Annotated in this window: 62 protein-coding genes (2 of these 62 running past the window's edge); 27 read left to right on the top strand and 35 right to left on the bottom strand. The window is 65.8% G+C overall.

What is annotated here, in order from left to right; genetic code table 11:
- On the top strand, positions 1 to 449 hold the 3' end of the coding sequence (locus EOHIBHHM_RS16405; protein WP_497252466.1) for a glutathione-independent formaldehyde dehydrogenase. It extends 712 nt beyond the left edge of the window; the window shows 449 of its 1,161 coding nt (coding positions 713-1,161); its start codon lies beyond the left edge, outside the window; it ends in the stop codon at positions 447 to 449.
- Position 450: 1 nt separating this feature from the next.
- On the opposite strand, the gene EOHIBHHM_RS16400 is transcribed toward EOHIBHHM_RS16405, so the two are convergent.
- Complete coding sequence (locus EOHIBHHM_RS16400; protein ID WP_497252464.1) at positions 451 to 570, bottom strand: DUF1059 domain-containing protein; 120 nt, start codon at positions 568 to 570, stop codon at positions 451 to 453.
- A 108-nt stretch (positions 571 to 678) separates the two neighbouring features.
- On the opposite strand from EOHIBHHM_RS16400, the gene EOHIBHHM_RS16395 reads away from it, so the two are divergent.
- Positions 679 to 834 carry a hypothetical protein gene (locus EOHIBHHM_RS16395; RefSeq protein ID WP_497252462.1) on the top strand — a complete coding sequence of 52 codons (156 nt, stop codon included), beginning with the start codon at positions 679 to 681 and terminating at the stop codon, positions 832 to 834.
- On the opposite strand, the gene EOHIBHHM_RS16390 is transcribed toward EOHIBHHM_RS16395, so the two are convergent.
- A complete protein-coding gene (locus EOHIBHHM_RS16390) occupies positions 824 to 2,062 on the bottom strand; it encodes a CobW family GTP-binding protein (protein ID WP_497252460.1) in 1,239 nt (412 codons plus the stop codon). The genes EOHIBHHM_RS16395 and EOHIBHHM_RS16390 overlap by 11 nt on opposite strands.
- A 72-nt stretch (positions 2,063 to 2,134) precedes the next feature.
- Positions 2,135 to 2,455: a cupin domain-containing protein gene (locus tag EOHIBHHM_RS16385; RefSeq protein WP_497252458.1), complete on the bottom strand. Its 321-nt coding sequence runs from the start codon at positions 2,453 to 2,455 to the stop codon at positions 2,135 to 2,137.
- 163 nt (positions 2,456 to 2,618) lie between these two features.
- On the opposite strand from EOHIBHHM_RS16385, the gene EOHIBHHM_RS16380 reads away from it, so the two are divergent.
- Complete coding sequence (locus tag EOHIBHHM_RS16380; protein ID WP_497252456.1) at positions 2,619 to 3,167, top strand: metal-dependent hydrolase; 549 nt, start codon at positions 2,619 to 2,621, stop codon at positions 3,165 to 3,167.
- 3 nt (positions 3,168 to 3,170) lie between these two features.
- Here EOHIBHHM_RS16380 and dnaJ read toward each other — a convergent pair whose 3' ends face one another.
- The 4 genes from dnaJ to EOHIBHHM_RS16360 all read right to left on the bottom strand — a co-directional run bounded on the left by dnaJ (position 3,171) and on the right by EOHIBHHM_RS16360 (position 8,694).
- Complete coding sequence (gene dnaJ, locus EOHIBHHM_RS16375) at positions 3,171 to 4,328, bottom strand: molecular chaperone DnaJ (RefSeq protein WP_497252454.1); 1,158 nt, start codon at positions 4,326 to 4,328, stop codon at positions 3,171 to 3,173.
- Positions 4,329 to 4,540: 212 nt separating this feature from the next.
- Positions 4,541 to 5,695, bottom strand: coding sequence for a sugar-transfer associated ATP-grasp domain-containing protein (locus tag EOHIBHHM_RS16370; protein ID WP_497252452.1), 1,155 nt, complete (start codon positions 5,693 to 5,695; stop codon positions 4,541 to 4,543).
- Between the two features lie 189 nt (positions 5,696 to 5,884).
- The gene (dnaK, locus tag EOHIBHHM_RS16365; protein WP_497252450.1) at positions 5,885 to 7,813 is read right to left on the bottom strand and encodes a molecular chaperone DnaK; all 1,929 of its coding nucleotides are present in this window, start codon (positions 7,811 to 7,813) and stop codon (positions 5,885 to 5,887) included.
- Positions 7,814 to 8,070: 257 nt separating this feature from the next.
- Entirely contained in the window at positions 8,071 to 8,694 is a 624-nt protein-coding gene (locus EOHIBHHM_RS16360) for a nucleotide exchange factor GrpE (RefSeq protein ID WP_497252448.1), read from the bottom strand.
- 186 nt (positions 8,695 to 8,880) lie between these two features.
- Between EOHIBHHM_RS16360 and EOHIBHHM_RS16355 the strand changes: the two genes are divergently transcribed.
- Entirely contained in the window at positions 8,881 to 9,885 is a 1,005-nt protein-coding gene (locus EOHIBHHM_RS16355) for a glycerophosphodiester phosphodiesterase (protein ID WP_497252446.1), read from the top strand.
- Positions 9,886 to 9,987: 102 nt separating this feature from the next.
- Here the strand turns inward: EOHIBHHM_RS16355 and EOHIBHHM_RS16350 are convergent, their stop codons facing one another.
- A complete protein-coding gene (locus tag EOHIBHHM_RS16350) occupies positions 9,988 to 10,728 on the bottom strand; it encodes a proteasome assembly chaperone family protein (protein ID WP_497252444.1) in 741 nt (246 codons plus the stop codon).
- A gap of 113 nt (positions 10,729 to 10,841) precedes the next feature.
- On the opposite strand from EOHIBHHM_RS16350, the gene EOHIBHHM_RS16345 reads away from it, so the two are divergent.
- Together EOHIBHHM_RS16345 and EOHIBHHM_RS16340 are read left to right on the top strand one after the other, a co-directional pair.
- The gene (locus EOHIBHHM_RS16345; protein WP_497252442.1) at positions 10,842 to 11,810 is read left to right on the top strand and encodes an RsmB/NOP family class I SAM-dependent RNA methyltransferase; all 969 of its coding nucleotides are present in this window, start codon (positions 10,842 to 10,844) and stop codon (positions 11,808 to 11,810) included.
- Positions 11,807 to 12,358 carry a DUF7122 family protein gene (locus EOHIBHHM_RS16340; protein ID WP_497252440.1) on the top strand — a complete coding sequence of 184 codons (552 nt, stop codon included), beginning with the start codon at positions 11,807 to 11,809 and terminating at the stop codon, positions 12,356 to 12,358. Before EOHIBHHM_RS16345 ends, EOHIBHHM_RS16340 begins: the two co-directional genes overlap by 4 nt.
- A gap of 9 nt (positions 12,359 to 12,367) precedes the next feature.
- Here EOHIBHHM_RS16340 and EOHIBHHM_RS16335 read toward each other — a convergent pair whose 3' ends face one another.
- A complete protein-coding gene (locus EOHIBHHM_RS16335) occupies positions 12,368 to 12,577 on the bottom strand; it encodes a hypothetical protein (RefSeq protein ID WP_497252438.1) in 210 nt (69 codons plus the stop codon).
- Between the two features lie 42 nt (positions 12,578 to 12,619).
- Positions 12,620 to 14,248, bottom strand: coding sequence for a DUF790 family protein (locus EOHIBHHM_RS16330; protein WP_497252436.1), 1,629 nt, complete (start codon positions 14,246 to 14,248; stop codon positions 12,620 to 12,622).
- An 88-nt stretch (positions 14,249 to 14,336) separates the two neighbouring features.
- On the opposite strand from EOHIBHHM_RS16330, the gene EOHIBHHM_RS16325 reads away from it, so the two are divergent.
- From EOHIBHHM_RS16325 to EOHIBHHM_RS16315, 3 genes are all read left to right on the top strand, one after another.
- A complete protein-coding gene (locus tag EOHIBHHM_RS16325; RefSeq protein WP_497252434.1) occupies positions 14,337 to 14,735 on the top strand; it encodes a transcriptional initiation protein Tat in 399 nt (132 codons plus the stop codon).
- A 335-nt stretch (positions 14,736 to 15,070) separates the two neighbouring features.
- Positions 15,071 to 17,716, top strand: a complete 2,646-nt coding sequence (locus EOHIBHHM_RS16320) for an alkaline phosphatase PhoX (protein ID WP_497252433.1) — start codon at positions 15,071 to 15,073, stop codon at positions 17,714 to 17,716.
- Between the two features lie 178 nt (positions 17,717 to 17,894).
- On the top strand, positions 17,895 to 18,323 hold the full coding sequence (locus EOHIBHHM_RS16315; protein WP_497257026.1) for a hypothetical protein: 429 nt from the start codon (positions 17,895 to 17,897) through the stop codon (positions 18,321 to 18,323).
- A 157-nt stretch (positions 18,324 to 18,480) separates the two neighbouring features.
- Here EOHIBHHM_RS16315 and EOHIBHHM_RS16310 read toward each other — a convergent pair whose 3' ends face one another.
- Positions 18,481 to 19,833: a DEAD/DEAH box helicase gene (locus EOHIBHHM_RS16310; protein WP_497252431.1), complete on the bottom strand. Its 1,353-nt coding sequence runs from the start codon at positions 19,831 to 19,833 to the stop codon at positions 18,481 to 18,483.
- A 54-nt stretch (positions 19,834 to 19,887) separates the two neighbouring features.
- On the opposite strand from EOHIBHHM_RS16310, the gene EOHIBHHM_RS16305 reads away from it, so the two are divergent.
- Both EOHIBHHM_RS16305 and EOHIBHHM_RS16300 read left to right on the top strand, forming a co-directional pair.
- The gene (locus EOHIBHHM_RS16305) at positions 19,888 to 20,040 is read left to right on the top strand and encodes a hypothetical protein (RefSeq protein ID WP_497252429.1); all 153 of its coding nucleotides are present in this window, start codon (positions 19,888 to 19,890) and stop codon (positions 20,038 to 20,040) included.
- Between the two features lie 65 nt (positions 20,041 to 20,105).
- Positions 20,106 to 20,444, top strand: a complete 339-nt coding sequence (locus tag EOHIBHHM_RS16300; RefSeq protein ID WP_497252427.1) for a hypothetical protein — start codon at positions 20,106 to 20,108, stop codon at positions 20,442 to 20,444.
- Position 20,445: 1 nt separating this feature from the next.
- Here EOHIBHHM_RS16300 and EOHIBHHM_RS16295 read toward each other — a convergent pair whose 3' ends face one another.
- From EOHIBHHM_RS16295 to EOHIBHHM_RS16285, 3 genes are read right to left on the bottom strand one after another with little or no spacing between them, the layout of a single operon-like run.
- Positions 20,446 to 21,231, bottom strand: a complete 786-nt coding sequence (locus EOHIBHHM_RS16295) for an ABC transporter ATP-binding protein (protein WP_497252425.1) — start codon at positions 21,229 to 21,231, stop codon at positions 20,446 to 20,448.
- Positions 21,228 to 22,109 (bottom strand): ABC transporter permease, encoded by an 882-nt coding sequence (locus EOHIBHHM_RS16290; RefSeq protein WP_497252423.1) that lies wholly within the window; start codon positions 22,107 to 22,109, stop codon positions 21,228 to 21,230. The genes EOHIBHHM_RS16295 and EOHIBHHM_RS16290 overlap by 4 nt, the downstream gene beginning before the upstream one ends.
- Positions 22,106 to 23,167: an ABC transporter substrate-binding protein gene (locus EOHIBHHM_RS16285; RefSeq protein ID WP_497252421.1), complete on the bottom strand. Its 1,062-nt coding sequence runs from the start codon at positions 23,165 to 23,167 to the stop codon at positions 22,106 to 22,108. The genes EOHIBHHM_RS16290 and EOHIBHHM_RS16285 overlap by 4 nt, the downstream gene beginning before the upstream one ends.
- 262 nt (positions 23,168 to 23,429) lie before the next feature.
- Between EOHIBHHM_RS16285 and EOHIBHHM_RS16280 the strand changes: the two genes are divergently transcribed.
- Together EOHIBHHM_RS16280 and EOHIBHHM_RS16275 are read left to right on the top strand one after the other, a co-directional pair.
- On the top strand, positions 23,430 to 24,551 hold the full coding sequence (locus tag EOHIBHHM_RS16280) for a pyridoxal phosphate-dependent aminotransferase (protein ID WP_497252419.1): 1,122 nt from the start codon (positions 23,430 to 23,432) through the stop codon (positions 24,549 to 24,551).
- A gap of 52 nt (positions 24,552 to 24,603) precedes the next feature.
- The gene (locus EOHIBHHM_RS16275) at positions 24,604 to 24,912 is read left to right on the top strand and encodes a hypothetical protein (protein WP_497252417.1); all 309 of its coding nucleotides are present in this window, start codon (positions 24,604 to 24,606) and stop codon (positions 24,910 to 24,912) included.
- 175 nt (positions 24,913 to 25,087) lie between these two features.
- Here EOHIBHHM_RS16275 and EOHIBHHM_RS16270 read toward each other — a convergent pair whose 3' ends face one another.
- The 7 genes from EOHIBHHM_RS16270 to EOHIBHHM_RS16240 form a co-directional block, all read right to left on the bottom strand.
- Positions 25,088 to 25,267 (bottom strand): hypothetical protein, encoded by a 180-nt coding sequence (locus EOHIBHHM_RS16270; RefSeq protein ID WP_497252415.1) that lies wholly within the window; start codon positions 25,265 to 25,267, stop codon positions 25,088 to 25,090.
- Positions 25,268 to 25,326: 59 nt separating this feature from the next.
- The gene (locus tag EOHIBHHM_RS16265; RefSeq protein WP_497252413.1) at positions 25,327 to 26,508 is read right to left on the bottom strand and encodes a redox-regulated ATPase YchF; all 1,182 of its coding nucleotides are present in this window, start codon (positions 26,506 to 26,508) and stop codon (positions 25,327 to 25,329) included.
- A 243-nt stretch (positions 26,509 to 26,751) separates the two neighbouring features.
- Positions 26,752 to 27,090: a hypothetical protein gene (locus tag EOHIBHHM_RS16260; protein WP_497252411.1), complete on the bottom strand. Its 339-nt coding sequence runs from the start codon at positions 27,088 to 27,090 to the stop codon at positions 26,752 to 26,754.
- A gap of 367 nt (positions 27,091 to 27,457) precedes the next feature.
- The gene (locus tag EOHIBHHM_RS16255; RefSeq protein ID WP_497252409.1) at positions 27,458 to 27,865 is read right to left on the bottom strand and encodes a hypothetical protein; all 408 of its coding nucleotides are present in this window, start codon (positions 27,863 to 27,865) and stop codon (positions 27,458 to 27,460) included.
- 255 nt (positions 27,866 to 28,120) lie between these two features.
- Entirely contained in the window at positions 28,121 to 28,729 is a 609-nt protein-coding gene (locus tag EOHIBHHM_RS16250; protein WP_497252407.1) for a hypothetical protein, read from the bottom strand.
- 166 nt (positions 28,730 to 28,895) lie between these two features.
- Entirely contained in the window at positions 28,896 to 29,237 is a 342-nt protein-coding gene (locus EOHIBHHM_RS16245) for a DUF8055 family protein (protein WP_497252405.1), read from the bottom strand.
- Between the two features lie 89 nt (positions 29,238 to 29,326).
- Positions 29,327 to 30,184 carry a polymer-forming cytoskeletal protein gene (locus EOHIBHHM_RS16240; RefSeq protein ID WP_497252403.1) on the bottom strand — a complete coding sequence of 286 codons (858 nt, stop codon included), beginning with the start codon at positions 30,182 to 30,184 and terminating at the stop codon, positions 29,327 to 29,329.
- A 116-nt stretch (positions 30,185 to 30,300) separates the two neighbouring features.
- Here EOHIBHHM_RS16240 and EOHIBHHM_RS16235 point away from each other — a divergent pair, with 116 nt between their 5' ends.
- A complete protein-coding gene (locus EOHIBHHM_RS16235) occupies positions 30,301 to 30,498 on the top strand; it encodes a DUF5800 family protein (protein WP_497252401.1) in 198 nt (65 codons plus the stop codon).
- A gap of 140 nt (positions 30,499 to 30,638) precedes the next feature.
- Here the strand turns inward: EOHIBHHM_RS16235 and EOHIBHHM_RS16230 are convergent, their stop codons facing one another.
- From EOHIBHHM_RS16230 to EOHIBHHM_RS16215, 4 genes are all read right to left on the bottom strand, one after another.
- The gene (locus EOHIBHHM_RS16230) at positions 30,639 to 31,790 is read right to left on the bottom strand and encodes a DUF3179 domain-containing protein (RefSeq protein WP_497252399.1); all 1,152 of its coding nucleotides are present in this window, start codon (positions 31,788 to 31,790) and stop codon (positions 30,639 to 30,641) included.
- A gap of 154 nt (positions 31,791 to 31,944) precedes the next feature.
- Entirely contained in the window at positions 31,945 to 32,631 is a 687-nt protein-coding gene (locus EOHIBHHM_RS16225; protein WP_497252397.1) for a dolichyl-phosphate hexose transferase, read from the bottom strand.
- Positions 32,632 to 32,707: 76 nt separating this feature from the next.
- Positions 32,708 to 32,965, bottom strand: coding sequence for a DUF8002 family protein (locus tag EOHIBHHM_RS16220; protein WP_497252395.1), 258 nt, complete (start codon positions 32,963 to 32,965; stop codon positions 32,708 to 32,710).
- 31 nt (positions 32,966 to 32,996) lie between these two features.
- Positions 32,997 to 33,740 (bottom strand): ribonuclease H-like domain-containing protein, encoded by a 744-nt coding sequence (locus EOHIBHHM_RS16215; protein WP_497252393.1) that lies wholly within the window; start codon positions 33,738 to 33,740, stop codon positions 32,997 to 32,999.
- Positions 33,741 to 33,835: 95 nt separating this feature from the next.
- Between EOHIBHHM_RS16215 and EOHIBHHM_RS16210 the strand changes: the two genes are divergently transcribed.
- The 3 genes from EOHIBHHM_RS16210 to EOHIBHHM_RS16200 all read left to right on the top strand — a co-directional run bounded on the left by EOHIBHHM_RS16210 (position 33,836) and on the right by EOHIBHHM_RS16200 (position 35,397).
- A complete protein-coding gene (locus tag EOHIBHHM_RS16210; RefSeq protein ID WP_497252391.1) occupies positions 33,836 to 34,549 on the top strand; it encodes an SOS response-associated peptidase in 714 nt (237 codons plus the stop codon).
- A 255-nt stretch (positions 34,550 to 34,804) separates the two neighbouring features.
- Positions 34,805 to 35,095, top strand: a complete 291-nt coding sequence (locus tag EOHIBHHM_RS16205; protein WP_497252389.1) for a hypothetical protein — start codon at positions 34,805 to 34,807, stop codon at positions 35,093 to 35,095.
- Between the two features lie 74 nt (positions 35,096 to 35,169).
- Positions 35,170 to 35,397, top strand: a complete 228-nt coding sequence (locus tag EOHIBHHM_RS16200) for an HAD family hydrolase (protein ID WP_497252387.1) — start codon at positions 35,170 to 35,172, stop codon at positions 35,395 to 35,397.
- A gap of 131 nt (positions 35,398 to 35,528) precedes the next feature.
- Here EOHIBHHM_RS16200 and EOHIBHHM_RS16195 read toward each other — a convergent pair whose 3' ends face one another.
- The 4 genes from EOHIBHHM_RS16195 to EOHIBHHM_RS16180 all read right to left on the bottom strand — a co-directional run bounded on the left by EOHIBHHM_RS16195 (position 35,529) and on the right by EOHIBHHM_RS16180 (position 38,762).
- Positions 35,529 to 36,587 (bottom strand): tyrosine-type recombinase/integrase, encoded by a 1,059-nt coding sequence (locus EOHIBHHM_RS16195; protein ID WP_497252385.1) that lies wholly within the window; start codon positions 36,585 to 36,587, stop codon positions 35,529 to 35,531.
- Positions 36,577 to 36,966, bottom strand: a complete 390-nt coding sequence (locus EOHIBHHM_RS16190; protein WP_497252383.1) for a DUF5805 domain-containing protein — start codon at positions 36,964 to 36,966, stop codon at positions 36,577 to 36,579. Before EOHIBHHM_RS16190 ends, EOHIBHHM_RS16195 begins: the two co-directional genes overlap by 11 nt.
- Before the next feature lie 432 nt (positions 36,967 to 37,398).
- Positions 37,399 to 37,902: a DUF7970 domain-containing protein gene (locus tag EOHIBHHM_RS16185; protein ID WP_497252381.1), complete on the bottom strand. Its 504-nt coding sequence runs from the start codon at positions 37,900 to 37,902 to the stop codon at positions 37,399 to 37,401.
- Positions 37,902 to 38,762 (bottom strand): ParA family protein, encoded by an 861-nt coding sequence (locus tag EOHIBHHM_RS16180; protein ID WP_497252379.1) that lies wholly within the window; start codon positions 38,760 to 38,762, stop codon positions 37,902 to 37,904. The genes EOHIBHHM_RS16185 and EOHIBHHM_RS16180 overlap by 1 nt, the downstream gene beginning before the upstream one ends.
- Positions 38,763 to 39,454: 692 nt before the next feature.
- On the opposite strand from EOHIBHHM_RS16180, the gene EOHIBHHM_RS16175 reads away from it, so the two are divergent.
- Positions 39,455 to 39,883: a CopG family ribbon-helix-helix protein gene (locus EOHIBHHM_RS16175; RefSeq protein WP_089824806.1), complete on the top strand. Its 429-nt coding sequence runs from the start codon at positions 39,455 to 39,457 to the stop codon at positions 39,881 to 39,883.
- A 32-nt stretch (positions 39,884 to 39,915) separates the two neighbouring features.
- Here EOHIBHHM_RS16175 and EOHIBHHM_RS16170 read toward each other — a convergent pair whose 3' ends face one another.
- Entirely contained in the window at positions 39,916 to 40,815 is a 900-nt protein-coding gene (locus EOHIBHHM_RS16170; protein WP_497252377.1) for a phosphoribosyltransferase HisG-related protein, read from the bottom strand.
- A gap of 101 nt (positions 40,816 to 40,916) precedes the next feature.
- On the opposite strand from EOHIBHHM_RS16170, the gene EOHIBHHM_RS16165 reads away from it, so the two are divergent.
- Complete coding sequence (locus tag EOHIBHHM_RS16165; RefSeq protein ID WP_497252375.1) at positions 40,917 to 41,753, top strand: DUF502 domain-containing protein; 837 nt, start codon at positions 40,917 to 40,919, stop codon at positions 41,751 to 41,753.
- A 13-nt stretch (positions 41,754 to 41,766) separates the two neighbouring features.
- Here EOHIBHHM_RS16165 and EOHIBHHM_RS16160 read toward each other — a convergent pair whose 3' ends face one another.
- Positions 41,767 to 43,494 (bottom strand): hypothetical protein, encoded by a 1,728-nt coding sequence (locus EOHIBHHM_RS16160; protein WP_497252373.1) that lies wholly within the window; start codon positions 43,492 to 43,494, stop codon positions 41,767 to 41,769.
- A gap of 387 nt (positions 43,495 to 43,881) precedes the next feature.
- Positions 43,882 to 44,715, bottom strand: a complete 834-nt coding sequence (locus tag EOHIBHHM_RS16155) for an MBL fold metallo-hydrolase (protein ID WP_497252371.1) — start codon at positions 44,713 to 44,715, stop codon at positions 43,882 to 43,884.
- A gap of 306 nt (positions 44,716 to 45,021) precedes the next feature.
- Between EOHIBHHM_RS16155 and EOHIBHHM_RS16150 the strand changes: the two genes are divergently transcribed.
- Both EOHIBHHM_RS16150 and EOHIBHHM_RS16145 read left to right on the top strand, forming a co-directional pair.
- Complete coding sequence (locus tag EOHIBHHM_RS16150) at positions 45,022 to 45,789, top strand: NAD-dependent protein deacylase (protein ID WP_497252369.1); 768 nt, start codon at positions 45,022 to 45,024, stop codon at positions 45,787 to 45,789.
- A gap of 47 nt (positions 45,790 to 45,836) precedes the next feature.
- Positions 45,837 to 46,292 carry a TIGR00725 family protein gene (locus EOHIBHHM_RS16145; protein ID WP_497252367.1) on the top strand — a complete coding sequence of 152 codons (456 nt, stop codon included), beginning with the start codon at positions 45,837 to 45,839 and terminating at the stop codon, positions 46,290 to 46,292.
- Positions 46,293 to 46,297: 5 nt separating this feature from the next.
- Here EOHIBHHM_RS16145 and EOHIBHHM_RS16140 read toward each other — a convergent pair whose 3' ends face one another.
- Positions 46,298 to 46,918: a DUF8173 domain-containing protein gene (locus EOHIBHHM_RS16140; RefSeq protein ID WP_497252365.1), complete on the bottom strand. Its 621-nt coding sequence runs from the start codon at positions 46,916 to 46,918 to the stop codon at positions 46,298 to 46,300.
- Positions 46,919 to 47,007: 89 nt separating this feature from the next.
- On the opposite strand from EOHIBHHM_RS16140, the gene EOHIBHHM_RS16135 reads away from it, so the two are divergent.
- Entirely contained in the window at positions 47,008 to 48,021 is a 1,014-nt protein-coding gene (locus tag EOHIBHHM_RS16135) for a hypothetical protein (protein WP_497252363.1), read from the top strand.
- A gap of 136 nt (positions 48,022 to 48,157) precedes the next feature.
- Here EOHIBHHM_RS16135 and dph2 read toward each other — a convergent pair whose 3' ends face one another.
- Entirely contained in the window at positions 48,158 to 49,204 is a 1,047-nt protein-coding gene (dph2, locus tag EOHIBHHM_RS16130) for a diphthamide biosynthesis enzyme Dph2 (protein WP_497252361.1), read from the bottom strand.
- 64 nt (positions 49,205 to 49,268) lie between these two features.
- Positions 49,269 to 50,057, bottom strand: a complete 789-nt coding sequence (locus tag EOHIBHHM_RS16125; protein WP_497252359.1) for an HpcH/HpaI aldolase family protein — start codon at positions 50,055 to 50,057, stop codon at positions 49,269 to 49,271.
- 156 nt (positions 50,058 to 50,213) lie between these two features.
- Here EOHIBHHM_RS16125 and EOHIBHHM_RS16120 point away from each other — a divergent pair, with 156 nt between their 5' ends.
- The 5 genes from EOHIBHHM_RS16120 to EOHIBHHM_RS16100 form a co-directional block, all read left to right on the top strand.
- Positions 50,214 to 50,870, top strand: coding sequence for an alpha/beta hydrolase (locus tag EOHIBHHM_RS16120; protein ID WP_497252357.1), 657 nt, complete (start codon positions 50,214 to 50,216; stop codon positions 50,868 to 50,870).
- 108 nt (positions 50,871 to 50,978) lie between these two features.
- Positions 50,979 to 51,353 (top strand): YlbF/YmcA family competence regulator, encoded by a 375-nt coding sequence (locus tag EOHIBHHM_RS16115; protein WP_497252355.1) that lies wholly within the window; start codon positions 50,979 to 50,981, stop codon positions 51,351 to 51,353.
- A 69-nt stretch (positions 51,354 to 51,422) separates the two neighbouring features.
- Entirely contained in the window at positions 51,423 to 52,322 is a 900-nt protein-coding gene (locus EOHIBHHM_RS16110) for a glycosyltransferase (RefSeq protein WP_497252353.1), read from the top strand.
- Positions 52,323 to 52,425: 103 nt separating this feature from the next.
- Positions 52,426 to 53,097, top strand: coding sequence for a MinD/ParA family ATP-binding protein (locus EOHIBHHM_RS16105; protein ID WP_497252351.1), 672 nt, complete (start codon positions 52,426 to 52,428; stop codon positions 53,095 to 53,097).
- A 26-nt stretch (positions 53,098 to 53,123) separates the two neighbouring features.
- On the top strand, positions 53,124 to 53,291 hold the 5' end (the start) of the coding sequence (locus EOHIBHHM_RS16100) for an RAD55 family ATPase (protein WP_497252349.1). The gene runs 459 nt beyond the window's last position; the window shows 168 of its 627 coding nt (coding positions 1-168); its start codon is at positions 53,124 to 53,126; its stop codon lies off the right edge, out of view.

The following is a 53,291-nucleotide window of genomic DNA, read 5'->3' as shown; positions in this document are numbered from 1 at the left end:
AACACGGCGACATGGTCGACAAGGGCGTCGACGCGGTCGGCTACCAGGCGATCGACCCGGAGACCGACCCCAGCGACGACGCCTACGACCCCGCTCGGGAGAACCCGGCGGTCGTCCTCAATCAGCTGATCCAGGTCGTCCGCCCGACCGGCGAACTCGGCGTCCCCGGGCTGTACGTCCCCTCGGACCCCGGTGCACCCGACGAGATGGCCGCACAGGGTCGGCTCGGCATCGACTTCGGGAAGCTGTTCGAGAAGGGGCTGAAGGTCGGCACCGGTCAGTGTAACGTCAAGCAGTACAACCGCGAACTGCGCGACCTCATCATCGAGGGACGGGCGGACCCGAGTTTCGTCGTCTCCCACCGCGTCGGGCTCGACGAGGCCCCGGAGATGTACGAGAAGTTCGACAAGCGCGAAGAGGGCGTGACGAAGGTGCTCCTCGAACCCTAAACTAGGAGCGCATCCACGCCTCGGGGTGCTCGTCCCTGAGATGTCGCTGGTACAGCTCGACGATCTCCGCGTACGACCCCGCGACGACCTGCCAGTCGCAGTGGGGACACGTTCCAGTCATCGCCATCGTGCGTTCTGACCCCCGATGCGTCCGGCGCACCGAGAGCTTCGATAGTTGCCCTACGTGCCCGACGGATTAATCCCTCTCGTCGCCAACTACCCACCACCGATGTGTCAGTACTGTATGTACAACGCCAAGGGATGGACACAACTCCTCCAGTACGACGACGTCTACCAGGAGGCGATCGCCGGGGTGGCCGAGAGCGAGTCGACGTACGGCTTCCACGAGTCGTGGGACGACCTCAAAGCCGACCTCATGTCGTAGGGAACGGGTCGTCGAACGCCTCCGCCGCGATCTCCTCGGCGGTCGCGAGACAGTCGTCGAGCGACGCCGCGAGCGCGTCGGCGTCGAGGTCGGTGCCGATGAACACCAGTCGCGTCTCCGGGTCGTCCCCCTCGTCCCACGTCCCGATGGGTCCGGCCTGTATCGACGGCCCGGCCTGACTCAACCCCATGACGGTGTCGGGTCGTCCAGCGAGCCGGAAGAATCCCTTCGCGCGGACGACGTTGCCGTCCCAGTCGTCGAGCCACACGTCCAACCGTTCTGGGTGGAACGGTTCGCGGCGACGGTAGACGGTCGAGGCGACGCCGTGGCGCTCGGCGGTCGAGGGGTGGTCGTGGTCGTCGCCGTCGGCGTCTCCGTGGCCGTGGTCGTCCGCGAGCCGTCGCTTCCAGCCGACCTCTCGCTGGGCCCGCTCGAAGTCGAACCGGCCGGTTCCGAGGACGCGCGCGGGGTCGACCGCCGAATATTCGGTTCGGACGACGTCGGCGCGCGGTTGGAGCTCCTCGACGATGGCCTCGATCCGGTCGAGTTCCTCGTCCGGAACCATGTCGCATTTGTTCAACAACAGGACGTCGCAGAACTCGATGCTGTCGACGAGGACGTCCGCGAACGGCCGGTCGGGCGTGCGCATCCGGTCGGGGAGTCCCTCCTCGACGTCGAACTCCTTCCAGAAGCCGTAGGCGTCGACGACCGAGACGGTCGTGTCGAGACGGTAGTAGTCGGTGGGGTCGACGTCGCTCTCGTCGGACCCGACGGTGAACGTCTGGGCGATCGGTATCGGTTCGCTGATGCCGGAGGCCTCGACGAGGAGGTAGTCGAACGACCGCGTCTCGGCCAACCGCTTCACCTCGGTGAGGAGATCCGACTGGAGTCGACAGCAGATACAGCCGTTCGAGAGGTCGATCACGCCGTCGTCGGCCGACAGTGAACCGTCGGCGTCGACACCCTCGTCGTCGGCCGACAGTGAACCGTCGGCGTCGACACCCTCGTCGTCGGCCGACAGTGAGTCGTCGGCGTCGACACCACTGTCGGCGATGAGTTCGGCGTCGATGTTGACCTCGCCCATGTCGTTGACGACGACGGCGATCTCGTGGCCCTGCGGATCGTTCAGCAGGTGGTTGACGAGCGTCGTCTTCCCCGACCCGAGGTAGCCGCTGACGACCGTGACGGGGATCGTCCCGCTGTCCGGTCCGTCTGGTGTGTCACTCATTCTCCCAGTACGAGTTGACACGAACGGCAGTTATCCCTATCGGTGTCGTGGGTCGGGTTCGCACGGCCCTGCTCACGGCGCGCCGACGACGAGAAGCGTGCTCTCGACGTCGCCGACGCGTAACTGGCGAACTTCGTCGGGCGAGACTCGAACGGCGTCGCCCACCCCGAGCGCCAGCGTCTCGTCACCGACGGTGAGGGTAGCCTCGCCGTCGACGAGGACGTAGACCTCCTCGTGGTCGGACTCGACGTGGTCGTGTTCCTTCCCGCTCCACCCCGGTTCGGCCTCGACGACGGTGACGCCGAGGTTCTCGCAGTCGAGCGCGTCGCGGAGGAAGTACATCGACTCGCTGATCGGTTCGACGTCGTGGTAGTTGGCTTTCGTGTACGTCATCCTGTCGGAGTTGGATTCGTGGTAGCAAATAGCTTGCACCGAGCGTCGCCGGTGTCGTCGGAAGGCGACATGGAGTGGCGTGCAGACGGTTACCACGGCGTGAGCGGGGGCGGTTACCAGGTGGTTGTCCGAGAGTTAAGAGAGAGCATAGCACGGTAGAGGTATGTACTCCCCAGGGCACGTCGGCATCGCACTGCTATGTTTCACTCCCGTCGCGACGCTGCTTCACCGTTACGGGTTGCACCGAGCAGTGCACGTGGGGACGGTCGGCTTTCTGCTGACGGCGTCGGCACCCGACGTCGACCTCTATCTCGCGGCCGTCCCCCACCGGGGGGTGACACACACGATGACCGCCGCCGTCGCCGTCGGCGTGCTGTTCGGCGTCGTCGGTGCGCTCGTCCGTGCCCCCGGGTTCCGGCGACGTCGACACGACTTCCTCTTCGCGTTTCTGGTGGGGACGGTCGGGATCGGGACACATCTTCTCGGCGACGTCGTCACTCCGATGGGCATCCATCCGTTCGCCCCCGTCTTCGACGCTCACTACACGCTGAACCTGGTCCGCGCGAGCGATCCGGCCGCCAACGCCGGGTTGCTCGCCACCGGTCTCGCCGCGTACCGCCTGTACGGCGACGCCGCTCGCCTCCTCGACCGGACACCGCTGGCGGCGACGCGAGTGTCGACGGTGGGAGAGGCAGACAACGATCCGGTCTGACCCTCAGAAGGAGTTCTTGATCTTCTCGAAGAAGCCCTCTTTCACCTCGACCTCGTCGCCGCCGGCCTCGGCGAACTGCTTGAGCGCCTCCTTCTGCTCTCTGTTGAGGCTCTCGGGCGTGACGACCTGCACCTGCACGTAGAGGTCTCCCTGCCCGCGCCGCTGGAGACGAGGCATCCCTTTCCCCTTGAGGCGGAACGTCTCGCCGCTCTGAGTCCCTTCGGGGACGTCCATCTCGACGGTGCCGTCGAGCGTCTCGACGTCGACCGTCGCGCCGAACGCGGCCTGCGGGAAGGAGATGGGGAGTTGGACGTAGAGGTCGTCGCCCTCGCGACGGAGCGTCTCGTGGTCGGCGATCTGGATCTCGATGAGGAGATCGCCGTTCGGACCGCCGTTCTCGCCGGGTGCGCCCTCCCGCTCCATCCGGAGGCTCTGCCCGTCGCGGATGCCCGCCGGAATGTCGACCGAGAGCGTCGCCTCGTTGCGGACCTGTCCGTCGCCGCCGCAGGTGCTACAGGTCTCGCTGTAGAGTTCGCCGTCGCCGCCACAGTGACGGCAGGTCTGGGTCTGCTGCATCCGGCCGAACGGCGTCTGCTGAACGGTCGTCGTCTGTCCCTGCCCGTTACACTCGGGACAGGTCTCGACGTCGGCGTCCGCGGGGTGGCCCTTCCCCTCGCAGTCGGGACACCGCTCCGGACGGGTGACGGTCACCTGCTTCTCGACGCCCTCGTAGGCGTCTTCGAGGTCGAGCGTCAGGCGCGTGCGGAGATCTGCACCCTTCTGCGGGCGGTTACCGCGCTGGCCGCCGCCACCGCCGTTGAACAGGTTGTTGAAGATGTCCTCGAAGCCGCCCATTCCGCCACCCATCCCGCCACCGCCGCCGAACGGGTTGCCGCGCTGGCCACCGCCACCGCCGTCGAAACCGCCGCGCTTCTCGGCCTGCTCGAAGCGGTCGTGGCCCATGCGGTCGTACGCCGAGCGTTTCTCCTCGTCGGAGAGCACCTCCTTGGCCTTCTTCACCTTCTTGAACTTCTCCTCGGCGTTGGGGTCGTCGCTGACGTCCGGATGGTACTCGGTCGCCTTCTTCCGGTAGGCCTTCTTGATCTCGTCCTCGTCGGCATCCCGGGAGACCCCGAGCACGTCGTAGAAGTCCTCGCTCATCAGTTGTTCCATCCGTTATCGGTCGAACTACTTGAAAAGCGCGGCTTGGTCGACGACGTTCTCGAAGGACGGAACGTACCGACCGAGAGCGTCGAACCGAGAGTCTTCGACCGCTTCGTCCCCAACGCACCGTTTCCTGGTCGGCAGTCGGGACGAAACGATGCAGTGGCACCTGCCGGTTCGGTGTCTCGTCTCTGTCCGAACTGCTCGGCTCACTCCGACCGGTCCCAGACGAGCGCGTCGTGCGCCTCGTAGAACCGGCGGACTCGGTCGTCCGCGAGCAACGGTCGGTGGACCTGCAGCGACTTCGAACCGGGGTAGCTGTTCGCCTCGATGATCTTGAACCCTCCCTCTCCGTCCGTCGGGACGACGTCCCAGCCGACGTAGGGGACGTGGGGGAACGCCGCCGCCATCTCGAGAAGCTTCTCTCGGATGGTCTCCCACCCGGGCACCGACCGGCCCGCGATGGGCGTTCCGGTGTCCGGGTGGCTCTCGTGCCACACGAGGCGAGTCGACTCGGGGAGCTGGACGGCCTCGCCGAGTTCGCCGGTCTCGACGTCGAGTTCGGCGTTGAGACCTCCCTGCGAGAAGTTGTCCATCGGGAGCGACCGCTTCGACCCCATCCGCTGGATGGCGATGGGGACGAACGGTTCGCCTGCCTCGGCGTCGTACATCGTGATGACCCGCAGCGTGTTCGGCGTCTCGGGGAACAGCCGCGCGCTGAACTCGCTCTGTTCGACGAACTCACAGACGAGATACTCCTCGTGGTCTGCGACCGTCCGGCCGAACGCTTCCGGCGACATGCGCTCGCCGTTGACCACGGCGGTGCCGTCGTCCCACTCACAGATGAGGACGTTGTTGCCGCCACCGCCCTTGATCCACTTCAGCACGAGGCGTCCCTCCCGGCGAAGCAGCGCCGGAACACGTTCGGCTGCGTCCGCAGCGTGTCGACCGTCGGTCGCGACGCCGCTCGGGACGTCGCCCTCGGTCAGCGACCCGCCGTCGGTGGCTGCCGGACGAAGTGCGTCGACGGGGTGAAAACGACCGTTCTTCAACAGGCCGTAGACTGCCGGTCGGTGTTCGTCGAACGACTGGAGCATCCAGTGGAAGACGAGCTTGTTGTCCAGCGAGATGGTCCACTGTCCGTTGATCTGTTTCGTCTTCACGAATCGCTCGACGTCCGAGAGATACTGCCGGTGTGTCCGCTCGTTCAGCTCGTAGAGGTAGTCCGAGCGGCTGAGAAAGCCGCGTCGCCAGAGCCACAACCGCCGCGACAGCGGACGTTCGTACGTCTCGTACCCCTCCGTCTCCGTCTGGAGGAGTTCCTGAAACTTGCGAGCAGATATGTAGGCATCTCTAATTTTCATCTCTACAGATGAGTCTCGGAGCCATTTACCTCCTGTGGCCGTGAGAGTCGGCGGACCCGACGCCTCGGATGCGTCGGTCGGAGAAATACCGAACGGCTCCGAGCGGTACAGAGTGGAGACGTGCGGCGTCTGATGTGCGTCAGACGGCTCCACCGTCGGTAAGAGAGGACGGGGGTGGCGAGACGGAGACTACTTCTCGTCGTTTTCGTCGCTTTCGTCTACATCTTCGAAGTCGGCGTCGACGTACTCGTCGCCGCCGTCGCTGTCGGCACCGCCCGGGCCACCCGGACCGCCTGCGCCGCCCATGTCACCCATGCCAGCGCCGCCGCCCATGCCGCCGGCACCGCCGGGACCGGCCTGTGCCTGCTGGGCCTGCTGCTGGTACATCTGCTTGCCGATCTCCTGCAGTTCCGTCGAGAGCGACTCGGTCGCCTCCTCGAGCTCCTCGGTCGTCGCGTCGTCGTCCTCGAGGGTCCCCTCGACGTCCTCGATGGCGGCCTCGATGTCCGCGCGGAGGTCGTCGTCGACCTGCTCTTCGTTCTCCTCGAGCAGCGAGTTGGCGCGCTGGACGGCGCTCTCGGCGTTGTTCCGCGCCTCGATGCGCTCGCGACGTTCCTTGTCCTCCTCGGCGTGCTGTTCGGCCTCCTCCTGCATCCGGTCGATCTCCTCGTCGGAGAGGCCCGCGCCGCCCTCGATGGTGATCGACTCGGCGTTGCCGGAGCCCTTGTCTTCGGCTTCGACGTTGACGATCCCGTTCTCGTCGATGTTGAAGCCGACCTCGATCTGCGGCGTGCCCGCCGGGGACGGCGGGATGCCGGTCAGCTGGAACTCGCCGAGCAGTTCGTTCTCCTCGGCGATCTCGCGTTCACCCTGGAAGACGCGGACCTGCACGGAGGTCTGGTTGTCCGCGGCCGTGGTGAAGATCTTCGACTCCTCGGTCGGGATGGTGGTGTTCTTCTCGATGAGTCGCTCGAACAGCCCACCTTTCACCTCGATACCGAGCGAGAGCGGCGTCACGTCGAGTAGGACGATGTCGTCGACCTCGCCGCCGAGGACGCCACCCTGGATGGCCGCGCCGAGTGCGACGGCCTCGTCGGGGTTGACGTTCTTCTTCGGCTCCTTGCCGAGCAGCTCCTCGACCTGCTCTTGGACCTGCGGCATCCGGGTCGACCCGCCGACGAGGATGACCTCGTCGATGTCGTCTTTGTCGTAGCCGGCGTCTTCGAGCGCCTGCTCCGTCGGACCGACGGTGCGCTCGATGAGGTCCGACGTCAGCGACTCGAACTTCGCGCGTGTGAGCGACTGTTCGAGGTGAACCGGGCCGGAGTCGGTCGCCGTGATGAACGGCAGGTTGATGTCCGTCTCCTTCCGGGAGCTGAGTTCGATCTTCGCCTCCTCGGCGGCGTCCTTCAGTCGCTGGAGCGCCTGGCGGTCCTCGCGGAGGTCGATACCGTGGTTGTTCTGGAACTCCTCGGCGAGGTGGTCGATGATGGCCTCGTCCCAGTCGTCGCCGCCGAGGCTGTTGTCCCCGTTCGTCGCGACGACCTCGTAGACGCCGCCGCCGAGGTCCAGCACCGAGACGTCGAACGTCCCGCCACCGAGGTCGAAGACGAGTACGGTCTGGTCGGAGTCGTCGTCGAGACCGTACGCCATCGACGCGGCCGTCGGCTCGTTGACGATGCGCTCGACCTCGAAGCCGGCGATCTCGCCGGCGTCCTTCGTCGCCTGTCGCTGCTTGTCGTTGAAGTACGCGGGGACCGTGATGACGGCCTTCTCGACGTCGTCGCCGAGATAGTCCTCGGCGTCGCGCTTGATCTTCTGGAGGATCATCGCCGAGATCTGCTCGGGGGTGTACTCCTCACCCTCGACGTCGACGGTGTAGTCCTCCTCGCCCATGTGCCGTTTGATGGAGCGGAACGTCTGGTCGGGGTTCTGGATGGCCTGGTTCTTCGCCGGCTTACCGACCAGTCGCTCGTCGTCGTCCGTGAAGGCGACGACGGATGGGGTGGTCCGGTCACCCTCCGCGTTCACGATGATTTCGGGGTCGCCTCCCTCCATCACGGCGAACGCGCTGTTCGTGGTACCAAGGTCGATACCGAGAATCTTGTTGCTCGCCATGTTGCTTCCAGATACCGGCTTGCCGCGGTTAAAGGTTACTAGATGAGACGAGATTGCGTCAACAGACAACTCGCCGCAGTCTTGCGGTTTCGGACTCCGTCGAGACAGACCGTCCGGGAGCTTTATATCGAACCGCGAACCGGGGGTTCGGTGGTGTCAGAAGTTCGAACGCTCGTCGTCCCGGTGACGTCACGGTACCGGTTCGAGTCGGGAACACGGGTCGGAGAACGGTGTCGGAGAAGCGGGTCGCGGTCGCCCTACTCGCCGTCGCTGACGGTGATCTGCGCCGCGCGGATGACCTTGTCGCCCATCTCGTAGCCGGCCTGGAAGACGTCGGCGACGGTTCCTTCGGGGTGCTCGCTGTCGACGCGCATCATCACCTCGTGACGCTGCGGGTCGACGTCGGCACCGGGGTCGGGGTCGATGACCTCGACGTTCTCGCTCGTGAGGATGCGGTCGAACTCTTCGAGCGTCGACTCGACGCCCGGGCGGATGTCGGCGTCCTCGTCCTGGTCGAGCGCGCGCACGAGGTTGTCACGAACGGAGACGACTCGCTCCACGAAGTCCTCGGTGGCACGCTCGCGGATCTGGTCCTGTTTCTTCTTGGCGCGTTTCTTGTAGTTCTGGAAGTCCGCCTGCTTGCGTTTGAGCTTCCCCTCCAACTCCTCGACCCGCTCGTCGCGGCTCTCGACCTCCGACTCGAGGTGAGTGACGCGCGACTGGAGGTCGCGAACCTCGGCGGCGAGTTCGTCGTCGTACTCGGCGACGCGGGCAGCGATGTCGACCTGCTGGGCCTCGTCGGCGTCGGCCGACTCCGCCGCTTCGACGTCGTCGACAGGCACCTCTTCGACCTGGTCTGCGTCGGGAGCCTCGTCTGTCATGGTCGGAAGAAACGTCCGACGGGGTATAAGGTTGTAGATGTGGTACGCGGAGTCGCCTCGCGCGTCCGGAACCCGCGACGCTGGCGAGAGTTATGGACGGCTATTTGTGGGTGTAGTTATCACCCGTGTCATCTTAATTACTCCGAAGGAAATTTTAATTATTTCGATATCGTGAACTGATTCGCTATGTCCGGAGACAACCACGACGTGAACCGGCGGCGGTTCCTGCAAGGGACGGGTATCGCAGTCACCGGGGCTGCGCTGAGTAGCCAGGCGGTCGTCGCAGACGACGGGGCGGAAAACGACAAGCGGGAGGACCGCGATGAGACGGACGAGACGATGCACAGAGACGACGGCCGACCGACGACGATCGCCCACCGCGGGTTCGCCGGGACGTACCCCGAGAACACGGTCGGTGCGGTCGAGATGGCGGCGAGAGGGGGACCGCAGGGCGGTGCGGAGATGGTCGAGATCGACGTCGTGCCGACCGCCGACGGCGACGTAGTCGTCTTCCACGACGACCGACTCAGCAGTCGCGACGGCGGCGAACGGGGGCTGACCGACACCGAGGGCGTCGTCTGGGAGACGTCGACCGACGTCGTCACGAGCGCGGAAGTGCTCGACAGCGGGGAAACGGTGCCGCTCCTCTCCGACGTGCTCGACGCGCTGCCGAGTTCGGTCGGCGTCAACGTCGAGTTCAAGAACCCCGGGTCGTTCGACGTGCGGTTCGCCGAGAACCTCTCGGGCGACGCGCTGGAGACACAGAAGGACGTCTGGCGACCGTTCACCGAGGACGTGCTCGCCGTCGTCGACGACTACGACAACGACGTGCTCGTCTCGTCGTTCTACGAGGCGGCGCTCGCGACGGTCCGCGAGGCCGACCCGTCGATCCCGGTGGCATTCCTCTTCTGGGACGACATCGAGGCAGGGCTGGAGATCACGCGAACGTACGACTGCGAGGCGCTCCACCCGCCGTACAATCTCGTGAAGGGGACGCCGTTCTTCGGCGACGAGTACTACACGAGCGGTCCCTATGCCGACGTCGACCTCGTCGAGGTCGCTCACGACGAGGGTCGAGAAGTCAACGTCTGGACGATCGGTACGTGGTATCAGGCGCAGGAGCTGACAAAGGCCGGCGTCGACGGCCTCATCGCCGACTACCCCGGACTGGGCGGGTTCGGCGGCTGCTGATCGGGGTTGTCGTAGAACGGCGTCTATTTTTACGTGCGACTCGAGCCCGGTGGTTCGCCGGGGTTCGCTGATCCTCCGGGTGGATACGATCGCCTCTCTGAGTCACTGGTACATCCGGATCGGTTGGGCCTGCGTGCTCTCGTCGTCGACCTCCTGCATCCGCTGTGCGAGTCGCTGTTTGGCCTCGCGGATCTCCTCGGCGTGGTCGACGAGGTCGTCGACGGGGACTTCGACGCCGGTCAGCGGTTCGATCCCCTGTTTGATGACGACGCGTGCGGCCTCCGGGTCCGGGAACTTGGGGTCCGACTGGACGACGAGTCCGACGCTCGTCAGGCCGTGTTCGAGCATGTCGTTCATCAGCGCGCCCGTCGGTCCAGTGACGATCCCCATCTCGGTCGGTCGGCCGACGTCGGCCGCCTCGAGGAGCGGCCCGCCGCCGCCGGTCGCGACGCCGTAGAGTCGAGGAACCTCGTCGGTCTTCTCCTCGCCGATACCGCTCAGGAAGATGGGGACGACGCCGTCGTCCTCGAACCAGCCGCGGATACAGCCCGCGAACTCCGTCGCCGCCTGCGGGTGGATCGGGACGTCGCTCTGGAGGACGAACAGGTTCCGCTCCTCGTCGGCGTATAGTCGGACCGGCGTCCGGAGTTCCGCGTCGTCGTCGGCGTAGACGGCGACGCGGGGGATACCCTCGCAGTGAACGTTCGCGTAGTGAACCATCTCGAACTCGTCGACGAGGTGGTCGGCGGTGATCTTCCCGACGAGGCCGACGCCCGGCAGTCCCTCGACCAGCATCGGTTCGTCGAGCGAGACGTCGTCCGCGAGCACGTTGATGTGGGCCATGGCTGTGAGAAGGAGTGGCAGCGTACTAAAAAGATGGGCCGTGTGCACGAGGGGCGTGGAGGACAGCCCCGACTCCGAAACCGACAAACGACCCCGCTGGAAAGAGAGGGGCAATGAACCCCTTACAGCGGTACCTCCCGCTCGTCGACGACGAGGAGGCGTTTCTCGACGCCTGCGACCGACCGCTCCCCTACGTCGTCCGGGTCAACACGATCAAGACGACCGTCGACCGGGCGATGGAAGCGCTCGACGCCGAGGGCGTCGGCTACGAACGGACCGGCTGGAACCCCGAGATCCTCCGGTTGACCGAGGGCAAAGCGGGCACGACGTGGCCCTACTTCCACGGCTGGCTCCACGGCCAGGAGGAGGTGTCGGCGCTCCCCGCGATCGCGCTCGACCCGCAACCGGGCGAGCGGGTGTGGGACACCTGTGCCGCACCGGGCAGCAAGTCGACGCAGATCTCGGCGCTGATGGACGACGAGGGGTTCGTCGTCGCCAACGACAACAGCCTCGGCCGACTGTCGGCGCTCCGGCACAACGCCGAACGCCTCGGCGTCACCAACGTCGCCGTCACGAACCAGGACGCCCGGAACTTCTCGCTGAAACCGTTCCAGTCCGACGGCGACGGCTCCGTCGGCCCCGCCAACTTCGACGAGTTCGACCGCACCCTCGTCGACGCCCCCTGTTCCTGTGAGGGGACCTGCCGAAAGAACCCCGACGCGCTGGAGAAGTGGACGATGGACCACGTTCGGAGCGTCGTCGGTATCCAGAAGGGGATCGTCCGTCGCGCGATTCAGGCGACGAGACCCGGTGGCACCGTCGTCTACTCCACCTGTACGTTCGCCCCCGAGGAGAACGAGGCCGTCGTGAACCACGCACTCGAGACCGAAGACTGCGAGGTCGTCGCGTTCGACGCACCGCTGGAGACGTCGCCCGGCATCACCGAGTGGGAGGGCGAGGAGTTCCACCCGAGCGTCGAGAAGACGCACCGCGTCTACCCCCACCAGAACGACACGGGCGGGTTCTTCTGTGCGAAGTTGCGAGTCGGTGGGAGTGGAGACGAGGCGGAGGTCGAGGCATGAGCGACGGGCGCTCGCAGTCCGGCGGCGACGATGTCGCACCGACGAACGACGGTCAGCGGTTCGATCGCCTCCCGGCGACCGCCGCGGAGCGCGAGGTCGACGGTCGTGCGACTCGCGAGGAGGTGCTCGAGTGGTGGGACGAGCGGTTTGGCGTCCCGCCGACGACGTTCGACGACTACAGCTTCTGGGAGAAGGGGGCCGGAAAGATCTGGATCCTCCACGGCGACACCGCAGACCCCATCTCGGTCGAGGGGCTCGGGATGACGTTCCTCCGGACGCGACAGGAACACTGGAAGCCGACGACGAACGCCGTCCAGCGGTTCGGCCGCGAGGCGACGAAGAACGTCGTCGAACTCGACGGCGAGCAGGCGGCGGCGTTCGCCGCCGGCGAGGACCAGGAGCTCGACTGGGAGGGCGACTGGGGGTATCTCGTCGCCGCCCACGACCTCGCCGGCGAGCGCGAACCGATCGGTGTCGGGCTGTTCGTCTACGGAGAACTGCGTTCGACGGTGCCGAAGGGACGTCGTGAAAACGTAGTTGAACTCTGAGGTCGACCGTTACTGTTTGGTCTTCTTCTGGTAGAGCTTGACCGCGAGCTGAGCGAGATAGCCGAGTTCGCTGCGCTTGTAGGAGAGCGCGGCCGCACCGAGCAGCATCGCACCGACCTTCTTCTGACCGCGTTTGAACGACATCGCTGCCTCCGCGAGCGTCGAGACGACGCTGAGCTGTCGGGAACGCTTCGAACCGAGCAGTTTGGTCAACTTCATACGGCGGTGTTCACGTCGGAGGGGGAAAAGTCGACGGGCCCGTCACTTCTCTCTGACCGTTCCCCCCGACAACCCCTCCCACACCACCCGGTAGCCGAGCGTCGAGAGCGCGGCGCTGGCGTCGTCGAGGCCGTACTCGTCGAGGACGGTCTCGGCCTCGTCCAGCCGCATCTCCGCTTCGATCGCGTCCGCGAGGTCGTCGAGCACCGACGGCCGGACGAGCGTCTGTCCGACGCGGCGGTGGGCGGGGAACGACTTCCCCTCGATGGCGGCGACGCTCACGCCGTAGTCGGCGGCGAGGTCGGCGAGCGCGACGACGTCGGCGTCGGGTTCCAGTTCGTCCGGGAGCGACAGCGCGGCGTCCGCGATCAGATCCGACTCGTACTCGCGGAGCACGTCCACCACGTCCTTCACGCGGACCGACCCCGTGTAGGGGATTGCCCGGTGGTCGCGAGCCTCGACGTCGTCGCTGACGGCCAGCGACTCGTCGACGGCGACGACGAGGTCGACGTCCTCGACGCCGGCCAGCTGTCCGAGTTTCTTCTCGACGTAGTCGGGCGTCCAGAAACCCATGATCTCGAAGTAGACTCTGAACCCGTCGTCCGCCGCCGTCGAGGGGCCACCGGTGCGGCGGTCCGTTGCCGCACCGGAGGAGTCACCGGTCCGACTGTCCGTCGCCGCATCGGAGGGACCACCGGCCCGGCTGTCCGTCGCCGCACCGGCGGGTGCGTAGTCGAACGCGAAGTCAGGAATCATTACCCGTGCGCCGTCGTCGACGGCGAGCGGCTCCGGTTCGCGGACGAGTATCCAGTCGAGGTCGAGCGACCGGAAGCGGGCGGCGAAGTCGGCCTCGACGCCGCTGTCGAAGGCCGGTTCCGCGACCGGGTCGACGCCCGGCACGGAGACGTCGGCGTCGGTGAGCACCAGCTCGCGGTCGGTGCCGCGGTCGTCGATCGTCGCCGTCAGTCGCCAGTCGGCGGTCTTCGCGACGGTTCTGAGCAGGCGCGCGAACCCGGTGCCGTAGCGTCGCGTGCGACGGAAGAGCGCGTCCGGACCGGTGACGACCAGCTCTCGGCCCTCGGGCGTCTGTCGGACCTCGTACATGAGTCGGAGTCGCTTGACCGCCGAGACGAGCGCCTTCGGGTCGGCGCTCCGGATGCGAATCTCGGTGGCGTCGAACAGCGCGGTCTGGGCCAAAGAGAGGTTGTACTGCGTGAGCAGCTCCTCGGGCGTCCACCGGGGGGCGAACTCGACGAGCAGCTGGTTGACGTCCCGGTCGGCGTAGAGCGACTGTTCGACGTCGGCGACGTCGACGCCGAGGCGGTCCGCGGCGGTCGCCAGCGCCTCCGTTCGCTCGTCGTCGCCGGCGACGCCGACGGACTCGGCGGTCTCGAAGGCGACCCGGCGGACGCGTTCCGGCGGCACCGCGGCCCGCGTCTCGAACGTCGCCTCGCGCTCACAGAGCGCGGCGAGGCCGCGGACGAGTTTGAACTCGTCGGCGTCGCGTTCGAGTTCCGAGAGGGCGTCCTCCAGCACGCCGCGTCGCTCGCCGACGTGCGTCTCGTAGGTGTCGACGACGCGGGCGGCGAGCGGCCGGTCCTCGCCGTCGACGAACTGCGGGTGGTAGCCGCCGCCGGCGCGGGAGACGCGCAGGAGGTCCTTCGTGAGCACGACCGTCGGTAGTCACCGATTCTTTATAAGCGACGTGGGTCCGGCCGTGGAGGACAAGGCTCATACGCGGGGCGAGTGAGCCTCCGATATGAAGCGACGGGCACTCCTCGGCGCGCTCCCCTTCGCCCTGTCCGGCTGTCTCTCCTCGCTCCCCGGCCCGGACGGTCCTCGAAACCCTCCCACCGAACCGGAAGACGACCCCCGCGACGCACCGGAACAGAAACCGCTCGTCGCCGGCGACTTCCGGTTCAAGCGGACCGACGACGACACGCTACGCGTCGTCCTCACGGTGACGAATCGGACCGACACGGAACAGATCGGCACCCTCACTGGCACGCTGACGCTCGAGGGCGAGACGTACGAGCGGACGAACGAGGTCACCGTCGGTGGCGACGAGACGGTCGAGACGGAACTGGTCTACGAGGAGGTCGGCTTCGAGACGTTCCGGAACGCCGACTCGTTCGACTTCAGCGCGACCGTCGACTGATAGGGATTATCGTAGCCAACCGCAGCCCTCCGGTTAGCCTCACGACTCATGTGAATCGGTTCCCGGATGATGGATCTATGAAATTCTACGATAATCCCTATGAAACTGTCGCCGTCGTCTCCACCTCCCGAGGCGGCGCGTTCGAACGATTGAACGTCGATTGTTTTACAAATCTCCAACGAAAGAATTAGACTACGGGACGATATTCTTCACAATCGTCTATTGAAATAAGAGGCAAAATATAGTGATTTCGCCTGCGTACATATCTCTCGGTTCCACACAATATACCACATACAAAAGGATTTCAATTATCAATGCAAGGAGAGAATTGCACCATGGAGTTCACCAGACGAAATCTGATGGCGACGTCGCTGGCGGCCTCACTCGGCGCCAGTGTGGTCGGGACAGCGAGCGCGGCGGAGGTCGAGGAGTCGGACACACCCCGTGCGCCGAGCGTGAAGGGGTCGTTCAAGCGGTTCTCGACGACCGCGTTCGGCGCCGAGGCGACGGGACCGTTCGTGTTCGCCGACGGGACGCCGCTGTACAGTCTCCAGCATCCGAGTCGGAAGAACGAAGCTCCGTTCGACAAGGCCGGGATCGGCTACTTCAGCGGGTTCCAGTTCGATCTCGACGGTAACAACGACGACTTCGACGAGCTGCCGACGCCGCAGACGGAAGCGGAACAGCGACAGGTCCGTTCCGGCAACGGCGACTACGTGTTGCTCGCACAGGAGGAAGACGAGATCAACGGCGGGACGGAGCGTCTCGGTGTCGCGCAGACGCCCGACGGGACCGACATCACGCAGGACAACTTCGCCGGCACACAGTACGGGGACGCTGGCTACAACCCCGACTGCAACCAGTTCGTCGCCACCGACGACGAGGGGACCGAGGGCTACCTCTTCACGAACTGGGAGAACAGCCCCGGCAACGTCTCGCGGATCCCGATCAGTCAGGACGACGACGGCGAGTGGGAGGCCGACCTCGAGAACGCGATCAACCTCGCGAACACGGACGCGCTCCGCGAACTCGGCGGGACGCGGATCAACTGCTACGGCGACCTCAGCCCGTGGAACACGATGCTCTCTTCGGAAGAGAACTACGCGCATCCACGGGTGTCGCTGACCGCCACGGTGAGCGACGTCGTCGAGGCGGGGTCCGGGAAGGGCATCGTCGGGGCCGCACAGTTCTGGAACCGACCGAACCCGTCGGAAGTTCAAGACGCCGTCGACGACTACTACGGCGACGAGTCGTGGTCCATCCAAGGGTACTGGGCGCTCGACGGCGTCGAGTTCCTCGCGTACTATCTCGGGGCGGAACAGGTCGACCAACCCGAGGAAGGGTCGGAGACCACCACGTCCCCCATCGGCGACGTCTACCCGAACCCCTACCGCTACGGCTATCACGTCGACTTCCGCGACGCCGCGGCCGACGAGCCCCAGCCGGTGAAGTACTACGTGATGGGCCGGGCCGCCTGGGAGGCGCCGGACGTCCAGAGCGACGAGAAGACGGTCTACGGCTGTTCGGACGGCGACAGCAAGGGGATCTACAAGTTCGTCGCCGACGAACCGATCCCGAGCTACGACGACCCAATGGACGTCTCCGGGACGCTCTACGCCCCCAAGATCACCAGCCCGCAGGCCGAACAGCGACTCTCCCCCGCGAACGTGGCCCTCGACGTCGAGTGGATCGAACTGGGTCACGCGAGCAACGCGGAGGCCGAGGAGTGGATCGCCGAGTACGACGACGTCACGCAGGTCGACTACCTCGAAGCGCACGCCGAGACCGACTGGGAGGAGGACCGCGCGGCGGCGCTCGAAGAGGCAGACGAGGAAGTCGTCGAGAACGGCAATCAGAACTACATCACGGACGCGGAGATCGTCGAGTGGGCCGAGCAGTACGCCGAGAACGGCCCCGACGGCGTCGACGAAGAACTCCGCAAGGTCCCCTTCCTCGAGACCCGTGCGGCCGCCAAGGAGATCGGTGCCTCCATCGAGTTCAACAAGGCCGAGGGCGTCGACAGCGTCGACGGCGCAGGGCCGGGCGACTTCGTCTACTTCGGCATCTCCGAGTTCAACGACGACCTCGCCAACGACGAGGGCGACGTCCAGATGGACCGCGTCGACGGCGGCGTCGTCTACCGGGGCGAACTCGAACCCGACTACAACGTCTCGACGCTCGAACCAGTCATCGTCGGCCCCGACTTCACCGACCCACCGGAGGACGCCGACGACGCGCTCCGCAACGTCGACAACGTCTACGTGATGGACGACGGTCGGGTCCTCTGCTGTGAGGACGGGTTCGGCGGTCCCGCTCGTTCGTACCCCAACGACTGCGTGTACGTCTATCAGCCGAACGTGCAGGTCGACGTCGGCTCGATCGCCGTCAGAGAAGAGGCGACAGGAGCCACCGACCTGTACGCCTCGTCGCTGCCGCGGGGCGTCTCCGGCGGTCAGATCCACGTCACCGTCTCGGATCCGGAGGTCGTGACCATCAGCGGCGTCTCGTTCGCCGACGAACTGTCGCCGACGAACTGCACCATCACCGGAGATGGGTCGCGAGCGATACTCCGGTTCGCCGACGCCGAGGGGAACGTCCAACCCGGCGCGAGTCGCGCCACGCTCGCGACGCTCGAACTGGAGGCGGAGAGCGTCGGGAGCGCCGACCTCGACGTAGAGATCAAGAAGATGGACGACGAGAGCGGCGACGTCATCGACGCGAACGCCCGCGGCGGCGTCGCCGTCGTCGGCCCACAGGGGCCGCCGGCCGTCGGCGACGGCGACCGACCGACCGACCCCGACGGCGACGGTCGCTACGAGGACGTCGACGGCAACGGCCGGGTCGACTACGACGACGTCGAACTGCTGTTCGAGGAGTTCGACGCCGACGTCGTCCAGCAGAACGGTCCCGCCTTCGACTTCAACGAGAACGGCAAACTCGACTACGACGACCTGACGACGCTGTTCGGCGAGGTCGACTGAGCCTCGAGGTGGACGACGGGAGGTCGACCGAGACGTCGCCTCGGACGACAGAGACCGACCGCGGCGTCGGCCTCCGCGTCCGTCGGCCGAAGGAACCGCAGCGCGAACCACCGGCACGGCCGGGACGACCCCAGCGACACGCACACGAGAGCACATCCAGATGGCGAACACAGAGCAGATGTCGAGATCAGAAACCCCGCCGACCACATCGAAAGACGAGACAGTGTACCGCGACTACATCCTCGACGTTCGGATCGTCGAACGCCGGTCGCCGAGCGACGGCGACGTGCAGTATCGGTTCGAGGCGCCGCACCACGAGGGACGCAGTTTCGACGACCCCGAGGTGGCCGAACTGTACGCCGACGTCTACTTCGACGTCAACGGCTTCGAGGAGGCCGGAACCGGCGACCGCGGCGTCCCGCCGACGATCATCCAGGCGGGCCGCGACACGCTCGTCGCGTACCTGTTCACGCAACCACACACGGACGTCTACTGGCTGGCCTCCTTCTACGGCGAGAAACCGGAGAAGATCCAGCGGTACATCAACCGCGTCGAGAAGCGAGCGACGAAGATTCGCGAGGGGGCGAGAGAACACGGGATGGAGTAGACGGGCGTCGAAAGCGGGGTGACGGCGGAACGTCGAGCGTGAGGGTCGTCACCGACGGCGACTCGCTCTTCTCGAATTCCCGACCGGTGCGCTGACCGGAGTCAGCGCCGACGGTCGGAAATTCTGAACATCCCGACTCCGGGATCACTGAGAGTCATCAGCGGCGCCGACTCGCGATGTTCTCCTCCGCCGTCTCGGAACTCACCAACTCGTAGAGCAGCGCCCGCCCGCCGTCTGCCTTCGGGCGGAGCACCCGCCCGAGTCGCTGGGTGAACTCGCGTTCGCTCCCGCTGCCCGAGAGGACGACGGCGACGTTGGCGTCGGGGACGTCGACTCCCTCGTCGAGGACGTTCGCCGCCACGACCCGGCTGTACCGACCCTCGCGGAAGCGTTCGAGGATCTCCCGACGCTCCTTCGCGCCCGTCTCGTTGGTGATCGCTGGGATCAGAAACCGCTCGGAGAGTCGGTAGACCAGTTCGGTGTGTGCCGTGAAGACGATGATGCGGTCTTCGCGGTGGCGGTCGAGGATGGCACCGAGTTCGCGCACTTTCTCGTCGGCGTTGAGCATGATGTCGCGGGCGCGTTGCTTCGCCAGCAACGCCTCGCGGGCACGCGGGTCGTTGCCCGAGCGCATCACGAGTTTCTGGTAGTCGCTGCCGCTCTGCAGCGAGAGCCCCGAGGTCCGGAGGTAGTCGACGAACGTCCCCTGTGCCTCCTCGTAGCGTTCGCGCTCCGCGGGGGTGAGGTCGACCTCGACGCGCTTGATGTCGTACGGGGCGAGATGCTCGCCCGCCAGGTCGTCGACGTCGACGTCGTACACCTTCGGGCCGACGAGATCCGAGACGGTCTCGTGGGCACCGTCCGGGCGTTCGAACGTCGCCGTCAGCCCCAACCGGGCCGGCGCGGCGAGCAGTCGCCCGATGTCCTGGTATCCCTCGCCGCCGAGGTGGTGGACCTCGTCGAAGACGACGAGGCCGAAGTCGCCGCCGACCTCGTCGGCGCGGAGGTACGCCGAGTCGTACGTCGAGACGGTGATCGGCTCTTGGACCTGTTCGCCGCCGCCGAACTGGCCGATCGGGACGTCGAACTCGGCCTCCAGTTCGCGTCGCCACTGTTCGAGCAGGTCGACGGTCGGGACGACGACGAGCGTCGGCACCGACAGCGCCACGATGGCGGCGACGGCGATCACCGTCTTGCCGCTGCCGGTCGGCAGTTCCAACACTCCCCGTTCGCCCGCGTCGCGCCAGGCGTCCAGCGCGTCGCGCTGGTACTCGCGGAGGTCGTACGACGTCGACAGCGAGAGCGACGCCGAGGGCAGCACCCGGTCGTCGACGTCGGCGCCGCGCTCGCCGAGGACGGCCCGGAGGAAGGCGTACCGGTAGGCCGGCGCGCGGGCCGTCCCGCTCCGGGGGTCGACCTCGACCCCCGGGAGGTCCGCGAGCGACTCGACGTCGCGGTCGACGGCGTCGAGTCGGAGCGTGCCGTTCTCGAACGAGAGCCTGACTGTCACTGCCGAGGCTTCGTCTGGTGCGGATTTATGTTCTCCGGACGAGCAGTCAGGGGTATGAGCGACGAACTCGAAGCAGCGGTCGAAACGTTCCTCGACGACGCGGAGACGGTGCTCGGCGAGTACGACCAGGGCTACATGGACGCCGACGCGACGCTCTCGCTCCTGCGAGACCACATCGAGACGCTCGAAGAGGCGTCCGAGAGGTAGTCGACGGCGGAAGGACGCACGCCACAGACGTAGGCTTTTGTTTCGACGCATCGAGCGTCACTCTCGTGGAGAAGACAGCACTCGTCGTTCGCGGGGAGCGAGCCGACACCGTTCCGCGCGCGATCGACGGCTACGCCGAGGACAAGCGAGTCGACTACGACGGCGACGGCTTCTACGTCGTCACCGGCGAGAAGTACTATCTGCGGACGAACTCGACCCTCCAAGCGACTGTCGTCTTCGAGCTAGTCGACGAGACGACGTGTGAGGTGACGATCGTCTCGGGCGGTGGTGGGTCGGGGGTCCTCCAGAGTACGATGGGATCGGAGTGGACCGAGGCGACCCGACTCGTCCAGTCGATCGAAGACTACTGTGCGGCGCACGACCTCGACGTCGAGCGGACGTGACTCACTCGCCGATGAGGTCGCGGATGTGCTCGACGTAGTCGGCGAACGCGGCGTCGGTTCGCTCGCGCGGCCGGGCGAGGTCGACGTCGACGACGTCGCGGACGCGGCCCGGGTCGGCGGCCATGACGACCACGCGGTCCGAGAGCGTCACCGCCTCCTCGACGTCGTGGGTGACGAACAGCACCGTCTTCTCCGTCTCCGACCAGATGCTCAGTAGTTCCGCGTGGAGCATGTCGCGGGTCTGGGCGTCGACCGCGCCGAACGGCTCGTCCATGAGCAGCAGCTCGGGGTCGACGGCGAGCGCGCGGGCGATGCCGACGCGCTGTTTCATCCCGCCGGAGAGCTCCTTCGGGTAGGCGTCGGCGAAGTCGCTCAGGCCGACGAGGTCGAGCAGCTCGCGGATGCGCCGCTTTCGTTCGGCCTGCTCGACGCCCTGCTCTTCGAGACCGAAGGCGACGTTCTCCCGAACCGTCCGCCACGGGAACAGCCCGTACTCCTGGAACACCATCCCTCTGTCCGTCCCCGGCCCCTCGACGGGAGTGCCGTCGAGTCGGACCGCGCCCGACGTCGGCATCTCCAGGCCGGCGATGAGTCGGAACAGCGTCGTCTTCCCGCAGCCAGAAGGACCGACGATACAGACGAACTCGCCGTCGTCGACGGTGAAGTTCACGTCCGCCAGCGCCTGGACGGTCTGGCGTTCCGACTCGTAGCGTTTCCCGAGACCGTCGACGTCGACTTTGCGGGTCGGCCGTTCGTTTCGGTCGGTCTGTCGATCTTCGAGACTCATGCTCTCCACTCCAGGACGTTCCGCTCGACCCGCCGGAACACGCCGTCGCTGACGAGGAACACCGCGCTGATGACGAGCATGTAGGCGACAGAGACGTCCATCGAGAGGTTCTGTGCGGCGTTGATGATCTGGAAGCCGACGCCCGGCGCGCCGAACAGTTCGGCGGCGACGACGATCATCCAACACTGGCCGATGCTGGTGCGGATGCCGGTCATGATCGACGGCGAGGCGGCCGGCAGGACGACCTTCCGGATCATGGTGAGGTCGTCGTCGACGCCGAGGCTGGCGGCGACCTCTTTCAACTCCCTGGAGACGCCTTCGACGCCCGAGTAGGCGTTGTAGAAGTTGATCCAGAACGCCCCGATGCCGACGATGAACGCCGCGCCGTTGTGGTTGACGCCGAGCCAGATGATGGCGAAGGCGATCCACGCCAGCGGGGGAATCGGCCGCAGGACGCGCGTCACGGGCGTGAACGCCGCGTCGAGCGTCCGACTCCACCCCATCGCGACGCCCGCGGCGACGCCGAGGACGCTCCCGACGAACAGCCCCGGGACGTAGTGATAGAGGCTCTCGACGAGTTTCACGGGGAGCCGAGTCGCCGAGAGCTCCACGCCGAGAAGCGGGAGCGCGAACGTCGCCGGCGCGGTGAGCTCCGTCGCGAACGCCTCGGCGACGGCCAGCGGCGTCGGCAGAAGGATCCCACCGACGGCCATCGCGCCGAGTTGCCAGACGGCGAGGAACGCGAGCGTCCCGAGCGCACCGAGACCGATCCGGCGGCCGTCGAACTCGTCGCCGAGGAGACGGGCCCCGAACGAGTCGTCGGTGTCGGTGCCGGCAGTGATCCCGCCCACGCCGGCGGTGCTACTCTCCTTGCTCATAGCGAGTCGTAGACGCTGTAGTCGAACAGCTGGTCGACGGACAGTTGCTCGTCGATCTTCCCGGCGCGGGCGGCGTACTCGCTGAAGATCGTCGCGCCCTCCTCGATCTCGTGGGGGTCGGTGATGAACGCCGAGGCCGGCGACTCCATCGCCTTCCGTGCCGTCTCGACCGGGAGCGCCTCCTCACCGATGACCGTCGAGGCGTGTTTGGCGGCCGTGTCGGGGCTGTCCTGTGTGAACGCGGTCGCACGCTGGTGCTGCTCGACGAACGTCTTGGCGATCTCGGGGTTGTCCTTCCGGAGTCGATCGTGCATCAGCGTCACGGCCGCAGGCTGGCCAGGCATGAAGTCACCCGCCCACGCGATCGACTGGAACGGCGCACCCCGCGACTCGATCACCGTCGGGACGGGTTCCATGATGCTCGTCCCGTCGATCTTCCCCGAGAGCAGCGCCTGCCGAACCGGGCCGGCACCGCCCAGCGCCGTGATGTCGACGTCGTTGTCGGGGTCGATCCCGACCGTCTCCTCGAGCCAGTAGCGAAGCAGGATGTCCGGCACCGACCCCGGCGGGAAGGTGCCGAACGTGAACTTCCGTCCCTTCTGTTCCTCGAACTTCGCGAACGCCTCGTTCCCGTACTCCTCCCACAGACCGGCGAACTCGTCGGAGGCGAGAATCTGCATGGCGTCTCGGATGTTGGCGGCGGTGATCTTCGAGGGGATCCCCTTGTCCATCACGATCATCGCCGGGACGATACCGAACATCATCACGTCGAAGTCGCCCTTCGCCGAGGCCTGGACGATGCTCGGCCCGTCGGAGAACAGTTTCCCCGAGACGTCGACGGAGAGTTCGTCGAAGTACCCCTCCTCCTGCATCACGAAGTACTGCATGTCCGGGTAGATGGGCATGTACGCGACGTTGAGTTCGTCCAGTCCGTCGCTGCCGCCACTGCCGAGTACGCCGGTGCAGCCGGCGAGACCGCCGGCGATGCCGACTGCGCCAGCCGATCGTAAGAAGTGTCGTCGAGAGCGTGTCGCACTACCGTTGCCTCGCGTCGTCATTGTGTGGGGTAGACGCTGGGTACTTAATCCGTGCTCGCCTCCGGTAACTGTCATTGCAAAGCTGTTGCATCGGGAAAGCCGAGTTTCCGCGCTCGTTAGCCCACTGGCGCCCCGATTTACGGACAATTGGTCGTTTCGTCCGTCACAGCTACCGGCAACACTCTCCCGTAGACGGCGCCAGTAGTAACGACTCTGAGATATCTGCCGTGTCACCGTCCCACGGGTGGCAAGAACTATCTCGGCGGCGGACGCGGAGTAGCGTATGACGACGTTCTCCAACCGCGTCGAGCAGATCTCCATCAGCGGCATCCGCGAAGTGTTCGAGGCAGCGGGCGACGACGCCATCAACCTCGGCCTCGGCCAACCGGACTTCCCCGCGCCGGAACACGCCCGTGAGGCCGCCGTCGACGCCATCGAGGCGGGGAAGGCGGACGCCTACACAGAGAACAAGGGGACGGTCGAGCTCCGGGAGGCCATCTCCCGACGCTACAGCGAGGATCTGGACCTCGAGATCTCCCCCCACGACGTCATCACCACGGCGGGTGGAAGCGAGGCGCTCCACCTCGCGATGGAGGCGCACGTCGACGAGGGGCAGGAGGTCGTCTTCCCCGACCCCGGCTTCGTCGCCTACGACGCCCTGACCAAACTCGCGGGCGGGAAGCCGGTGCCGGTGCCGCTGCGGGAGGACCTCACGATCGACCCCGAAACAGTCGAGGAGGCGATCACCGAGGACACCGCGGCGTTCGTCGTCAACAGCCCCGGCAACCCAACGGGGGCGGTGTCGCCCCGCGAGGACGTCGAGGAGTTCGCCCGCATCGCCGACGAGCACGACGTACTCTGTATCTCCGACGAGGTCTACCAGCACTTCGTCTTCGACGGCGCCCACTACTCGCCGATGCAGTTCGCCGACTCCGACAACGTCGTCGTCGTCAACGGCTGTTCGAAGGCGTACTCGATGACCGGGTGGCGACTCGGGTGGGTCACTGGCTCCACGCGACGCATCGAGCGGATGCTCCGCGTCCACCAGTACATCCAGGCGTGTACCTCCGCGCCCGCGCAGTTCGCCGCCGAGGCCGCACTCTCCGGCCCGCAGGACGTCGTCCAGGAGATGAGCGACACGTTCGAGGAGCGCCGCGACCTCGTGGTCGACGGACTCGAGGAGATGGGTCTCGACGTGCCGACGCCGAAGGGGGCGTTCTACGTGATGCCGGAGGTGCCCGAGGGGTGGGTCGACGAGTGTCTCTCCCGCGGCGTCATCGTCGTCCCCGGCGAGGCGTTCGGCGAACACGGCGAGGGGTACGCGCGACTCTCCTACGCGACGAGCACCGAGGAGTTAGAGGAGGCGCTGGCGATCATGCGCGAGGCGACCGAAGCGGTGCAGTAGGGCGGTCCGTCGAGACGGAACGACTTTTCGGGACGACGTCGAACCGACAGCCATGGGTCCGTTCCCGCTCCCCTCCATCTCACTCGACCGAGTCCTCCTCGTCGGGTGGCCGCTGATCTTCGGCGTCGCGTGCTATCGCTACCGACGTGGTGACGTCTCGCTGCGAAGCCTGTACGCGTTCGGAGCGTCCGCAGGAGTGGCCGTCGGAAGTCGTCTCGCGCAGCGCTCGGAGTCGGCGAGTGGACCACTCGAAGCGCTTCTGCTGGGGACCGGCCTCTTCGTCGTCTTCCTCGGACTTCTCGCGGCCGGTCGCTGGTGGCAACTCCGGGGCTCCGGGTCTGCCGACGACGTGGCTCCGTAGCGAGCCACCGGAGCACACCTCGTTTCCGCTGAAATGTCCCGATCGTTCAGGTTCGTTTCGGACTGCCGTCCGGTTGGCGAGCGCCCGCTCGGTCGTGCGCGACGATGTCGTCGCCGGGCGACGTCGGCGTGCCGCCGTCGACGACGAGCGCCGCGTTCGGTTCGGAAGACGACGCTCAGTCCGCGATAGAGGGTTCCGGGTCGCGGTCGATATCCTCGTTCATCAGCGCGATGAGACTGGTGTAGGGGACGAACGCGAGGAACACGTCGTCCTCGTCGTAGAGGTCTGCGCCGTGTTCGGTCAGTTCGTAGTGGTCACACTCGATGTCTCCGTCGGGGAAGTGCGCGCGGAACATGGTATCGTGTAGACAGTCGAACTGCATGAATGTGGTGCTCGGTGACACGCCACGACGGTTCAGCTCGCCGTGCTCACGATCTTGACGACGTCGCCCTCGGCGAGGACGTGGTCGTCGGAGATACGACGGTTCGACCGCGCGTCGACCGCGTGCAAGTAGCCCTCGCCGATGTCGGAGTGGACGGCGAACGCGAGGTCCTTGGGCGTCGAGCCGCGAGGCAGGAGGAAGGCATCGGGGAGGACGTTCCCCGTCCCGTCGGTCCACTTCGACTCGTTCTGGACGGGGTAGGCGGTGACGTGGTCCAGCAGGTCGTAGACCGCCGTGTCGAGCGCTTCCTGGACGCCGGTGCCGCCGTACTCGGCCATCACCTCGCGGATCTGTTCGAGTCCATTCTCCTGCGCGTCGCTGAGGTCGCCCGTGATCTCGAAGTCCGGGTCGCCGGGGTCGTAGTCGACGACGCCCGCCTCGACCGCTTTCCGGAGGGCGAGCTCGCCGTCGGCCGTCGCCGGGATGACCGGTTTCCCCGTCTCGCGCAGGCGCTCGACGTTCTCCTCGGGGGCGACGTCGGCCTTGTTGGCGACGAGGATGATGGGTTTCGTACGGGCGCGGACGTCGCGGGCGAGTCGCTCGCGGTCCTCGTCGGTCCACTGGATGGGGCTCTCGGGGTAGTCGAGGTCCCGAAGGCTGGCGGCCACCTCGGCCTCGGTCGCGCCGAACCCGGTGAGCAGTTCGGTCAGCGCGTCGTCCATGTCGAACTCCGGCGACCGGGACTTGCGTTCGACCGACTCCCAGTTGCGGTCGACGATGCCGGCGAGCCACTGGTCCATCTCCTCCTCGACGAAGTCGACCTCTTCGACGGGGTCGTAGGTGCCGACCTCGACCGGTTCGCCCTCCTCGTTCGTCCCGCCGGAGGCGTCGACGACGTTGATGATGACGTCCGCGTTCGTCAGCGCGTCGAGGAACTGGTTGCCGAGGCCGCGGCCCTCGTGCGCGCCGGGGACGAGCCCGGCGACGTCGAGCAACTCGACCGGGACGTATCGCTTCCCGTCGTGGCAGTTCTCGTTGCCGCAGCGCTCCTCGCGGGCGAGACAGGGACAGTCCGTGCGGACGTGCGTCACCCCGCGGTTCGGGTCGATCGTGGTGAACGGGTAGTTGCCGACGTCGACGTCGGCCATCGTCGCCGCCTTGTAGAACGTCGACTTGCCCGCGTTCGGCTTCCCGGCGAGCGCGATAGACAACATACCACTCAGTTCATCGGGTCGGTTGTAAGTCGTTTCCGGTGTGTCGCCAGACCCTGTGTCGATACATCGGCAGACAGCTACAACCGACCCTCTCAGCCGTCCGGGAAAACGGCCTTTCGGTCCCGATGGCCCGCAGGGAGAGTAGCGAAAGTATTCGAACTCTCCGTGGTATCAGGGTCTAGTTGTATCAAAATCGGCGTGCTGAACTTAGAGAGTGCGTTCAGCACTCAAGGTAGCCCTGCTTCAGCGTGTGATTTGTTCAATATTGGCTGTAGAAGCGACTGTGAACGTGGTTTCTCCAGTGTCGTACATTTCGATTGAGAGGAAATTCCCGTTGTCCCGATTAGAAGGGGCAGGATTGAAGATAACTGTCGGACTGTCCGGTTGGCGACCATCAATTGTATACTCAACTACGTACCACGCTTCGTAGGAGAACGCACCTGTGTACTCTCCTGACTCACCCGGTCCCAACGTAGTTGATGCAGTTATATCCCGTTGATTCGGCGGTATCTTCGGTACATCACCAACGACATGGTTCTCCTCGTTGAGCCGTGACCCAACGTTAATCACCTCGATCTTCATCGAGTGAGGGAGATTATGGTTATTTATAAAATAAAGCGAGCCAGCTGGTGGCTCGCTGGACAAAAGGCGAGATGAACAACCAGCGAAACCAGTAGCAGTGACTACTGCTGTAGTGGCGAGGAATTCACGACGACTCTTTGGGGACACACAGTGTAGCTCTATCAGTTCCTGTAAATTCTTTCTGTGTCAGAATTCGGATAGGCTGTTTCTACTGGCCTTGCAAGATATGCGCGCTCTATTCAGCACGCTCGTAGAAAATTCTCCGAACGCTGTCATAATCGACGTGCAACACTCAGAGGGTGTGTTCAGCAGTCTGCCACCCCTCCTTTCGTCCTTGGCACAGCGAACTGGCCGATAGAGGGCGTGTCTATGACGAGGTTGTCGACTCCGCCGAACACCCGAGGCTGACACGACGGAGTTGGTCACAGTTCGCACTGGCGGCGACGAATAGATTCTCCGAACCCAGACGACCATATCGGATGTTCGCCGTGACACACTCCGGAACGGTGTCAAACAGCGGCGCTATCGGCTGCTCGGTCCACTCCCCGCCGTCGACGCGCGCACTGATGACGTACTCCCCGGCGACGGGTCCCCACGTGCAGTCGACAACGACAGCACCGAGCGTCGGCCCCGAGGTGGCTTCGACGGCGTGCGAGGATGTGTGGATCACGGTCCCATCCCGTTCGACCCGGACGTCGAACTCGTGGCTCGCCTCGGTGTCGAAGTTCTCGATACCAAGATATCTCAGTTTGGTCGAGGTCTCGGGGGGTGACACCGCTTCGAGACACCCACCGAGGCTCAACGTTAGAGAGATCCCCAACGAACCGAGGAGGGCACGACGGTTCATAGTAGCAATTGACAGAATGCGGCCAAGTGTCTTTTGTACTATCAAACGGCTTCTCTGTGACTCGCACAACACCGCTTAATCACCACGTTCTTGGTACGGCTGACGACTGGTGAGTGACCGACTTGCGCCCTGAATTCAGCACAGCTACTGAAACCTCTCACCGATTGAAGATTTCAGTCCTGCCTACTGTGGGCTCTCTGAGCGACCGTCGAACAGTGAGGTAAACCGTGTCAGCAGTGCAAGCGCGATGGCGATGCCGAGCATCGGATATTCGACACTGACGACCATCCACTTCAACGCTTCAGAGTTGTTCATGAGACTGATCAGGATGGTCGCGTAATCGTCGGGATTCGTGTAGATGAGGATGACCCAGAGGTTCTCCAGAGAGTCGAGAAGTCGAGAGACGACTGTCAGGCCCATCCCGATCTTCGGTATCAGGACGAGTCTGTCGGAGCCTGCCAGTGCCTTCAAGCAGACCGAATGGAGTGAGAAAAACAAAAAGAACCCTGCGACGATGAAGACGTAATCAAGGACGGAGAGAAGCATCACCGATTCCATGACTGGGTCGATGGCCTGCAATATTGTGTCCACTTCCGCCCGGGTCGTCGCGGCCTGTAAATCTGCAGTGGAAGAGCCGGACGTCTCGATTCGGCGAGTCACCGGAACGAACCCCAGAGCAATCACCCCGACAAAGATGCAAAACGACACAAAGGCGACAATACCGTGATTTTTAGCGGAGAGCGCATCCGCATACCGTTCGAGAGGGCGAACGAGTGCATCCAGCCATTGCATACAAGAACCAGACTGTACTCGCGTTTCAGTTAACCGATAGTCTGTCTTCACGGTCTCGCTTCTCAGTAGAAGCTAGATGACCGACTTGCGCGCTCTATTCAGCACGAGCTACTTATCAGCCACAGAGAAGCACGTCACCCGAACGGACGAGAACTTCTGCTGACCCTCAGAGCCCCAGTAGGTCGTCGACGGTCGACCGGAGGTCGCCGTCGGCGGCGTAGGCGACGGCGACCTCGTGGACGGTGAACCGCCCGGAGTGGTGAACGCCGTGGCTCGCGGCGTACTGCGAGAGCCAGTCGTCGAGCGCGCGGTCGAGCAACGACTGTTCGACCGGCGAGAGCGCGTCGTCGGTCGCTCGGCGAACCTCGATGTACAGCGAGACCAACGGTTCGACGCCCACCTCGAGACACCGCCGCGGGTCGTCGCGGTCGGGGTCGAACGACGCACACTCCCGTTCGGACCGTGCGACGAGTCGCGCCACGGCCGGCCACCGCGCCGAACGACTCACCGTCTCCACTCCCTGCTAGCCGTTCGCATACAGTACGCGACAGCGTTCGAGCGGTCGGGTATAAAGACAGTCGGTTTAGACTAGATAACTCACTCGGCGTCGCGGGCGGACTTCCTGCGGACGAGTTTCATGTCGCCGCTGGCGCGGACGGTGCCGTCGATGGTGCCGCCGTCGTACAGTCGGAGGTCGCCGCAGGAGACGTCGCCGAGGACGCGCGCGCCCTCCTCGACGGTGACAGAGCCGCTCCGGGTCGTCACGTCGCCGTGGACGCGCGTGCCGGAGCCGACGGTGATGTCGCCGCGGGCGCGGAGGCTGCCGAAGATGTTGTTGTCCTCGCCGACCGTGATCTCGGAGGCGCGGATGTTGCCGTGGAGACGACAGCCGTCGCCGATGGTCGCGGGCGTCGAGACGCGCCAGGCGTCGTCGGAGACGCTGGCCCCGCGGGGGATGACCAGCGGCGAGACGTCGTCGTCCTCGTCGTCGGAGAGTGCGGTGGCAAGTTCGTCCGCGGCGTCCTCCTCGCCGATGCGGAGCAGCTGCGAGAGGACGATGAAGTAGAAGACGAGCGTCGGCACCGGGTTGCGGATGACGATCCAACCGTTGGCCTCGAACCCCTCGTCGATGTCGACGTCGTCACCGATGTCGAGGTCTCCGGAGACCATCAGGCGGCCGTCGATCGAGACGCGTTCGCCGAGGTAGGCGTCCTCGCCGACGAGCACGTTGCCGTCGACGGAACACCAGACGTCGAGTCGGCAGTCGCCCTCGGCCTCGATGCCGCCGCCGAACTGGACGCGTTCGCCGGCGATGACGTTCCGGCCGCGGACGCCGAACTCGACCGTTCCCTGCCCGCCGACGATGACGTCGCCGTCCGTGACGAGGTCGTGCTCCTCGACGGTCGTCCCGTCGGGGATGCGGAGTTCGTCGAGTGGGTCCTGACCGAGTGACACACGCCGAACCTGTACGTGACACCTAATAAACGGCGCGCAAGACGCTCGTCAGACGAGCGCCGCGACCGCGTCTCGCTGGTGATGTCCTTTTATAGCAGGCTGTGCTACGAGCGACTATGACTGCTCTCTCGTTCGACGACGACGGCGTCGACGTGGTCTACGAAGGAACCGAGTTCCGACTGGAGAAGGCGCTCATCGAGGAGGCGACCCAGAAGTCCTACCCTGACGTCACCGACCACGACGTACTGAAGATGGTCGAGAAGAATCCCGACCTGACTGGCGAACCGCGTCGCGTCCAGGACATTCTCCGCTAACCGCCCGCACTCCGCGAACTGCACACGCTTCTCTCGACGCTCGAATCCGCTTCCCGTACATTCGACGGAGATCGGTTGGGACTTTCAGATAGATGTCCAGACAGATATACGGATAGATAGCTGAATGGCTAGAGGGATAGCTATCCGAACAGCTCGGTGTCCGGGTCGAGCCTCGCCCACGCGAACCAGTACATCGGCGAACCGCCGTCGGCGCGGACGAGTCGTCGCCCGACGTGTGGCCCGTCGACGGCCGTCCCGGTGAGGAGTTGCCACCCCGACCCGCCGCCGAGGAGAACGTCGCCGACGCGGTCGAACTCGAACACGGCGTCGCCGACCCGGCGGTCGTAGGCGACGAGCGACCCCGACCGCGTCGCGGCGACGACGACGGGACGGTCCCCGACGGTGTCGTTGACGACGCCCGCCGCTTCGACCGCGTCGAGGGAGTACGCACGGCTCCGACCGGCGGCGGTGACGCCGACGACGACCGTCTTGGGGTGGAGTCGGACGTCGACCGTCGAGTGATCGCCGACGCCGAGGCGCGCCGACAGCTCGTAGCCGGCGTACGGGTCGAGATCGTAGTCGCGGGTTTGCCACCCTTTGACGGTGTCAGAGGCCGGTGGCGGGAGGAGCACCGTCGTCTCGGGATGTACGTGCCGCCACTCCCCCCACGTCGTCGTCGTCGTCGGATAGCGTCTCAGACGGACTCCGGCCAGTGGACCCTCGATCGCCGTCGCAGAGAGGTGACTCCACAGCGACGCGGACTCGCGGTCGTAGAGGACGAGCGACGACCGCCAGAGCAGCCCCGAGACGCCGAACGTCCGCACCGCGCCTGCGACGTGTCGGTCGGCTGCGGCGCTACTGCCAGTGAGGGGGCAGTAGCTGACGAGCAGCGACCCGCTGAACGCCTCGTCGAGCGGCGCGTACGTCCGTGAACTCCTCGACGGCAGGTCGAAGACGTCGTTGACGACCCCGTGCCACGCGAGCACCGAAATCGGGTACGCTCGCGTCTCGGAGCCCACTTCGACGCCGACGACCGGTTCGTCGGGAAGGAGCGCCGCGTCGACGCTCACCCAGTCGCCGGCGAACGCGGGGGCGGTAATGGCGGGAATCGCGTCCTTCGCCGCACCCCGTCGGAGCTCCGCCCGCGAGGCGACGGACGGACCCCCCGCGTCACCCTCGCCGACCGGTCGCGGCTCGGGCGGACGACCCCATCCGCGCAGTCCATCGAGACAGCCGGCGCTCGCGGTGAGACCACCGAGACCGGCCGCTCCGAGGAACTGGCGTCGGTTCACACTTTACTAGTCGCGCGGCTGAGAGATAAGCTGCGTTGACGACGGGGACGACACTCCTTCCCGAGCGGAGTTCGACAGCCTTCGGGAGAGTCGACGCGGCCCGACACGGCTCGGCGCGACTCGGGCTGGAGAGATCGGGTCGGATGCTCACCGACTACCGGAAGGGCAGTCGTTCCTCGAGACAGACCTTCACGATGGATTTCGCGATGGCTGCACCCCCTTCGATGGGATCGAGCTTCGTCTCGCCCGCCCGCTCGCGGTAGGCGATGGGGAGTTCTCTCACTCGGTAGTCGCGCATCAGCGGTCGGATCAACAGCTCCGCCGAGAGACCGGTGTTCTCCGTCCACTCGATGTCGTGCAGGAGCTCTCGCCGGTAGGCGCGCATCCCCGTCGTCGTGTCGTGGACGCGCGTCCCCATCAGGACGCTCGCGAGGGCGGCGAACGCGGCGTTGCCGAAGCGGTTGAACGCCGGCATCGCCTCCGCCCCGTGGTAGAGACGGTCGCCGCTGACGACGTCGTATCCGTCGTTGATCGCATCGAGGAACGCCGGGAGCTGCTCCATCGGATACGTGTCGTCGCAGTCGGTCGTGACGACGACCGGACGGTCGGGCGTGAGGACGGCCTCCCGAACGGCGACTCCGTACCCCTGCGGTCGCTGCCGGACGACCGTCGCGCCGTGTTCACGGGCGATGTCGGGCGTGCGGTCCGACGACCCGTCGACGCAGACCACCTCGGCTCGACCGTCGGTCACCTCCTCGATGTCCGAGACGACGGCCGCGACGGCCTCCTCCTCGTTGTACGTTCCCATGACGACGGCGACGTCGTCGAACGTGTACCCCATACCCTCCGTTTCCGGCAACGGTATTTGAACTTTTAGGTTCGCCAAAAACGAGTGTTCGGCGCGAGGAGACGCGTTCTCACCCGAGTCCGCGTCCGTCGGGTTGGTCTTCGAGCGTCTCGGCTCGTTCGATGAGATAATCCATGAGACGGACGGCCGAGTCCTCGACGTCGTCGAGGTCGTCGGTGGCCCGACCGCTGACTCTGACGTTCAGTTGATACAGCGAGAGTTCGACCTGTGGAACCGTCGGGTCCGTGGCCTCGGCGTGCTCGTCGTCGGGTTCGTCGGCTGCGACGTCGCCCTCGCCGTCGGAGAGCGACTTCGACTCGTCGGTCATAGGCCGTAGTCGCCACCGACCCGGATAAGCCTCACGACGACTCGACGAACGTCTCGTCGTGCAGCGACCCGGTGACGAGATCCATCAGGGTCCGCAGGTTCTCCGTGTCGTCGCGGTTGTAGGAGACGAGCGTCTCGAGGGCAGCGTCGTCACCGCGTTCGTACTGCCGCCACAGTCGAACCGCGTCGCGACCCGAGAGGTCCGGTCGGTCGCGGTCGATGCCGAGGTCCTTCTCGACCTGTTTCAACCCGCCCGTGAGGCCGAGTCGCTTGCAGGGGTACATGAGGTCGACGTGCGGGACGTCGACGGAGAGGTCGAACGACTGCTCGAGGAAGGGGACGTCGAAGCGCTTGCCGTTGAACGTGACGACGAGATCTGCGGCGTCGAACTGCTCGCGGAGCGCGCCTACGGTGAGGTCGTCTCCCTGCACGAGCGTGGTCGTCTCGTCGCCGCGGTGGAACGTCACGGTCGTGACGTCGTTGTGGGTCGCATCGAGCCCGGTCGTCTCGATGTCGAAGAAACAGGTCGACTCGCGGAAGTTCTCGTACAGTCGCCACCGCTCCTTGCTCGGAAACGCGCTGTCGAAGTAGCGAGCGTCGCCGTCGTCGAGCCGTGGAGCCGCCTCGTCGAGGAAGTCGTAGATGCGGCCCGCCGTCGTCTCGCCGACGACCGAACCGTCGAAGTCGTCCCAGTGCGTGATGCCGTGTTCCCAGAGGCGGCGCTCCGTCTTCGCGCCCACGCCGCGGACCGGGATGAAACTGTTCTCGATTCGCACGTCCCCACTGCACCGCTCCTGCGACGTAAACCTCTCGCACCGACCCGGGACCCGGGAGCCCAGCGATTATTTCGTCTCCACTCCTCTGTCGAACCATGTGCGGACGTTACACGCTGTTCACCCCCCAACCGACCTTGGAAGCGCGGTTCGACGCAGACGCCGAAGCGCCGTTAGCGCCGCGATACAACTGCGCACCCGGTCAGTCGCTGCCCGTCGTCACGAACGAAGCACCCGACACGATCCGGACGCTGAAGTGGGGGCTCGTCCCACAGTGGGCCGACGACGAGTCCGTCGGGAACGACCTCATCAACGCCCGTGCGGAGACCGTCCGCGAGAAGCGGAGTTTCGCCGACGCGTACGAGCAGCGCCGCTGTCTCGTTCTCGCAGACGGGTTCTACGAGTGGGTGAACAGCGGAGAGAAGAAACAGCCCTATCGCGTCGCGTTCACCGACGATCGTCCGTTCGCGATGGCCGGGTTGTGGGAACGGTGGACACCGCCGCAGACGCAGACCGGGTTGGGCGACTTCGGCGGTGACGCCACTCCGAGCACGGAGCCGGACCCGATCGAGACGTTCACCGTGATCACGACGGAACCGAACGACCTCGTCTCGACGCTCCACCACCGGATGGCCGTCGTTCTCGACGAGAGTGAGGAGGAGACGTGGCTGAGCGGCGACCCCGACGAGGCCGAACGACTGCTCGACCCGTACTCGAGCGACGCGATGGAGGCGTACCCCGTCTCGACGCGGGTCAACAGTCCAGCGAACGACGGTCCGAGCCTCGTCGAAGAAGTCGAGACCGGGGTGTAAGCCGCCAGAGCCGGCCGTTTTGGGATCAGTTCGTGCACTCGGGAGTTCGACGGCTGTCCGGACGTTCTGTATAGGTATAGCGAGCGGACATTCTGTATAGCGATATTTGATATACACGTCCGTCCGGGAACGCGCATCACGACACAGTAAACACTCAGTTGTCACGTGTGCCGTGTCAACTTGAGCGGTTCGTTCGATAGTCGGACACCTCTCGAACCGGAGTGATTACGTCGAGTGCAGGGTCCGTTCTTTTCGATGCGTAAACTGTCGGCGTTCGATATCGTGCTGTTCGATTTGGACGGAACGCTCTGTGCGTACTGGTGGTCGGACGCCGAGGTTCTCCGGTTGGCGTTCGAGTCGACGGGAGTCGAACCGTCGTTCACGACGTCAGAGCAGTCCGAGGAGTACTGTCACGGGGACTACGTCGAGCAGTACGACGACGTCGACGTGATTCGGGAACTGGCGTTTGGGGGCACTCACTACAGGGCAAATCGACAGTCCGGAAACTGGAGTCGCCGTCGCCCGAGCGTTTGCAGCCGAACGTGACCATCGAGACGTCCGGCCTTCCCAGGTGCGTTCGAGGCCTTGGAACTGGCTGCCCGAAAAGCCGAGTCGGGCTCGTGACGAACGCGCTTCCGGAGATGCAACGACCGGAGCTCGAGTCACTCGGAATCGAGAACGACTTCGAAGTGTGCGCCTTTGCCGGATACGACACCAAACCAAAACCGTCGGCCGAGCTGTTCGAGTACGCGCTCGATGCAGTCGACGCAGAACCGAGTCAGTCGATCCACATCGGAGATTCGCTCCGAGGGGACATCGGAGGTGGAGGTGCACAACCGTGGGGCTGAACACCGTGTTCGTCGGCGAGCAGAGCAGTGTCGAAGAGAGTGACGCAACTCCCGACCTAGCAGTCGAATCGATGTCGAGTTGGCTGCCTTACTCCGGGGGGTAGAGGGTAGGAAGACAGGCTTCCAGAAGGCTACTCCAGAAGCCTGTAGATGTTCGTCTCGTAGGTGTCTCGTACCTTGTCACCCCAGTTGTGGGTGTAGGTGTCGATGATGTCGTCGGCGACGTCGCCACGGAGATACTTGACGATGCCGCGGTCACCCGTTCGGTCGCGGAGGTGCGTCGTGAAGAAGTGTCGGAAGTAGTGCGGGGTGACGTTCTCGCTGGCGCCGCCGCCGGTTCGGTACCATCCCTGGTCGCGAGCGTGAGTCTCGACGATGTGTCGAACCGCCTCCGGCTCGAGCCGCTCTCCCCACCCCTCGGCCGTGCCGACGAACAACGGGTCCGCGGAAGAACGAACGTCGGGTCGAACGGCGAGCCACCGGACGAGCACTCGCTGGAGTTCCGCGTCGACCGGAACGACCGTCGCTCGCTTCCGCTTGTTCGAGGCGGTCCGTTCCTCTCCGTTCGTCGACTCGCCGAACGAGGGTTTCGACGAGACGAAAAGCGAATCGGCTCGTCCGTCGAGCTCCGCCCGCGTCCCGAGATCGTAGGTCGACTGTACGTTGGAGTGTGTGAGTGAGACGTCCCGAAGATCGAGGTTGCAGAGTTCGCCGACACGCATCCCCGTTTTGAGGAGCGTGACGACGACCGCTCGGTGGAGTGGATGAGTCAACCCTGCGACGAACCGCCGCATGGCGGAGACGTCGATCTCGCGGCGAGTCGGATCTTTGTCGATCGTCTCGTCCATCTCCTCCATCACGAGCGTCATCGGGTTCGACTCGAACACGCCGACCTGCGTCATGTACGCGTAGAATCGATGGAGGTACGCCGCGTAGGTCGCAACGGTACTCGGTTCGACGGTACCGCGGAGCGTGTGAACCCACGCCATGCAGTGTCGGTGCGTCGCGTCGGCAGGGGCGATCGACTCGTCGAACGGGTTCGCTTCGGGAGTCGCGAGAAACGACTCGAACCGTCGGAGCACTCGCTGGTACGAGTCGCGCGTACGTTCGGTCTTCCCGTGGAAGACGAGATCCTGCAGGAAGTACCCGATCGGGTCTTCGGGGTCGTCGTCCGTCGCCTCAGTTGCCATCGGTCACGAGCGTGTAGCCGCCGTGTCGACCGCTGTACCGGATCCGGTTCGAACTCTGAAGCTCGCCGAGTGCGTCGTCGAGTCGGTCTTCCAGATCGCCAGCCAGTGCCTCGACGAGTTGGTCCCACGACATGAAGTCGGTGGATTCGAGCGTCGAGAGCACCCGTGTTTCCAACCCGTCTACCCCAGGGGTCGCGTCGTTAGAACCACCTTCCACGGGGTCGAGTTCGAACCCCTTTCTGCCGGCTTGTACCATCGTTCGGACGAACTCGCTTTGGCTCATGTCGAGTTCCTCCGCGTGTCGCTGCCACCGCTCTTTCTGATACGCGGGTACGTACGTTCTGACGGCAGTCCGACTCGTCTCCGGATCGTCGCTCATGGTCGAGTCTCGGAGGCCCCCCACTTCAGCGTGTCCCTACACACTCGGATAAGGTCACTTATCCACAGTTGTGTCTTCATTAGCAAACGATATGGGAGGCCTACAGTTCGGGATCAACGCCGCTTGCGACCCACTACTCGGGATAAGTGTAAGCCGCAACGCTCCCGTGATAGAATTCGGGATATGCTTTCGAGGTAGTCGATCGCTCCTCTCCCGAAACCGATCGAAACGAGTGGAGCGAACTGACCGCCGCTTGCAGTATGGCCGATAGCTTCGACGAGATGTGACGAAATCCGACGAACGCAAACGCGGCGTCGATGCCGATCCGAGATGGACGTCACGGCGACTGTCGAGATCCGAGTCTCACCGGAGACACGGGACGGACCCGAATCGGGGCAACTTCGAGGAATAGTTCGAGACAGCGAGTCCGCCTCACTCCGAGAACGTAAACTGGACGTTCTCGAGACCGAATCCGAGCGACTTCGCCGCCTCGTCGTACTCTTCCGCGTGGGCGAGACCGGTTCTGAGGATGATCTCGAGTGCGTCCGTCTCCGAGAGATTCTCGTCGTCGTACTGCTTGACGAGGTCGGCGACGGCGTCCTGGAGTTCGAACCGCGTCTCCTTCAACAGTTGGAACTGCTTCTGCTGGCGATCGTCGGTGACCTTCGAACGGGCCATCGCGTAGGGAAGTCCGTCGCGAGTGACGACGTCCAGCGAGGGAACGTCGGCCGTTCTCGTGACCGAGTCCTCGTCCGCAGAGTCGCTGTCCGTCGGGGTGTCCGGCGAGCCGTCCTCCGTCGTCGACGGCTGTCGGGTCGCGGCCTCGTCGCTCTCCTGACTACTCTTCGAGACCGCTGGCGAGTCTGCGTTCTTGAACGGACTGTTGGAGTAGTCGGCGTCGCTTCCGGTCGAGGAGTACTTGTCGTCGCGAGCCATCAGTTCACCACCTCCGCCTCGAGGTCGGCGGACTCTGTCGCCGTCCCCTCCACGACGTCGGCGACGTTCTCGAAGGAGTCGAGGATGTCGAGTTGGTAGTCGCGCAGTTCGTGTTCGTCGTGGTAACGGAACACGCTCATCCCCTCGCCCCACGCGTCGCTGATCTTGCTCCGTTTGTAGACGACGAACGGCGTGACGAGTCGATCGCTCGCCTCGAGTTCCGCGAACACCTCCTGCTGTTTGTTGGTCTGTCGTTTCCGGACGCGGTTCGGAACGACGCCGAGGATGGAGAAGGAGACGTCGACGCCCGGGATCCGGTTGAACCCGCGTTCCATCGCGGCGAGCTCCGCCTCGAGTCCGCCGATCGCTGCGATCCCCTTGTCGGTCATCTCGGCGGGGGCGACGACGTTCTGAGTCGCGACCATCGCGTTGGAGACGAGCGTTCCCGTCGTCGCCGGCGGATCGACGAGGACGTAATCGTACAGCGCCGTCAACCGCTCCATCTCGTGGTGGAGCAGCCAGTGTTTGCTCCCGGAGTCGACGCCGTCGGTCGACTCGATCTTCGATTCGACGTTCGCAAGATCGTTGTGTGTCGGGATCAAGTCGAACTCTGGGGTCTCGATGACGATCTCCTGTAATCGCTGATCGTCGTCGACCAGGAGATCGGCGATGTTCTCGTAGTCGTCGCGACCGGCCCACTCGCCGTACCCCATGTGATCCGTCATCCCGGCGTTCTGTGGGTCGAAGTCGATCGCGAGGACGTCGTGCCCCCGGCGAGCGAGCGCAGCGGCGGTGTTGACGGTGAACGTCGTCTTCCCCGTTCCGCCGGCCTCGGTCCAAAACGTGACTGCGTTCGGCATAACTCGATCTGCGCGAGAGTCGTTAATAAAAACACGTCAGACGGACGGAGGACAGAACGATGCTGCTATCGGTTGATCGTATTCGCGAAACGGAGAGGAAGCCAGATTCGAAACCCGACGGCGTTCGATGTAGAGAACACAAAGAGCAGAAAGGCGTCTATCTAACTATTTAGCTCGTCGTTTAGGCGCTGGTCTAAACAACAAATCGACCGGAGAAGGGCGGCGTCTGTCCCCGAACACGGGTTCGTCACCACCTGCCGTCGTCGAGTCGCGGATTCCGAACCTGAAGCTGGGTTGCCGGCGCGGGAGTGCGCGGGCCGTGCTGTCGGTCACTGAGAGGGATTATCGTCGCCGGCCGGCAGACCCGTGATCCGCAGCGAGCCACAGGGTGCGATTCTCACGGAGAGAGTCGACGACTGCGACGATACCTCTCTGAGCACCAGGCGTTCTGCGCACCGACGCCGTGAGTACCGTATCGAGCCGGCCGCGTTCACGAGATCAGTTCGAACGTGGGATGGTGGACGGTACCATCCGTCACTCGAAGGACGTCGATAGCGCGCCACGTAAACCACATTCCGGTATACGAAAGTGGAGAGTGGCCGCGAAGGGTCGTACCTCAGTAGCACGGACATGCCGACCCGTCTATTCACCGATACAGAGGGTTTAACAAGATATCCGGTGTAAGTTAATACATGACTGTCGTCAGCGTCTCCATGCCCGAAGAGTTGCTCAACCGAATCGACGAGTTCGCCGACGAACACGGGTACACCGGCCGAAGCGAGGTGCTCCGGGAGGCGAGCAGGAACCTCCTCGGGGAGTTCGAGGACAAGCGGTTGGAGGACCGCGAACTGATGGGTATCGTCACGGTACTCTTCGACTTCGAGACGACGAGCGTCGAAGAGCGGATGATGCGCCTCCGTCACGAACACGAGGATCTCGTCGCTTCGAACTTCCACAGCCACGTCGGTCACCACTACTGTATGGAGCTGTTCGTCCTGGAAGGTTCGCTCGAAGAGATCTCGACGTTCGTCGGCAAGCTCCGCGCGACGAAAGACACCCTGAGCATCGACTACTCGGTGATGCCGGTCGACGACTTCGGTCCGTTCAGTACGGCGGAGTAGGTACGACTCTCGACGTCGGTCCGTCCCAGCTCTCAGGCCTCGATCGCCGTCTCTAATTTCTGCTCGGTGAGCAGCGATTTGACGCTCTCGGTGGCGTCGCTGGCTTCCGTCGGGTTCTCCATCAGAACGGTCTCACTCGGGAAGAGATGTTCGCCGAGGACGAGTCCGTGGTCGCGCGCCGTCGACCCGGTGACCGTGAGATAGATGCCGAGTCCCGTCTCCGCGATCGCCGCCTCCTCTTCGTCGGCGTCGGGAGCGGGGTACGCGAACTCGACGTCGGTCAGCGCGTCGGTTCCGAGCACCGCCTCGACGAGTCGTTCGTAGCGTGGCGAGATACAGAGGTCACCCGCGTGGTCGGCGACGAACGTGCGGTCGAGATCCGCACCCGGTGGGAGTAGCTCCGGTTTCGCCATCAGCGTGTGATAGACCGTATCGCCGAGTCCGGTGACGACGCGGACGTCCGACTCGCGGGGGTCGATACGGGCGTTGACGTCCGCGAGACTGTCGAGCCCGTCCGGTCGGAGCGAGACGACCTCTTCGAGGACGAGGTCGGCGCTGTCGAACCCGAGGGCGAACTCGTGGGTCCGGAGCGATCGGAACGGCTCTTCGCGACCGACGAGGCGGACGTCCACGTCGTCGGTCTCGATGGTGACGCTGTCGAAGACGATGCGGCGGGGTTTCCCGTCGCGGTCGTCGCGAAGCAGCGTGTACTCCGGGGACGTCGGCTCCGAGAGGTCGCTGTAGTCGACCAACCGCTCGTAGACGTCGCGGTCCGGATGCTGTCGACCCTTGGTGACGGCTTTCTCGTATCGAAGCGTCGAGGAGACCTCGTCGGCGAGTGCGTGGACGCCCGCGCCGGCCGCGAGGCGTTCGAGCACCGCTTCGAGGGGCCGCCCTTTCCGGGGCACAGCAACACAGACCGTTCCTGTCATTGTCGGACGGTGGTGGTCGCGAACTAAACCGATTGCGTTTTCGGCAGCGTTCCGCAGCGTGCCGTAACCCCTAACCCCGAGGTATGCGTGTGTCGCCGTATATGGTACCGCGGCCGCGCGACGAGCACACCGAAACCGCCAAGGAGGCAGGACAGTCGGCGTACCGTGCCGCACTCGACGTGGTGTTGACCGGTATCGCAGTTATCCTCCCTGTCGTCGTCACGATCTACGTACTGAAGGCAGCACTCGACATCCTCACGAACGCGTTACGACCGATCGTCGTCATCCTCGAACATTTCGGGGTCATCCGCGACGTCCGACAGACGTTCGTCGTCGCCGACGTGCTCATCGAACTCGGGATGTACAGAGACGTCGTCTCGGTCATCTCCGAGATCGTCGCCGTCACGCTGCTTGCGGTGCTCGTCGTCACTATCGGCGTCGTCGCACGCTCGCAGTCCGGCGATCGACTGCTCGACTACTTCGACTACGTGATCATGGCGATCCCCGGCATCGGAGCCATCTACAAGAGCTTTCGACGGATGGGTGATGCGATGCTCGAGAGCGACATGGACCACTTCCGGTCGGTGAAACTCGTCGAGTTCCCGCACGACGACACCTACGTCATCGGCTTCGAGACCGCAGAGTCGCCGTCGTCGGTCCAAGAGACCATCGGGAACGGCGACGACAACATGGTCACGATGTTCATCCCGCTCGCCCCGAACCCGGTCATGGGCGGGTTCCTGACGCACATCCCCCAGGGTCGGATCATCGACGTCGACATGACCGTCGAACAGGGCGTCCGAAGCATCATCACGAGCGGAATCGCCACCTCGAAAGACTCACCCGACTACGACGGATTGGGGAGTGACGACGGGTTCGGGATCTCCCCCGACGACCTCCCGGGGTCGTTCGGTGATTCGCCGCGCAACGAGGACTGAGTCGGTTCGCCGTTCACTCGCCGCCGAAGGCGCTCCCGAGGCGATCTCGGAACTGTTTCAACTCGACGAGCTCCGTCTGAACGTCGTCGAGTTCGGCCTCCAACGCCGCGACGTCGGCGAACTCGTCGCGGAGTTGCTCGATCTCTGTGGACAGCTCCTCGCGCATCGCGTCCAGTTCCTCCTCGAGACGTGCCCGGCTCTCTGCGAGGTCGGCGTCGAGGTCGGCCACGTCGGCTCGGACGTCGCCCATCTCCGTATCCAGCGAGTCGACGGTCGCCGCCAACTCCTCGACGTCGTCGGCGACGGTGGCCAGTTCGTCGACGTCGTCGGCCAGTGACGAGAGGTCGTCGGCGTTCGCCTCGGCGCGACTCTCGACGGTGTTCACGGCCGTCGCGACGTCGTCCAGTTCGTCTCGGAGGTCGACGCGGTCCGACTCGGCGGCGGTGAGCGCCGTCTCGAGCGTCGTCAGCGACGACGACACCGACTCGACCTCCGCGCGGAACTCGGTGATGAGCTGTTCGCCGGTGCCCTCCTCGTCCATGAACTCAGCCAGCGCGTCGCTGTACGCCTCGAGGTCGTCCATCTGCGACTGCAGTCGCCCGATCCGGACGTCGACGCTGGTGGGGACGCCGACGTCGAGCTCGCGCTTCAACAGCGCCAGATCGTCGTCGTCGACGCGGCCCTCGCGGATCTCCGTGGCGAGCGTCGCCGCGATACCACCCGAGACGGCCGCCGTCGCACCGGCCGGAGCGGGGTCGGTCGCGACGGGGTCGGTCGTACCGGCGTCGGCGTCTCCGGTGTCGGTCTCGTCTTCGACGTCGTCGGCCGTCTGGCGGCTGGCGTCTTCGACCTCGACGTCCTCTTCCTCGCTCGCGTCGACGGCGATCGGGGCCGCGGTGGCGGAGGTGTCGTCGCCCCGCTCGACGACGGCGGAGACGGTGTCGTCGTCGACCGACCGGGGTTCGACGGCGTCGTCGGCCGAGACGTCACGTCCCTCGTCGCCGGCGTCGGCGTCGGTCAGCGGGTCGTCGAGCGCGAGTGGCTCGTCGGCGTCGGCGGTCACCGCTTCGTCGTCGCTCTCTGGGTCGGCGAGCGTCAGCGGCTCCACGTCGTCCGCCTCGTCGTCGGCTTCGGCGTCGGCCAACGGATCGTCGAGTGCGAGTGGCTCGTCGGCGTCAGTCTCGTCCACGCCGTCCGCAGCGAGCGGATCTCCACCGTCGTCGACCGGTGGATCCTCGAAGTCGAGTGCTTCGGGCGCATCCATCCCGGGAACCGTGTCGCTGTCGCCGGCCAGCACGTCGCGGACGACGTCGGTGGTGTCGTCGCCGACGATGTCCTCGACGCCCTCGGCCTCGGGGCCACCGCTCTCGGCCGTCGAGACGAGGTCGACGGTCGGTTCGCCGAGGAACGCGGACGCCGCTACGTCGGCCTCCTCGAGACGGATCCCGTACACCGTCGTCACCGACTCCTCGGGGGCGAGCGTCCGGACGAACTCGACGTGGTGGTCCTGGTACGCCGTCCAGTTGTCGTTCTCGTAGTCGGGGTGGAAGCCGACGCAGTCCATCGGAAACGACTCGGGGACGTCGTCGGTCAGGCGGACGTCGACGCTGTCGGCGCTCGTCGACTCGAGGACGAACTTGATCGCGGGGACGGGGAACTCGTCGGCGGCGAACGTCTTCTCGACGGTGACGTCACCGGCCGAAACAGTGATACTGTCGGCGAGGTCGGGGTCGTGACTCATGAGGAACACAACCCACACCCACTACATAAATCAATCGAGCATCAATAAGATGATAAGAAAGTATCTAAATTCGAAAGTTAAGAACAGAAGACCATTTCGTCGCGGGCGAGCACAGACGGATCGACGAGCGAGGGGAGTGAGAGACGCGAGCGGCGTCGACGGACGAGACGAGTGTCTCGGGGTCGTTCGAGAGATCGAAAGTCACCCGTGACGTGGCCGAAGTCCGGCGAGCTCGGCTGCTGATAGAACTCTCCGTCTTCTGACACCGAGACGCCGAAGACGTCTCGAACCGCTCGTCGCGGAGTCGGGTCAGTAGCTCGTGCGATTGGCTCTACACCCGACCGCACGACAGCGGTCGGTCGGGTGGGTGACGACGTGCACTCGGTACTAGAGGTCGATCCGGTCGCCGATCTCGGCGACTTCGAGCGACCGGGGGTACTCGTAGCTCCGAGTGTGGTGGTGGAGCACCTTCGGGTCCGCAGTCATCCCCTTCCACATGTCCCAGTGGCTGGGGAGCAGGCGGTCGAACTGGAGGTCGCTCGCGGCCTTCACGACCTCGTTCTCCGTCGAGTACCACTTCGTGCGGACCGGATCGCGGGTCTCCTTGTCCGGGATGTTGCCGACGGCACCGAACGCGAGGATGCCGAGGTCAATGTCGTACTCGTCGGCCAGCTCCGGGAACTCCTCGTGCGGTTTCGTGTCGCCGCCGTGGAAGATCGTGCCGGACTCGTGTTCGAGGACGTAGCTCACCGGATGCGTCGAGTCGGGGTCGTTGGCGAACTCGACGTGGACGGTGAACTCGCCGAGTTCGACCGTGTCGCCCTCCGTCACCTCGTGGAACTGCTCGTCGCTCACGTCCCACTCGTCGGTCCACTCCTCGTCGTCGAACGCGACCGAGAGGCTGTCGTCGGGCGCGTAGAAGTCACAGTCCGTGTTCGCGAGCATGGGTGCCTGACTCGGGCCGTGAGTGTGGTCGGTGTGTTCGTGCGTCGCGAGGACGGCGTCGACCTCCTCGACGTCTTCGGGGTCGAACGGGACGGGGATCATCCGAACGGTCCGCGGCGGATCGCCGAGGCCGACGTAGGGGTCGATGTAGAGGGTCGTCCCCTCGCTACCTTTGACGACGAAGCCGTTACAGCCGAGATACCAGACGGCGACGGTCTCGGGGTCTGCGTCCTCGACGGCGCGTGGGAGCCAGTCGCCCCAGTCACTCACGGTCATGGACGGGACTGTGTGGGCCGGGAGACTAAGCGTTGTGGACTCGGCGTCACCTGCCGAGGCGGAGGTAATCCTTTTTCGTAGTTCTAGCCGGAAAGTATTCCCCACCTCGGGTTGTGTGTTGTTAGCATGACACCTCCAGTATCGACCGGACGGACGCTGACGTACGCGGAGATGGTTCGCGCGATCCAGGAGTCGACGCCTTCACCGAAAGGCCGACTGACGCCCGACAGCCGAGTGTACTGACAGCCCGCGTCGTGTCGGCGACGCGACCGCCGGACTGACGTCCCTTCACGACCACGGACACACATGGTCGAGGTCGAAGCCGAGATCGAAGCCCTCGGAGACGCGTTGCTCGCCGCCGACACCGCAGTCGCGTTCACGGGTGCGGGTGTGAGCACGGCGTCGGGAATCCCCTCGTTCCGCGGCGACGACGGCGTCTGGGGGACGCAGTTCGATCCCGACGACTTCCGAGTCGGCCGACTCGACGCCGACCCCGCGGGGTTCTGGCGCGACCGACTCGACCTCCACGAGACGATGTTCGCCGCGGACCCCGAACCCAACGCCGCCCACGAGGCACTCGCGGAGTTGGAGCGACGGGACCTGCTCGACGCGGTCGTCACGCAGAACACCGACGGGTTGCACGCGGCCGCCGGCACCGAACGCCTGCTCGAACTCCACGGCAACGCCCAGCGAGTCGTCTGTCGCGGCTGTGGCCGCCGGAGCGACGCCGCCGACGCTCGCCGACGCGTCCGCGAGGGCGAGTGTCCCCCTCGCTGCGTCGAGTGCGACGGCGTACTCAAACCCGACGTCGTCCTGTTCGGCGAGATGCTCCCCGGCGAGACGCTTCAGGAAGCGAAGCGACTCGCCCGCGAGAGCGACGTCTTCCTCGCCGTCGGGTCGTCGCTGACGGTCGAGCCCGCGGCGTCGTTGCCCGGTCTCGCCGCCGGCGACGGGACGCTCGTCCTCGTCAACCTCGAGGAGACGCCGTACAGCAGTCGGGCGGCGGTCGACCTCAGAGCGGACGTCACGGAGGTGCTCCCGCGGGTCGTCGAACGAGTCGAGGGGCGGGAGTGAGACTCGGCCACCGAAACCGTTGACTGCGTCGACTCCGAGCGACGACCATGCGCGTCAGCGTCGTCGGCGGGAGTCGTATCGGGCCCGAAGAGGAGGAGACGGCCGAAGCGGTCGGAAAGCTGCTCGCCCAGCGCGGTCACAGCGTCGTCTGCGGCGGTCTCGGCGGCGTCATGGAGGCCGCCTGCCGCGGGGCGAAGGAGGCGTCGGGGACGACGGTCGGCGTCCTCCCCGGCGAAGACCCCGCCGCGGCCAACGAGTACGTCGACGTCGCCGTCGCGACGGGACTGAGCCACGCGCGCAACGCGCTCGTCGTGATGAACGGCGACGCCGTCGTCGCCGTCGACGGCGGCGGTGGGACGCTCTCGGAGATCGGCTTCTCGTCCGTCTACCGGAAGCCGATCGCCGGACTCGGGACGCACGACGTCGAGGGCGTCGAGGCGTGTGAGACGCCCGAAGAGGCGGTGAACTACGTGGAGTCGGCGGTCGAGTCGGCAAGCGAGTGAACGGCTCAGGGTCGCGTCGAGACGACGGGCGGCTGCGACCCGCTGGATCGACTCTCGTCGTCGCGCTTCCCCTCTCTCCGCTGTCGCCAGTACCGGCGAGCGACGGCACCCATCCCGACGGTCCCGACGAGGAAGTTGACTGTGCCGCCGACGAACGGGACGAGACTCAGGAGCGAGGAGACGACGACGCCGACGGCGAGTGCGACGAACAGCGTCGACTCCGTCACGGCGTCGGCGACGCCCGCACCGAGTGCGACGGTGCCGACGACGCCGCCGACGACGGCGACCAAGCTGTAGACGAAGATTCCCGGAATCGCTACCAGCAGGCCGACGATCGTGATCGCGAGGACGACGAGTGCGATCAACCCACCGACACCGGCGAGCAGCCCCCAGAGGAACGTCTCGCCGGGGGACTCGCGGACGTCGGCGGCGACGCGCTCGGTGTAGTCGGGCGCGACGGCGACGACGAGCAGGCCGACGACGCCGTTGACCGCCAGCGCGATAGTGAGACGGAGCAACGGCGACAGCTGCGGGGCGGTCGTCGTCGGTTGCGCGGCGGCGACACCGGCTACGGAGAGGAGCGTCAGGAGCGAGGCGACCACTACCGACAGCCGTGTGGAGGGCATGACGTCCTCGACTCGCGAGTGCGACGGTAAGTGCTTTCGGGTGGCTGACACCACGAAGTATTTGTCAGTTCGTCCGGAACGGTCGGGCGATGCAGCGACGTGCCCTCCTCTCGACGGTCGGTGCGACCGTGTTCGCCGGCTGTCTCGCCGGCGACGTACCGAGTGCGACCGACGACAGCGCCGAGTCGTCGACGCCGGACGCGACGGACGTGACGGACGCGACCACGCAGACTCCCACGACCGAGACCGCGACGGCCGCACCGCCCGACGTCGGCGTCGCCCCCTCCGAAGCAACGGGGCCACCGTGGGACGACGACGTGAAACGCGTCGTCGCGTGGCCCGACGTGACCGACGACACGCCCATCGCGCTGAGACCGTCGACGCAGCGTGGGTCGCTGCCGACGGCGACGGTCGAGTTCACGCTGACGAACGACGCCGACGTCCGGTTCGACACCAACTTCTACGCGTGGCGGGTGTGGAAGCGCGTCGACGGCGAGTGGTTCCACGTCGCCCCCCGCGCGTGGAATACACCCTTGATGTCGCTCGCCCCCGGCGAGTCGCACGCGTGGACGCTCACCGTCGACAACACGCGACTCGACGGCGAGCCGCTCCCGCGGGCGGGCGGCACCGAGGAGCTCTCGCTCGCCGGTCTCGGCGGTGGGACGTACGCCTTCACCGTCGACGGCTGGTTCGCCGGGGAGGGCTACCGCAACGGCGTCGGCTTCGCCGCCCGGTTCGACCTCGACGGCGACCCGGTCGAACTGACGCCGACCGAGGCGGTGACGGCGACGACCCGCGACGGCGACACGGTGGTCGTGGAGACCGACCGCGAGGCAGGCGGGGAGTCGCGGCCGGCCGCGTTCGTGGTCGAGCAAGTCGAAAGTGGCGTCAGCGGGTCGACGGACGACGACGTTCGTAGGCTCGTCACCGAGCAGGCGCTGCGGGACCGGACGCTCCGGAACACGCTGCCGTTCTTCGAGGCGGGAGTCGAGACCGTACGGCTCGAAGAACAGAACTCCGTGTGGCCCGTCTTCGGCGTGAGAGAACCGCGGACGATCGCGTACGACGGGGTCCGGTATCGACTCAGCGCCGAAGAGCTGTGAGAGCGACGTGAGTCACGCTCGAAGCGGGCGTTCAGTCGGCGGTCCGTGGGTCGGGATGCTCGGGCGAGCAGGGCGAAGAGAGAGCGTCACCGTCGGTTCGAATCTCCAGAAGACGAGGGAGTGCCTCGGGGCAGGTTCACCAGGTGCCGTGGAACGTGTCGAACTGGAGGTTCTCCAACGGCTCCTCGCCGATGGCGATCTTGTACTCTTGCGGAGTGAGCATCGGCTTGTGGAACCGCGGCCCGTCGTCGGTCGTGATGCGCGGACAGCCCGTGTTGACGAATGCGTCCATGTCGAAGTTCCGCAGGCGGTCGGGCGTCACCTCGTCCATCGTGATGAGGTAGGCGTTCTCGTTGTTCTCGACGATCTCCTCGGCGATCTCCCAGCGGCCCTGCCCGATCTTCGTACAGAAGATGACGCCCCACTTCTCGGCGTCCATCGCGCGGTGGACCGCGCCGTAGCGCTGCTTCATGAACTTCTCCGTGTCGGCGACCTTCACGACGTTGTTGACGGGATCGGCGATGACGACCTTCTTGTCGGGATGTTCCATCGCGAGGCCGAGCGGGTGGAACTTCCCGCCGCCGACGTACATGATCTGGTCGGCGTCGATGTCGGCGGAGGCGTAGTTACAGCCGAGCACCTGCCCCTCGTAGGTGAGGCGGTCGTCGCCCTTGCGGGTGTGGACGTCGTAGCCGCGCTCTTCGAGCCAGTCGACCATGTCGCCGAAGAGGTTCATGTGCTGGGCGGTCGTCACGAGCCCGACGTTCGGGTCGTCGTCGGGGTCTTCGAACTCCTCTAAGGACTCCTCCATGATGGAGTAGGGGTCGACGTTCGAAAAGAGGGGAACGTAGATGATCTTGTCCGACTCCTTCATCGGCGAGTGGCCGAAGTGAACGAAGACGTCCGTCCGGCGCATCAGGTAGGTGTCGAGGTCACACGCGCCGTAGCAGGGCTGTCCCGAGAGGAGGAAGGTGACGTCGTCGTCGCACAGTTCGCGGAGGTCGTCGGCGACGGCCGGGCCGCGGCGCTTCAGTCCCTCGGGGAACTGGAGGCCGACCTTCTTCGCGTCGCGTTCCTCCACCTCCTCGACGATGCGTTCGAGTTCGTAGTCCCACTCGCGGTCGTGTCGGAGCGACATCCCGGTGTTTCGGAGGTCCCCTTCGGAAGAGGCGTCCTGGCTCATTGCACTGGCCTAACCGGTCAGGAGGTTTAACCTCGGCGTTTCCGCGAGCGCAACTGCGTGCAGCTCACGGCGCCTCGAACTCGTCGAGCCAGCCGCTGACGACGCCGTCGAGCGCGCCCGTCGTACTGCCGAGGTTCAGCAGTTGGTAGCCCGCCCTCGCCTTCTCGTTGACGTCGTCCATCCCGAAGCCGAGTCCGCCGACCGGGACGCCCGCGTCGGTCGCCTTCCGACGGATCGTCTCGACCGCCTCCGCGACGTCCGGATGGTCGAGTTCGTTCGGGTGGCCGAGCGACACCGAGAGGTCGAGCGGCCCGATGAAGACGAACCCGAGGTCGGGAACGTCGAGGATGGCGTCGAGTTCCTCGACTGCGGCTCGCGTCTCGACGGTGACGCCGACGAGCGCCTCCTCGTCCTCGCGGGTGACGTAGTCGTCGGCCAGCCCCCAGCGTCGCGCGCGCGGACTCGCCAGCCCCCTGTCGCCCGGTTCGCCGTCGTACTCGAAGTACGCCGCGCGAACCGCTCGCCGGACCGCGTCGGCGGACTCGACCCGCGGGAGGAACAGCGACCGGACGCCGGCGTCGCGGAGCTTCCGGACGACGCTCGGGTCGGCGCTCGGCAGGCGGACGAGCGGTTCGATCCCGGTCCGCTCCGCGGCGCGCAGCAGCGCCTCTATCGCGGGAGCGTCCCACGGACTCGGGCCGGCGTGTTCGAGATCGAGCCAGACGAAGTCGAGTCCGAGTTCGCCGTAGAACTCGACGAGCGAGGGGTCGTAGGTGTTGTCGAGGACGCCGAGGAGGACGTCGCCGTCGGCGAGTCGACCGCGCAGTCCCGTGGGGTGGTCTGTCGAAGCCATGCTCCCTAGTCGCGCGCCACGAGATTAACCGTTGACACGCCACAGACTCGACCATCTCGTCCGGTCCCCGTCCGTCCCGTTCGAGACACGCGCTACGGTCCGGTTACGGCCACGTCACTCGGGTATTCAAACGACTGGGGTGAGTAGGAGGCACCGATGAGTGCAGATCTGCCGCTCTCGCACGTCCACGTCGAACCGGCCGCACCGACCGACGGTCCCGCACCGGCCGTCGTCGTGTTGCACGGACGCGGTGCCGACGAGGAGGACCTCCTCCCCGTCGCCCAGCAACTCCCGGACGAACTACACGTGCTCAGTCTCCGCGCGCCGGACCGTCTGATGAACGGCTACACCTGGTACGAACTCGACACCTCGGCGGGCGGCCTCCACGAGAGTCAGCCCCACGCCGAGGAGTTCCGTCGGAGTCTCGATCTCGTCTCCGAGACCGTCGAGTCGGCCGTCGAAGCGTACGACCTCGACGCCGACCGCATCGGCCTCCTGGGGTTCAGTCAGGGCTGTATCACGAGCCTCGGTCTCCTCCTGGAGGGGCCGGACCGCTTCGACTGGGTCGTCGGCCTCCACGGCTACCTCGCGGAGTCGCACGCCGACCTCGACCCCGACGGCATCGAGGGGAAACCGGTCTTCCTCGGGGCGGGCGCGGCCGACCAGATCATCCCGGCCGACCGCGTCGAGCGCGCCGCCGAACGCCTGCGGGAACTCGGTGCCGACGTCCGCTTCGACGTCTATCAGGCTCCCCACGGTGTCGGCCGACAGGAGTTGGAAGACCTCGTGGCGTTCGTCGAAGCGCAGCTCTGAGGCGAGTCGACGAGTCGGGTCGCTCGGTCGCTTCTCCGATCACCTGCGCGTAATGTGAACGCGACTCACATTCGGCAAGCCTAAACGAGTCGAGTCCCAAGCCCGGCTATGAGCGTCGAGACCACCTCGCTGGAGTCGCTGGGACGTGAACTCGGGAACGCCATCGCGGAGTCGCCCGAGTACGAGCGGTTCGAGGAGGCCCGACAGGCCGTCGAGGACGACGACGAGGCCCAAGCACAGATCCAGGAGTTCGAACAGCTCCGACAGGAGTTCATGATGGCCCGCCAGACCGGACAGGCGAGTCAAGACGACGTCGAGAAGGTCCAGCGCGCACAGGAGAAGCTCCACCGCCTCCCGGTGATGGCGGACTACCTCGAAGCGCAGTCCGAACTGCAGGATCGACTCGAAGCGGTCAACGAGGCGATCTCCGAACCGCTCGCCGTCGACTTCGGCGGCGAGGCCGGCGGCTGCTGTCAGGACTGAGACGAGACACCGCCTCTTCCCGTCCCGGAGGGCCGGGACGCTTTCTACGGTCCCCCGAGTACCGCGGCCATGGTCAGCGTCCTCCTCCCGACCGTCGAGTGGGGTCCAGTCTGTGAGCAACTGACGGCCCAACTCGACGGCGACGACGAGTTGCTCGTCGTCTGCGACACCGAGTCCGACCCCGTCGCCGACCACGACCCGCCAGACGGGGTCCGAGTTCTCGTCGCGGGCGAACCGGAGGGCTGCTCCGGGAAGGCGAACGCACTCGCCTACGGGATGGAGCGGGCAACTTGCGACCGGTTTCTCTGGACCGACGACGACTTCGACCACGGCGAGGACTGGCTCCGGCGGGTGAAGCGCCTCGCGGACGAACACGGCGTCGTCACCGGCGTCCCCGTCTTCGTCGGCGACGGCTGGTGGCGACTCGCCGAACCGCTCGTCGCCGTATCCGGGTCGCTCGGGTTGTACCTCGGCGGGCAGGTGTGGGGTGGCTGCGTCGTCTTCACTCGCGACGACGTCGACGTCGAGCGACTCGTCGCGGACCTCCGACGGACGGTCAGCGACGACGGGCTGCTCTCCGCCCGGCTCGACGACGTCACCGCCGTACGATCACTGACCGAGCAGCTCCGCGTCGACGGCGACGTCGACGCCGTCCGTCAGCGACTGGTCCGGTTTACGCAGACGGTGCGGTTCGAGGAGACGTCGAGTACAGCGGCGTTGGTCGGCAGTGTCCTCCTGCTCGCCCTCGCGACGCTGCTGTGGCCGCTGCCGGTGGGAGCCGCGACGACGGCGCTCACCGCCGGGACGTACTGGTTCTTCGGCGTCCGTCGGCCGACGTTCCTCCTCACCGCTCCCGCGCTCCTCCTCGCGCCGTTCGCCGTCGGCTACGGCCTCCTCGTCCCCGAGTTCGAGTGGGGGGGCCGTCGGTATCGGTGGCGCGACGTCTACGACGTCACCGTCGTCGAGTGAGCGGTCCGAACGACGGGGGAGCGTCGGCCGGAGACCGACGACCGCCGAGCGTCGAGCGGTCGACGTGCGAGCGTTCATATCCCAGGAGGCGGCCACCGTCCCTATGCTCGCAATCGCGGGTGGGAAGGGCGGCAGCGGGAAGACGACCACCACGCTCGGCCTCGCGAGGGCGTTCGACGGGCGGACGCTCGTCGTCGACGCCGACGCTGACATGCCGAACCTCCACGCGCTGGCCGCGGTCGACCGGAGACCGACGCTCGCTGCCGTCGACGGCGAGCGCCGTCCGGAGCGCGTCGCACAGGGCCACCCCGAGGACCCGGACGTCTCCGTGCTGCCCGCGCCCGTCGGACGGCCGGACGACGGGGACGAAGACGGGACTGGCGAGGGAGCCACCGACCTACAGCGACTGCTCGGTCGACTCCGTTCGTTCGGCGAGGAGCCCCGACACCGGACGCTCGTCGACTGTCCGGCCGGTGCCGGGCCGGACGCGGTCGCCCCGCTCCGCGTCGCCGACGGGGTGCTCGTCGTCTCGCCGCTGTGTGCGGCCGCCCTCCGCGATGCGGCCAAGACGACCGCGATGGCCCGAACGCTCGGCACGCCCGTCCTCGGCGCGGTTCTCACCCGAACGCGGCTTCGGCCACCGGGCGTGGGCGACCTGCTCGACTGTCCGGTGGTGGGGTCCGTCCCCGAGGTTCGCCCGCCCGTGCTCGAACGTGACGCCGTCCGGACGGCGTACGGGCGACTCGCGGCGACGCTGGCGGGGGAGGAAACCTAATATGCGTGGGGCGAGAACGTGAACGCATGTCCCGTCGCCTGCCGACCGGAATCACGGTACTCGACCGGCGCCTCGGCGGCGGCATCCCCGCGGGCAGTATCGTCCTCCTCGAAGCGCCGCCCGCCAGCCAGTCGGAGCTGTTCCTCTACGAGTTCACCGCGACGCGGGGGACGCTGTATCTGTCGACCGTCCGC

The organism is Halogranum roseipondis, from assembly GCF_059695585.1.
The sequence above is the reverse complement of the archived record's forward strand: the minus strand, read 5'-3'. Positions and strand labels throughout refer to the sequence as shown.

Bases quoted from the DNA above. Each gene is read 5' to 3' on its own strand.
- EOHIBHHM_RS16210 (WP_497252391.1), top strand. From the start codon at position 33,836: ATGTGCGGACGTTACACGCTGTTCACCCCCCAACCGACCTTGGAAGCG.
- EOHIBHHM_RS16250 (WP_497252407.1), bottom strand. From the start codon at position 28,729: ATGCAATGGCTGGATGCACTCGTTCGCCCTCTCGAACGGTATGCGGAT.
- EOHIBHHM_RS16125 (WP_497252359.1), bottom strand. From the start codon at position 50,057: ATGGCTTCGACAGACCACCCCACGGGACTGCGCGGTCGACTCGCCGAC.
- EOHIBHHM_RS16150 (WP_497252369.1), top strand. From the start codon at position 45,022: ATGGTCGAGGTCGAAGCCGAGATCGAAGCCCTCGGAGACGCGTTGCTC.
- EOHIBHHM_RS16185 (WP_497252381.1), bottom strand. From the start codon at position 37,902: ATGGCTCGCGACGACAAGTACTCCTCGACCGGAAGCGACGCCGACTAC.
- EOHIBHHM_RS16145 (WP_497252367.1), top strand. From the start codon at position 45,837: ATGCGCGTCAGCGTCGTCGGCGGGAGTCGTATCGGGCCCGAAGAGGAG.
- EOHIBHHM_RS16175 (WP_089824806.1), top strand. From the start codon at position 39,455: ATGACTGTCGTCAGCGTCTCCATGCCCGAAGAGTTGCTCAACCGAATC.
- EOHIBHHM_RS16275 (WP_497252417.1), top strand. From the start codon at position 24,604: ATGGGTCCGTTCCCGCTCCCCTCCATCTCACTCGACCGAGTCCTCCTC.
- EOHIBHHM_RS16190 (WP_497252383.1), bottom strand. From the start codon at position 36,966: ATGAGCGACGATCCGGAGACGAGTCGGACTGCCGTCAGAACGTACGTA.
- EOHIBHHM_RS16395 (WP_497252462.1), top strand. From the start codon at position 679: ATGTGTCAGTACTGTATGTACAACGCCAAGGGATGGACACAACTCCTC.
- EOHIBHHM_RS16160 (WP_497252373.1), bottom strand. From the start codon at position 43,494: ATGAGTCACGACCCCGACCTCGCCGACAGTATCACTGTTTCGGCCGGT.
- EOHIBHHM_RS16170 (WP_497252377.1), bottom strand. From the start codon at position 40,815: ATGACAGGAACGGTCTGTGTTGCTGTGCCCCGGAAAGGGCGGCCCCTC.
- EOHIBHHM_RS16105 (WP_497252351.1), top strand. From the start codon at position 52,426: ATGCTCGCAATCGCGGGTGGGAAGGGCGGCAGCGGGAAGACGACCACC.
- EOHIBHHM_RS16195 (WP_497252385.1), bottom strand. From the start codon at position 36,587: ATGGCAACTGAGGCGACGGACGACGACCCCGAAGACCCGATCGGGTAC.
- EOHIBHHM_RS16305 (WP_497252429.1), top strand. From the start codon at position 19,888: ATGAGCGACGAACTCGAAGCAGCGGTCGAAACGTTCCTCGACGACGCG.
- EOHIBHHM_RS16360 (WP_497252448.1), bottom strand. From the start codon at position 8,694: ATGACAGACGAGGCTCCCGACGCAGACCAGGTCGAAGAGGTGCCTGTC.
- EOHIBHHM_RS16345 (WP_497252442.1), top strand. From the start codon at position 10,842: ATGAACCCCTTACAGCGGTACCTCCCGCTCGTCGACGACGAGGAGGCG.
- dnaK (WP_497252450.1), bottom strand. From the start codon at position 7,813: ATGGCGAGCAACAAGATTCTCGGTATCGACCTTGGTACCACGAACAGC.
- EOHIBHHM_RS16335 (WP_497252438.1), bottom strand. From the start codon at position 12,577: ATGAAGTTGACCAAACTGCTCGGTTCGAAGCGTTCCCGACAGCTCAGC.
- EOHIBHHM_RS16290 (WP_497252423.1), bottom strand. From the start codon at position 22,109: ATGAGCAAGGAGAGTAGCACCGCCGGCGTGGGCGGGATCACTGCCGGC.
- EOHIBHHM_RS16110 (WP_497252353.1), top strand. From the start codon at position 51,423: ATGGTCAGCGTCCTCCTCCCGACCGTCGAGTGGGGTCCAGTCTGTGAG.
- EOHIBHHM_RS16350 (WP_497252444.1), bottom strand. From the start codon at position 10,728: ATGGCCCACATCAACGTGCTCGCGGACGACGTCTCGCTCGACGAACCG.
- EOHIBHHM_RS16155 (WP_497252371.1), bottom strand. From the start codon at position 44,715: ATGACCGTGAGTGACTGGGGCGACTGGCTCCCACGCGCCGTCGAGGAC.
- EOHIBHHM_RS16265 (WP_497252413.1), bottom strand. From the start codon at position 26,508: ATGTTGTCTATCGCGCTCGCCGGGAAGCCGAACGCGGGCAAGTCGACG.
- EOHIBHHM_RS16370 (WP_497252452.1), bottom strand. From the start codon at position 5,695: ATGAAAATTAGAGATGCCTACATATCTGCTCGCAAGTTTCAGGAACTC.
- EOHIBHHM_RS16390 (WP_497252460.1), bottom strand. From the start codon at position 2,062: ATGAGTGACACACCAGACGGACCGGACAGCGGGACGATCCCCGTCACG.
- EOHIBHHM_RS16120 (WP_497252357.1), top strand. From the start codon at position 50,214: ATGAGTGCAGATCTGCCGCTCTCGCACGTCCACGTCGAACCGGCCGCA.
- EOHIBHHM_RS16115 (WP_497252355.1), top strand. From the start codon at position 50,979: ATGAGCGTCGAGACCACCTCGCTGGAGTCGCTGGGACGTGAACTCGGG.
- EOHIBHHM_RS16135 (WP_497252363.1), top strand. From the start codon at position 47,008: ATGCAGCGACGTGCCCTCCTCTCGACGGTCGGTGCGACCGTGTTCGCC.
- dnaJ (WP_497252454.1), bottom strand. From the start codon at position 4,328: ATGAGCGAGGACTTCTACGACGTGCTCGGGGTCTCCCGGGATGCCGAC.
- EOHIBHHM_RS16180 (WP_497252379.1), bottom strand. From the start codon at position 38,762: ATGCCGAACGCAGTCACGTTTTGGACCGAGGCCGGCGGAACGGGGAAG.
- EOHIBHHM_RS16320 (WP_497252433.1), top strand. From the start codon at position 15,071: ATGGAGTTCACCAGACGAAATCTGATGGCGACGTCGCTGGCGGCCTCA.
- EOHIBHHM_RS16235 (WP_497252401.1), top strand. From the start codon at position 30,301: ATGACTGCTCTCTCGTTCGACGACGACGGCGTCGACGTGGTCTACGAA.
- EOHIBHHM_RS16225 (WP_497252397.1), bottom strand. From the start codon at position 32,631: ATGGGGTACACGTTCGACGACGTCGCCGTCGTCATGGGAACGTACAAC.
- EOHIBHHM_RS16285 (WP_497252421.1), bottom strand. From the start codon at position 23,167: ATGACGACGCGAGGCAACGGTAGTGCGACACGCTCTCGACGACACTTC.
- EOHIBHHM_RS16165 (WP_497252375.1), top strand. From the start codon at position 40,917: ATGGTACCGCGGCCGCGCGACGAGCACACCGAAACCGCCAAGGAGGCA.
- EOHIBHHM_RS16295 (WP_497252425.1), bottom strand. From the start codon at position 21,231: ATGAGTCTCGAAGATCGACAGACCGACCGAAACGAACGGCCGACCCGC.
- EOHIBHHM_RS16315 (WP_497257026.1), top strand. From the start codon at position 17,895: ATGTCGAGATCAGAAACCCCGCCGACCACATCGAAAGACGAGACAGTG.
- EOHIBHHM_RS16325 (WP_497252434.1), top strand. From the start codon at position 14,337: ATGAAGCGACGGGCACTCCTCGGCGCGCTCCCCTTCGCCCTGTCCGGC.
- EOHIBHHM_RS16380 (WP_497252456.1), top strand. From the start codon at position 2,619: ATGTACTCCCCAGGGCACGTCGGCATCGCACTGCTATGTTTCACTCCC.
- EOHIBHHM_RS16220 (WP_497252395.1), bottom strand. From the start codon at position 32,965: ATGACCGACGAGTCGAAGTCGCTCTCCGACGGCGAGGGCGACGTCGCA.
- EOHIBHHM_RS16260 (WP_497252411.1), bottom strand. From the start codon at position 27,090: ATGAAGATCGAGGTGATTAACGTTGGGTCACGGCTCAACGAGGAGAAC.
- EOHIBHHM_RS16355 (WP_497252446.1), top strand. From the start codon at position 8,881: ATGTCCGGAGACAACCACGACGTGAACCGGCGGCGGTTCCTGCAAGGG.
- EOHIBHHM_RS16140 (WP_497252365.1), bottom strand. From the start codon at position 46,918: ATGCCCTCCACACGGCTGTCGGTAGTGGTCGCCTCGCTCCTGACGCTC.
- EOHIBHHM_RS16340 (WP_497252440.1), top strand. From the start codon at position 11,807: ATGAGCGACGGGCGCTCGCAGTCCGGCGGCGACGATGTCGCACCGACG.
- EOHIBHHM_RS16205 (WP_497252389.1), top strand. From the start codon at position 34,805: ATGCGTAAACTGTCGGCGTTCGATATCGTGCTGTTCGATTTGGACGGA.
- EOHIBHHM_RS16270 (WP_497252415.1), bottom strand. From the start codon at position 25,267: ATGTTCCGCGCGCACTTCCCCGACGGAGACATCGAGTGTGACCACTAC.
- EOHIBHHM_RS16400 (WP_497252464.1), bottom strand. From the start codon at position 570: ATGACTGGAACGTGTCCCCACTGCGACTGGCAGGTCGTCGCGGGGTCG.
- EOHIBHHM_RS16385 (WP_497252458.1), bottom strand. From the start codon at position 2,455: ATGACGTACACGAAAGCCAACTACCACGACGTCGAACCGATCAGCGAG.
- dph2 (WP_497252361.1), bottom strand. From the start codon at position 49,204: ATGAGCCAGGACGCCTCTTCCGAAGGGGACCTCCGAAACACCGGGATG.
- EOHIBHHM_RS16280 (WP_497252419.1), top strand. From the start codon at position 23,430: ATGACGACGTTCTCCAACCGCGTCGAGCAGATCTCCATCAGCGGCATC.